General features: G+C 39.9%; 61 protein-coding genes, 2 tRNA genes and 1 pseudogene (1 of these 64 running past the window's edge). 31 read left to right on the top strand and 33 right to left on the bottom strand.

Features of this window, described 5'->3' with window-relative positions; genetic code table 11:
* The 3 genes from FTT88_RS04735 to FTT88_RS17315 form a co-directional block, all read left to right on the top strand.
* Positions 1–775, top strand: the 3' portion of a protein-coding gene (locus FTT88_RS04735) for a M20/M25/M40 family metallo-hydrolase (protein WP_180164264.1). The gene continues 116 nt to the left of window position 1, outside the view; only the last 775 of its 891 coding nucleotides appear in the window; the start codon falls outside the window, past its left edge; it ends in the stop codon at positions 773–775.
* A 388-nt stretch (positions 776–1,163) separates the two neighbouring features.
* Complete coding sequence (gene purL / locus FTT88_RS04730; protein WP_180173708.1) at positions 1,164–5,000, top strand: phosphoribosylformylglycinamidine synthase; 3,837 nt, start codon at positions 1,164–1,166, stop codon at positions 4,998–5,000.
* A gap of 328 nt (positions 5,001–5,328) precedes the next feature.
* Positions 5,329–5,457, top strand: a complete 129-nt coding sequence (locus FTT88_RS17315; RefSeq protein WP_257220672.1) for a KGW motif small protein — start codon at positions 5,329–5,331, stop codon at positions 5,455–5,457.
* 34 nt (positions 5,458–5,491) lie between these two features.
* Here FTT88_RS17315 and FTT88_RS04725 read toward each other — a convergent pair whose 3' ends face one another.
* Positions 5,492–6,109: a hypothetical protein gene (locus tag FTT88_RS04725; protein WP_180040158.1), complete on the bottom strand. Its 618-nt coding sequence runs from the start codon at positions 6,107–6,109 to the stop codon at positions 5,492–5,494.
* A 302-nt stretch (positions 6,110–6,411) separates the two neighbouring features.
* The gene (locus FTT88_RS04720; RefSeq protein ID WP_180173707.1) at positions 6,412–8,154 is read right to left on the bottom strand and encodes an FAD-dependent monooxygenase; all 1,743 of its coding nucleotides are present in this window, start codon (positions 8,152–8,154) and stop codon (positions 6,412–6,414) included.
* 155 nt (positions 8,155–8,309) lie between these two features.
* Here FTT88_RS04720 and FTT88_RS04715 point away from each other — a divergent pair, with 155 nt between their 5' ends.
* Both FTT88_RS04715 and FTT88_RS04710 read left to right on the top strand, forming a co-directional pair.
* Positions 8,310–9,191: a LysR family transcriptional regulator gene (locus FTT88_RS04715; RefSeq protein WP_180173706.1), complete on the top strand. Its 882-nt coding sequence runs from the start codon at positions 8,310–8,312 to the stop codon at positions 9,189–9,191.
* Positions 9,192–9,206: 15 nt separating this feature from the next.
* Positions 9,207–9,524 carry a YqfO family protein gene (locus FTT88_RS04710; RefSeq protein ID WP_180173705.1) on the top strand — a complete coding sequence of 106 codons (318 nt, stop codon included), beginning with the start codon at positions 9,207–9,209 and terminating at the stop codon, positions 9,522–9,524.
* Between the two features lie 173 nt (positions 9,525–9,697).
* Here FTT88_RS04710 and FTT88_RS04705 read toward each other — a convergent pair whose 3' ends face one another.
* Positions 9,698–10,471 (bottom strand): nitroreductase family protein, encoded by a 774-nt coding sequence (locus FTT88_RS04705; RefSeq protein ID WP_180173704.1) that lies wholly within the window; start codon positions 10,469–10,471, stop codon positions 9,698–9,700.
* A gap of 94 nt (positions 10,472–10,565) precedes the next feature.
* Positions 10,566–11,366 carry an enoyl-CoA hydratase-related protein gene (locus FTT88_RS04700; RefSeq protein WP_180173703.1) on the bottom strand — a complete coding sequence of 267 codons (801 nt, stop codon included), beginning with the start codon at positions 11,364–11,366 and terminating at the stop codon, positions 10,566–10,568.
* A 106-nt stretch (positions 11,367–11,472) separates the two neighbouring features.
* Between FTT88_RS04700 and FTT88_RS04695 the strand changes: the two genes are divergently transcribed.
* A complete protein-coding gene (locus FTT88_RS04695; protein ID WP_180173702.1) occupies positions 11,473–12,042 on the top strand; it encodes a nicotinate-nicotinamide nucleotide adenylyltransferase in 570 nt (189 codons plus the stop codon).
* 88 nt (positions 12,043–12,130) lie between these two features.
* Positions 12,131–12,697: a YceI family protein gene (locus tag FTT88_RS04690; protein WP_180173701.1), complete on the top strand. Its 567-nt coding sequence runs from the start codon at positions 12,131–12,133 to the stop codon at positions 12,695–12,697.
* A gap of 17 nt (positions 12,698–12,714) precedes the next feature.
* Here FTT88_RS04690 and FTT88_RS04685 read toward each other — a convergent pair whose 3' ends face one another.
* Positions 12,715–13,602 (bottom strand): LysR family transcriptional regulator ArgP, encoded by an 888-nt coding sequence (locus FTT88_RS04685; protein ID WP_180173700.1) that lies wholly within the window; start codon positions 13,600–13,602, stop codon positions 12,715–12,717.
* A 138-nt stretch (positions 13,603–13,740) separates the two neighbouring features.
* On the opposite strand from FTT88_RS04685, the gene FTT88_RS04680 reads away from it, so the two are divergent.
* Positions 13,741–14,340, top strand: a complete 600-nt coding sequence (locus FTT88_RS04680) for a LysE/ArgO family amino acid transporter (protein ID WP_180173699.1) — start codon at positions 13,741–13,743, stop codon at positions 14,338–14,340.
* 59 nt (positions 14,341–14,399) lie between these two features.
* Here FTT88_RS04680 and FTT88_RS04675 read toward each other — a convergent pair whose 3' ends face one another.
* The 5 genes from FTT88_RS04675 to dapD form a co-directional block, all read right to left on the bottom strand.
* Positions 14,400–14,858 (bottom strand): peroxiredoxin, encoded by a 459-nt coding sequence (locus FTT88_RS04675; protein WP_111883962.1) that lies wholly within the window; start codon positions 14,856–14,858, stop codon positions 14,400–14,402.
* Positions 14,859–14,992: 134 nt separating this feature from the next.
* The gene (locus tag FTT88_RS04670; protein WP_078192024.1) at positions 14,993–15,400 is read right to left on the bottom strand and encodes a hypothetical protein; all 408 of its coding nucleotides are present in this window, start codon (positions 15,398–15,400) and stop codon (positions 14,993–14,995) included.
* A 13-nt stretch (positions 15,401–15,413) separates the two neighbouring features.
* A complete protein-coding gene (gene queC, locus FTT88_RS04665; RefSeq protein ID WP_078190349.1) occupies positions 15,414–16,085 on the bottom strand; it encodes a 7-cyano-7-deazaguanine synthase QueC in 672 nt (223 codons plus the stop codon).
* A gap of 29 nt (positions 16,086–16,114) precedes the next feature.
* Positions 16,115–16,825, bottom strand: a complete 711-nt coding sequence (gene queE, locus FTT88_RS04660) for a 7-carboxy-7-deazaguanine synthase QueE (RefSeq protein WP_180173698.1) — start codon at positions 16,823–16,825, stop codon at positions 16,115–16,117.
* A 113-nt stretch (positions 16,826–16,938) separates the two neighbouring features.
* The gene (gene dapD / locus FTT88_RS04655) at positions 16,939–17,760 is read right to left on the bottom strand and encodes a 2,3,4,5-tetrahydropyridine-2,6-dicarboxylate N-succinyltransferase (RefSeq protein WP_078190347.1); all 822 of its coding nucleotides are present in this window, start codon (positions 17,758–17,760) and stop codon (positions 16,939–16,941) included.
* Between the two features lie 373 nt (positions 17,761–18,133).
* Between dapD and carO the strand changes: the two genes are divergently transcribed.
* On the top strand, positions 18,134–18,874 hold the full coding sequence (carO, locus tag FTT88_RS04650) for an ornithine uptake porin CarO (protein ID WP_180073575.1): 741 nt from the start codon (positions 18,134–18,136) through the stop codon (positions 18,872–18,874).
* 60 nt (positions 18,875–18,934) lie between these two features.
* On the opposite strand, the gene FTT88_RS04645 is transcribed toward carO, so the two are convergent.
* From FTT88_RS04645 to FTT88_RS04610, 8 genes are all read right to left on the bottom strand, one after another.
* Positions 18,935–20,149, bottom strand: coding sequence for an OmpP1/FadL family transporter (locus tag FTT88_RS04645; protein WP_257233011.1), 1,215 nt, complete (start codon positions 20,147–20,149; stop codon positions 18,935–18,937).
* Positions 20,150–20,303: 154 nt separating this feature from the next.
* Positions 20,304–21,227 (bottom strand): CysB family HTH-type transcriptional regulator, encoded by a 924-nt coding sequence (locus FTT88_RS04640; RefSeq protein WP_180022494.1) that lies wholly within the window; start codon positions 21,225–21,227, stop codon positions 20,304–20,306.
* A 55-nt stretch (positions 21,228–21,282) separates the two neighbouring features.
* A complete protein-coding gene (locus FTT88_RS04635) occupies positions 21,283–22,344 on the bottom strand; it encodes a sulfate/molybdate ABC transporter ATP-binding protein (RefSeq protein ID WP_078190344.1) in 1,062 nt (353 codons plus the stop codon).
* 11 nt (positions 22,345–22,355) lie between these two features.
* The gene (gene cysW / locus FTT88_RS04630) at positions 22,356–23,243 is read right to left on the bottom strand and encodes a sulfate ABC transporter permease subunit CysW (protein WP_078190343.1); all 888 of its coding nucleotides are present in this window, start codon (positions 23,241–23,243) and stop codon (positions 22,356–22,358) included.
* A complete protein-coding gene (gene cysT / locus FTT88_RS04625) occupies positions 23,240–24,073 on the bottom strand; it encodes a sulfate ABC transporter permease subunit CysT (RefSeq protein WP_180007627.1) in 834 nt (277 codons plus the stop codon). The genes cysW and cysT overlap by 4 nt, the downstream gene beginning before the upstream one ends.
* Before the next feature lie 85 nt (positions 24,074–24,158).
* A complete protein-coding gene (locus FTT88_RS04620) occupies positions 24,159–24,764 on the bottom strand; it encodes an alpha/beta hydrolase (protein ID WP_180007628.1) in 606 nt (201 codons plus the stop codon).
* A 33-nt stretch (positions 24,765–24,797) separates the two neighbouring features.
* Positions 24,798–25,811, bottom strand: a complete 1,014-nt coding sequence (locus FTT88_RS04615; protein WP_180173697.1) for a sulfate ABC transporter substrate-binding protein — start codon at positions 25,809–25,811, stop codon at positions 24,798–24,800.
* A gap of 176 nt (positions 25,812–25,987) precedes the next feature.
* Positions 25,988–26,995, bottom strand: coding sequence for a sulfate ABC transporter substrate-binding protein (locus FTT88_RS04610; protein ID WP_180173696.1), 1,008 nt, complete (start codon positions 26,993–26,995; stop codon positions 25,988–25,990).
* Between the two features lie 161 nt (positions 26,996–27,156).
* Here FTT88_RS04610 and pabC point away from each other — a divergent pair, with 161 nt between their 5' ends.
* The 4 genes from pabC to FTT88_RS04590 all read left to right on the top strand — a co-directional run bounded on the left by pabC (position 27,157) and on the right by FTT88_RS04590 (position 30,124).
* Positions 27,157–27,966: an aminodeoxychorismate lyase gene (gene pabC, locus FTT88_RS04605; protein WP_180173695.1), complete on the top strand. Its 810-nt coding sequence runs from the start codon at positions 27,157–27,159 to the stop codon at positions 27,964–27,966.
* A gap of 1 nt (position 27,967) precedes the next feature.
* Entirely contained in the window at positions 27,968–29,020 is a 1,053-nt protein-coding gene (mltG, locus tag FTT88_RS04600) for an endolytic transglycosylase MltG (protein WP_180173694.1), read from the top strand.
* A gap of 9 nt (positions 29,021–29,029) precedes the next feature.
* Positions 29,030–29,635: a dTMP kinase gene (tmk, locus tag FTT88_RS04595; protein ID WP_180173693.1), complete on the top strand. Its 606-nt coding sequence runs from the start codon at positions 29,030–29,032 to the stop codon at positions 29,633–29,635.
* A 69-nt stretch (positions 29,636–29,704) separates the two neighbouring features.
* Positions 29,705–30,124 (top strand): PaaI family thioesterase, encoded by a 420-nt coding sequence (locus FTT88_RS04590; RefSeq protein ID WP_180173692.1) that lies wholly within the window; start codon positions 29,705–29,707, stop codon positions 30,122–30,124.
* Between the two features lie 80 nt (positions 30,125–30,204).
* Here the strand turns inward: FTT88_RS04590 and nadB are convergent, their stop codons facing one another.
* A complete protein-coding gene (gene nadB, locus FTT88_RS04585; RefSeq protein WP_180173691.1) occupies positions 30,205–31,851 on the bottom strand; it encodes an L-aspartate oxidase in 1,647 nt (548 codons plus the stop codon).
* 228 nt (positions 31,852–32,079) lie between these two features.
* Between nadB and FTT88_RS04580 the strand changes: the two genes are divergently transcribed.
* The 12 genes from FTT88_RS04580 to FTT88_RS04525 all read left to right on the top strand — a co-directional run bounded on the left by FTT88_RS04580 (position 32,080) and on the right by FTT88_RS04525 (position 42,309).
* Positions 32,080–33,462 carry a Do family serine endopeptidase gene (locus tag FTT88_RS04580; protein WP_168378034.1) on the top strand — a complete coding sequence of 461 codons (1,383 nt, stop codon included), beginning with the start codon at positions 32,080–32,082 and terminating at the stop codon, positions 33,460–33,462.
* A gap of 120 nt (positions 33,463–33,582) precedes the next feature.
* Positions 33,583–34,032 carry a thioesterase family protein gene (locus FTT88_RS04575; protein ID WP_078190331.1) on the top strand — a complete coding sequence of 150 codons (450 nt, stop codon included), beginning with the start codon at positions 33,583–33,585 and terminating at the stop codon, positions 34,030–34,032.
* A 195-nt stretch (positions 34,033–34,227) separates the two neighbouring features.
* Positions 34,228–36,045, top strand: coding sequence for a translation elongation factor 4 (gene lepA / locus FTT88_RS04570; protein ID WP_168378033.1), 1,818 nt, complete (start codon positions 34,228–34,230; stop codon positions 36,043–36,045).
* A 21-nt stretch (positions 36,046–36,066) separates the two neighbouring features.
* A complete protein-coding gene (gene lepB, locus FTT88_RS04565) occupies positions 36,067–36,894 on the top strand; it encodes a signal peptidase I (RefSeq protein ID WP_180109508.1) in 828 nt (275 codons plus the stop codon).
* A 20-nt stretch (positions 36,895–36,914) separates the two neighbouring features.
* Positions 36,915–37,286 (top strand): DUF4845 domain-containing protein, encoded by a 372-nt coding sequence (locus FTT88_RS04560; protein ID WP_180007637.1) that lies wholly within the window; start codon positions 36,915–36,917, stop codon positions 37,284–37,286.
* Positions 37,258–37,956 carry a ribonuclease III gene (rnc, locus tag FTT88_RS04555; RefSeq protein ID WP_111883979.1) on the top strand — a complete coding sequence of 233 codons (699 nt, stop codon included), beginning with the start codon at positions 37,258–37,260 and terminating at the stop codon, positions 37,954–37,956. Before FTT88_RS04560 ends, rnc begins: the two co-directional genes overlap by 29 nt.
* Positions 37,956–38,984, top strand: coding sequence for a GTPase Era (gene era, locus FTT88_RS04550; RefSeq protein ID WP_067765139.1), 1,029 nt, complete (start codon positions 37,956–37,958; stop codon positions 38,982–38,984). Before rnc ends, era begins: the two co-directional genes overlap by 1 nt.
* A gap of 33 nt (positions 38,985–39,017) precedes the next feature.
* Positions 39,018–39,218, top strand: coding sequence for an NF038104 family lipoprotein (locus tag FTT88_RS04545; RefSeq protein WP_180063409.1), 201 nt, complete (start codon positions 39,018–39,020; stop codon positions 39,216–39,218).
* Positions 39,219–39,226: 8 nt separating this feature from the next.
* Complete coding sequence (gene recO, locus FTT88_RS04540; protein WP_180063440.1) at positions 39,227–39,943, top strand: DNA repair protein RecO; 717 nt, start codon at positions 39,227–39,229, stop codon at positions 39,941–39,943.
* Positions 39,944–39,952: 9 nt separating this feature from the next.
* Complete coding sequence (pdxJ, locus tag FTT88_RS04535; RefSeq protein ID WP_111883982.1) at positions 39,953–40,678, top strand: pyridoxine 5'-phosphate synthase; 726 nt, start codon at positions 39,953–39,955, stop codon at positions 40,676–40,678.
* A gap of 16 nt (positions 40,679–40,694) precedes the next feature.
* Positions 40,695–41,348, top strand: a complete 654-nt coding sequence (locus FTT88_RS04530; RefSeq protein WP_180170644.1) for a tRNA-(ms[2]io[6]A)-hydroxylase — start codon at positions 40,695–40,697, stop codon at positions 41,346–41,348.
* A 136-nt stretch (positions 41,349–41,484) separates the two neighbouring features.
* Complete coding sequence (locus FTT88_RS04525) at positions 41,485–42,309, top strand: DUF4198 domain-containing protein (protein WP_180173690.1); 825 nt, start codon at positions 41,485–41,487, stop codon at positions 42,307–42,309.
* A gap of 45 nt (positions 42,310–42,354) precedes the next feature.
* On the opposite strand, the gene FTT88_RS04520 is transcribed toward FTT88_RS04525, so the two are convergent.
* From FTT88_RS04520 to FTT88_RS04510, 3 genes are all read right to left on the bottom strand, one after another.
* Positions 42,355–42,669, bottom strand: a complete 315-nt coding sequence (locus FTT88_RS04520; RefSeq protein ID WP_180173689.1) for a hypothetical protein — start codon at positions 42,667–42,669, stop codon at positions 42,355–42,357.
* Between the two features lie 161 nt (positions 42,670–42,830).
* Positions 42,831–43,427: a hypothetical protein gene (locus tag FTT88_RS04515; RefSeq protein ID WP_180173688.1), complete on the bottom strand. Its 597-nt coding sequence runs from the start codon at positions 43,425–43,427 to the stop codon at positions 42,831–42,833.
* A gap of 87 nt (positions 43,428–43,514) precedes the next feature.
* A tRNA-Asn gene (locus FTT88_RS04510) sits at positions 43,515–43,590 on the bottom strand.
* A 251-nt stretch (positions 43,591–43,841) separates the two neighbouring features.
* Between FTT88_RS04510 and FTT88_RS04505 the strand changes: the two genes are divergently transcribed.
* Positions 43,842–44,300: a hypothetical protein gene (locus FTT88_RS04505; RefSeq protein ID WP_180109504.1), complete on the top strand. Its 459-nt coding sequence runs from the start codon at positions 43,842–43,844 to the stop codon at positions 44,298–44,300.
* Positions 44,301–44,350: 50 nt separating this feature from the next.
* Here the strand turns inward: FTT88_RS04505 and FTT88_RS04500 are convergent.
* From FTT88_RS04500 to map, 3 genes and pseudogenes are all read right to left on the bottom strand, one after another.
* Positions 44,351–44,780, bottom strand: a pseudogene (locus tag FTT88_RS04500) (PaaI family thioesterase).
* Between the two features lie 287 nt (positions 44,781–45,067).
* On the bottom strand, positions 45,068–46,294 hold the full coding sequence (locus tag FTT88_RS04495; RefSeq protein WP_111883988.1) for a pyridoxal phosphate-dependent aminotransferase: 1,227 nt from the start codon (positions 46,292–46,294) through the stop codon (positions 45,068–45,070).
* Positions 46,295–46,562: 268 nt separating this feature from the next.
* A complete protein-coding gene (gene map / locus FTT88_RS04490; RefSeq protein WP_180173687.1) occupies positions 46,563–47,390 on the bottom strand; it encodes a type I methionyl aminopeptidase in 828 nt (275 codons plus the stop codon).
* A gap of 207 nt (positions 47,391–47,597) precedes the next feature.
* Between map and rpsB the strand changes: the two genes are divergently transcribed.
* From rpsB to FTT88_RS04475, 3 genes are all read left to right on the top strand, one after another.
* Positions 47,598–48,344: a 30S ribosomal protein S2 gene (gene rpsB, locus FTT88_RS04485; RefSeq protein WP_078190314.1), complete on the top strand. Its 747-nt coding sequence runs from the start codon at positions 47,598–47,600 to the stop codon at positions 48,342–48,344.
* 141 nt (positions 48,345–48,485) lie between these two features.
* Positions 48,486–49,361, top strand: coding sequence for a translation elongation factor Ts (tsf, locus tag FTT88_RS04480; protein WP_078190313.1), 876 nt, complete (start codon positions 48,486–48,488; stop codon positions 49,359–49,361).
* 174 nt (positions 49,362–49,535) lie between these two features.
* A complete protein-coding gene (locus FTT88_RS04475) occupies positions 49,536–50,045 on the top strand; it encodes a DUF3465 domain-containing protein (RefSeq protein ID WP_180118163.1) in 510 nt (169 codons plus the stop codon).
* A 253-nt stretch (positions 50,046–50,298) separates the two neighbouring features.
* On the opposite strand, the gene FTT88_RS04470 is transcribed toward FTT88_RS04475, so the two are convergent.
* From FTT88_RS04470 to FTT88_RS04440, 7 genes are all read right to left on the bottom strand, one after another.
* A complete protein-coding gene (locus FTT88_RS04470; protein ID WP_180173686.1) occupies positions 50,299–50,754 on the bottom strand; it encodes a DUF962 domain-containing protein in 456 nt (151 codons plus the stop codon).
* Between the two features lie 153 nt (positions 50,755–50,907).
* On the bottom strand, positions 50,908–51,522 hold the full coding sequence (locus tag FTT88_RS04465) for a septal ring lytic transglycosylase RlpA family protein (protein ID WP_180173685.1): 615 nt from the start codon (positions 51,520–51,522) through the stop codon (positions 50,908–50,910).
* A 286-nt stretch (positions 51,523–51,808) separates the two neighbouring features.
* The gene (gene mltB / locus FTT88_RS04460; RefSeq protein WP_180173684.1) at positions 51,809–52,810 is read right to left on the bottom strand and encodes a lytic murein transglycosylase B; all 1,002 of its coding nucleotides are present in this window, start codon (positions 52,808–52,810) and stop codon (positions 51,809–51,811) included.
* 784 nt (positions 52,811–53,594) lie between these two features.
* Positions 53,595–54,245 (bottom strand): hypothetical protein, encoded by a 651-nt coding sequence (locus FTT88_RS04455; protein WP_078190308.1) that lies wholly within the window; start codon positions 54,243–54,245, stop codon positions 53,595–53,597.
* 17 nt (positions 54,246–54,262) lie between these two features.
* A complete protein-coding gene (gene queF, locus FTT88_RS04450) occupies positions 54,263–55,081 on the bottom strand; it encodes an NADPH-dependent 7-cyano-7-deazaguanine reductase QueF (protein ID WP_180173683.1) in 819 nt (272 codons plus the stop codon).
* Positions 55,081–55,854 (bottom strand): ABC transporter permease, encoded by a 774-nt coding sequence (locus tag FTT88_RS04445; protein WP_180076837.1) that lies wholly within the window; start codon positions 55,852–55,854, stop codon positions 55,081–55,083. Before FTT88_RS04445 ends, queF begins: the two co-directional genes overlap by 1 nt.
* A complete protein-coding gene (locus FTT88_RS04440) occupies positions 55,851–56,786 on the bottom strand; it encodes an ABC transporter ATP-binding protein (protein WP_180173682.1) in 936 nt (311 codons plus the stop codon). Before FTT88_RS04440 ends, FTT88_RS04445 begins: the two co-directional genes overlap by 4 nt.
* A 188-nt stretch (positions 56,787–56,974) precedes the next feature.
* On the opposite strand from FTT88_RS04440, the gene FTT88_RS04435 reads away from it, so the two are divergent.
* A tRNA-Arg gene (locus FTT88_RS04435) sits at positions 56,975–57,050 on the top strand.
* A gap of 162 nt (positions 57,051–57,212) precedes the next feature.
* The gene (locus FTT88_RS17310) at positions 57,213–57,407 is read left to right on the top strand and encodes an Arm DNA-binding domain-containing protein (protein ID WP_373886700.1); all 195 of its coding nucleotides are present in this window, start codon (positions 57,213–57,215) and stop codon (positions 57,405–57,407) included.
* Here the strand turns inward: FTT88_RS17310 and FTT88_RS04430 are convergent.
* On the bottom strand, positions 57,373–57,671 hold a 299-nt coding region (locus FTT88_RS04430; protein ID WP_180173681.1), incomplete at its 5' end, for a transposase. The genes FTT88_RS17310 and FTT88_RS04430 overlap by 35 nt on opposite strands.

Below are 57,671 nucleotides of genomic sequence, written 5' to 3'. Positions count from 1 at the left end.
AGCAGGCTTGCACGCGCAAATGTTGCCATTTGAAAATCGAGAAAAGACCGTTGGGCAAAATATTGTGATTGAGATTGAAGGGCAATTCAAAGATACCGCTGTGATTGTCGGCGCGCACTATGATTCGGTGAAAATGGGGCCTGGGATTAATGATAATGCTTCAGGCGTTGCAGTATTGTTAGCATTATTACAAGACTATGCGAAGCAAAAGGTAAAACCTAAACACACACTATATCTTGCCTTTTGGGATTCGGAAGAGGTTGGTATTGCAGGTTCACAAGCTTTTGTGAAATCACTCAGTGAGAAACAGCTTCAAGGCATTCAAGCCTATATCAATGTTGATATGGTGGGAACAAAGAATCCGAATATCATGATTGCCGATGGTGACCATTCATCAATTGCAGAAATGGCGGCACAGTTTAAAGCCAATGGACTTATACAAAGTGATTATCAGCCAATCTTAGACAGCATGAGTCAATTACCTAAGCACCCGCAGGATGCTGCATTAGAACAAAGTATGCGTCAATATTTTAAAACCAATAATATGCAGATTAAAGATGATGTAACGACTTTAACAGCAAGCGATACTTTGCCATTTTTAGGGAAAGTTCCCGTTACTTCACTAATTTTATTTAATGAGCAAATGAAAGGTGATGAACTCGAATTTGCACCGTGCTATCACAAGGCTTGCGATACGATTGATGGTGTAGATGTAAACTCACTGAACTTAGCCCTCAATGTAATTCAACATCTATTGTCAGATTTGAATAAATAAAATGTTTCAATTTCAAATGTGAAATGATTTTAGTCTTTTATGAATTTCAGGTTTAAATCTCACACATTTAGACCTGAAAATCATTTTCAAATATGGTTTGAACGCTTGATTAAAAAGTGAGTTGTTATTGAAAAATAAAACATTTTTATAGTTTGAATATTATTCTTAGGATGAAATGAAAAAATCAGATAATTTTGTGTTAATCTGTGCGACTAAATTCAATTTTATTATTTAAAAATAAAAGCATTATTGCCTAAACTTCCCGATATAAGCACTACAATTTCACTTTCACATCTAGCTGATTTAACTAATACACAGTAGAATATGCGCTCTCTCAAGTCACATTGTGGCATGGTCTTTTCGATCATCCCGTGGAGCCAAAATCAGCATGTTTATCGTTGCCGGTGCACCTGCACATTCTTCATTTAAGAAAACTCAACTATTATCACGTTTAACGTCAATTAGTTCTGTTCAATCAATTGAAAGTCAATGGGTTTACCTTTTTGACCAAGCGCTCAACGAGCAACAACAGCAATCCGCTTTACAGCTTCTCAACGATGGTCAATCTTTTGAATTGCACCAAGCAGCAAGTGACGAAGTCCAAATTTTAGTGACGCCACGTGTTGGAACCATCTCTCCGTGGTCGTCTAAGGCAACAGACATTTTTGCCAACTGTAATACACCGGTTCATCGCCTTGAACGCGGTGTTTTGTTTACTTTGAAGGGTGTAAATGCTGTTTCTGATGAAGTAAAACTAGCATTACATGACCGCATGACCGAAAGTGTTTTCAATGCTATTGAAGATGCAGCGGCACTTTTCTCTGAAACTGAACCAAAGCCTTTAAACTCAATTGATATTTTGGGTCAAGGTAAAGAAGCGTTGGTGAAAGCTAACTCTGAATTTGGTTTTGCGCTTTCTGATGAAGAAATTGATTATTTAACCGATGCTTTCACAAAAATGGGTCGCAACCCGCATGACATCGAATTGATGATGTTTGCCCAAGCGAACTCAGAGCATTGCCGTCATAAAATCTTCGGTTCAGAATGGACAATTGATGGTGAAGTTCAACCATTATCATTGTTCCAAATGATTAAAAACACCTATAAAGAATCACCTACAGATGTATTGTCGGCATATAAAGACAACGCTTCTGTAATAGTTGGTTTTGACACACAGCGTTTTTATCCAAAACAAGACGCTGAAACAGGTCACCACGTTTATAAATACAAGAGTCAAGCCGCTCACATCTTGATGAAAGTGGAAACACATAACCATCCGACAGCGATTGCACCATTTGCTGGTGCAGCAACAGGTTCGGGCGGTGAAATCCGTGACGAAGGCGCAACAGGTCGTGGTGGTAAGCCAAAAGCTGGTTTAACAGGTTTTACCGTATCTAACTTGAATATTCCAGGCTTTGAACAGCCTTGGGAAGAAAACTACGGCAAACCATCTCGTATGGCATCTCCACTTCAAATTATGATTGAAGGCCCATTGGGCGGTGCAGCCTTTAACAACGAATTTGGTCGTCCTGCTTTAAATGGTTACTTCCGTACATTTGAACAAAATGTCAATGGTGATGTAAAAGGCTTCCATAAGCCAATTATGATTGCCGGTGGTTACGGTAACATCCGTCCTGACCATGTAGAAAAAGATGCGATTCAACCAGGCGATTTACTGATCGTACTAGGTGGTCCTGCAATGCTGATTGGTTTAGGCGGCGGTGCAGCGTCTTCTGTAGACAGCGGTAAGTTGGGTGAAAACCTAGACTTCGCATCTGTACAGCGTGAAAACCCAGAAATGGAACGCCGTTGCCAAGAAGTGATTGATGCTTGCTGGCGCATGGAAGATCATAACCCAATCGTGTCTGTACATGACGTAGGCGCGGGCGGTATCTCAAATGCCATGCCTGAACTTGTGAACGATCACGAGTTAGGTGCGGTACTTGATCTGCGTAAAATTCCATCATTGGAAAAAGGCATGTCTCCAATGGAGATCTGGTCGAACGAAGCGCAAGAGCGTTATGTATTGGCCATCCGTCCAAGCTCTTTAGAATTATTTGAATCACTATGTGCACGTGAGCGCTGCCCATTCGCCGTATTAGGTGAAGCAACTGAAGCGCGTCAATTGACTGTGAACGATCCACTGTTTGAAAACAAAGCTGTGGATATGCCAATGCAAGTGATGCTTGGCGGTACACCGCGTATGAGCCGTTCATACGAAACGATTGAACGTAAAGGGGATGACTTTGCTGCGGCACAAGTCACCGATCTGAAAGATGCGATTTACCGCGTCTTGAAAAATCCAACAGTTGCTTCTAAATCATTCCTAATCACCATTGGTGACCGTTCAATTACCGGTATGGTTGCACGTGATCAGATGGTTGGCCCATGGCAAGTCCCTGTTGCGGATGCAGCAGTGACGACCACTAGCTTGCAAGGCTTCACAGGTGAAGCAATGGCAATGGGTGAACGTCCGCCTGTAGCATTGTTAAACCCTGCAGCATCTGCACGTTTGGCAGTGGCAGAATCAATTTCTAACATCATGTCGGCCAAAATTGATCAGATTAGCGATATTAAATTATCTGCAAACTGGATGGCGGCAGCAGGGCAAAAAGGTGAAGACCAAGCCTTGTTTGAAGGTGTTAAAGCCATTGGTATGGAAATGTGTCCTGCACTGGGTATTGCAATTCCAGTAGGTAAAGACTCATTGTCTATGCGTACCACTTGGAATGACGAAGGCGAAGACAAATCTGTCACTTCACCAATGTCAGGTGTCATCACAGCCTTTGCACCTGTAACCGATGTACGCAAAACATTAACTCCTGAATTAAAAAATACCGATTCAGTATTAGTACGCATTGACTTGTCTAAAGGTCAGTTCCGTTTAGGCGGTTCGATTTTGGCACAGGTGTATAAAGCCATTGGTTCAATCACACCAGATGTAGACAATTTTGATGAGTTCAAAGCTTTCTTTGCGTTGGTACAAGATTGGAATGCACGTGGTCTGATCCAAGCCTATCACGACATTGGTGATGGTGGTTTAGTGGCGACTGTTGCAGAAATGATGTTTGCTTCACGTTTAGGTGTGGCACTTGAAGATCAATCAACTGCAAGCTTGTTTGCTGAAGAAATTGGTGCAGTGCTTCAAATCAGCAAAGCGGATTGGGCTGCATTAGAAGCTGAAGTTGCAGCGTCTTCATTGCGCGATGCAATTGCAGTGGTAGGTACTGTAAACAATACAGATACTTTAACTGTAAATGGTTTGAGCTTAGACCGTGCTGAATTACAGCAAGCATGGACTGAAGTGTCGCATCAAATCCAACGTCTGCGTGACAACGTAGAAACTGCGGATCAAGAATATGCGTTGATCGCTGACAAATCACATGCAGGTTTAATTGCAAAACCAACATTTGATTTGAACGAGCCAATCGAAGCGCCGTACATCAACGAACGCCGTCCAAACATGGTGATTCTGCGTGAACAAGGTGTAAACGGTCATGTAGAAATGGCTGCTGCATTTGATAAAGTCGGCTTCAACACTGTGGACGTACACATGAGCGACTTGCTTGCTGGCCGTATCAGTCTTGATGACTTTGAAGGTCTAGTGGCGTGTGGCGGTTTCTCTTACGGTGACGTATTGGGCGCAGGCGGTGGTTGGGCTAAATCTGTATTGTTCAATCCGAAGCTTCGTGACCAATTTGAGAAATTCTTCAACCGTGATGAAACATTCTCTCTAGGTATCTGTAACGGCTGTCAAATGTTGTCTCAGCTTGCACCATTAATTCCGGGTGCAGACGCTTGGCCTCGTTTCCACCGCAATACTTCAGAGATGTTTGAAGCACGTGCTGTCAACGTACGCGTTGAAAAATCAAATTCTGTATTGTTAGAAGGTATGGAAGGTTCGATTCTTCCAATCGCTGTTGCACATGGTGAAGGTCGTGTGGTTGCAAGCGCGGAAAACATTGCAGCATTGAATGCTGGCGATCAAGTGATCTTGCGTTATGTAGATAGCCAAGGCAACCCAACGCAGCATTACCCAATGAACCCGAATGGTTCGCCAGAAGCGATTTCAGGTGTAACGTCTAAAGACGGCCGTGCAACGATTATGATGCCGCACCCTGAACGTAACTTCCGTGCGATTCAGCATTCTTGGAAACCAGAAGATTGGGATCAAGACGGTGCTTGGTTACGTATGTTCCGTAATGCACGTAAATTTATTGGTTAATCTTAGATAGATGAATAATAGAAAAGAGCCGCCTTCGGGTGGCTTTTTTTATGTTTAAAATTTACCAAAAGATATATTAATTATTGTGAATGCTTATTTTTACACATATAATCGCTTTCGATTTTTAACCACCTGCGGGTGGTTTTTTGTTGGTTTTAAATTTTTATTTCTCCCACTGAACTTGGTTTAGATTTTGCTTTTATATTTGTGGAAACATGCTAGTGTGTAATTTATGCACAATAACTATGCAAGATTAAAGACTAGCAAGATAAAAGAAAGATGGATAAGTAAACGAGTTCAGTATCAACACTCATGATGAGGTGATGACATGATTAAAATAGTAGAATATTCGGCAGTGGATAAGTCTGCGCTGCGTAAAAAGGGTTGGAAGCTTTTTGGTGCAGTGGTGTGTTTGCAGTTGGTGTTTTTATTTTTGGGTTATGCGTTGCAGATGTAATATTTGAACAATTGAAACCGCCGTGAGGCGGTTTTTATAAGCCTTCCGCGTTAGATGGTAACAAAGCACTATATTTTTCTTTCAATTGCTTTTTAAACTTCTTATCCCAAATAATAAAATCAATACCACCATCATAAGGTGCAACAATAATTTTTTTTTCAAATGAAACGAGAAATGCATGAATTTCTTCATTTGCAATTTTTAATAATAAATCATCATGTTTTTTAGGCTCCCATATTATTTGAGTGTATAAGGGTATAAAACAGACATCATTTTCATCACCATCATCAAAGTATTCAGGATCTATCTGATGTAGATTCATAGAAGGTGATTCTATTAAATTGTAGGAAATGATTTTTCTTCTATCATACTCAGGGTGGAAATAATTTGGCTCTGGCTGAGAATAATGTGGCGTAACATAATTACCTGTCACAAGGTAAACCGAGGTATCTAAGCCTAAACAATCTGTGATGATCTGATTTTGACGATCTAATAAAAGTAGCACTTCTTCTGTTGTGTCTGCATATTGTTTAGACTCGGGCAAGCTATGCATACGAAACCAATATTCCGAAAAATAAAATTTTAATACGTAAGGAATAGGTACTTTATTTGGAAAGTGATCATTCCATTGTTGTTCAAAGGTTTTAGTCATTGTTAATCTTTATATATTCTTAATGGGTTTAATATAACTTAGCATTAGGTAAATTTTCATATATCAAATGCAATGCTCAAGCTTATCTACTTCATACCTGAATAGCATCTTGAATCTACCAAACTTGCCGTATTTGAAGCAGGTGTCAGAGGTAGGCAATTTTGAGCACTGTACGTGGTAAATTTAGAGACAATACCAACTCAACATTTAGTCCGACAGAGTCTAACGGGCGACATCCATGTCGCAGGTTCCGTGATCAAATATTAAAATTTGATTTGATGATTGACTGTTAATGATTCTATTTAAATCATTAACTGAATCTGCTTTAAGACAGCCTTCAACGTATTTTCATAATCAAAAGCAGCATTAGTACTGTCTTGGTATCGCCAAGCGACATAACCATCTGGACGGACTAATACTGCACCTGATTCATGGATTTCAGATTTAGCATTCCACGTACCGTACACATCACGGTATTCACGGGAACCAATTTGAATCACATCTAAATAAGGTAGATTCAACGATTCAGCAGCAGATTTCCAACCTTTGCCTGAAAGACCTGTCAGTAGGGTGAAACGACCATGCCCTGTAATATCTAAGGTTGATTGCTTATCACCTTTAGCATCAATAATCCAAGTATGTGGAACTTTTGCCCCCGGACGTGTGGTCGCTTGTAAGTACAGTTGTTGATCTTTGGCAAAGATCTCAGGCTCAGATTCAGCAATCATGGCATTGGATGTATAGCGCTGATTCAACTCTACACCTTGGGCATTAAATTCAAAGTTTTTAATTTCTAAGGCTTGATATAGCTTTTGGCGAATTTCTGCAGCTTGTTCATCTTCCGCAAAAATACGTTGCATCATTTGAGCTTGAGTTGTGATGCCTTGGTCAAAACCAAATACCTCTTTGAGATGCTTATAGTCAAAGCGAGATTGATTGGCACGCGCCACGATTTGCTTGCCGACAGGCGCACGCTCTAATGTATAAGAATCAAGTAGAGCAGGAGTAGCCCAACCTTTGATGGCATACGCTAATTTCCAACCGAGGTTAAAGGCATCTTGCATACAGGTATTTGAACCTAAGCCACTTGATGGTGGATGACGATGCACCGCATCACCGCCGCAGAATACACGACCTTTTGAATATTCGGTTGCCCATGTTTGGTTCACATACCAATAAGACAATTTTTGAATTTCGAGATTTTCTACTTCAGCACCGACAAAGGCATTTAAACGCGCACGAACTTGCTCTTCGGTGACTTGTGGTTCGCCTTTGGAAATATCAAAGCCCCAACCCATAATCCATTCATTCCAAGGTGTAATGGCACGGAGTAAGCCCATGCCCAGATCACCAAAGCTCGCTTCAGGGTTAACAATCCATTGCAAAATAGCAGGGCGGTTTTTCACATATTGAGAGAGATCTGCTTTAAAAGTCACATACACCGTTCCTGCACGAGCCATGATCCCTTCGAGGGGTAAATCAAGCTCTTCAAGCACTTTAGAGCGAGCACCATCCATACCAATTAAATATTTGGCACGTAAGCTAAATTCAGTTTGGGTAATGCGATTAAGGAATGTTGCTGTTACGCCATGTTCATCTTGTATATGCGATAAATATTCAGTATTAAAATTATAAATCGCACCACGCTCGGCTGCATTTTTTACCAACAAAGCTTCCATTTTCGGTTGAATAAGATCGACTAATGGACAGGGGCTACCTTTAATATAATCGCCATGACGTTCATCGCCCGTGCCCCAAGCACTCATACGGGCAATTTCTTCACCGACAAGACTTGTGGTAATGAGGCTTTCACCCATCTGCTCCCAAGGAGTTGCAATTTCTTTGACCTGTTCTTCGATACCTAAGTCACGCAACACTTCCATCGCACGTTGGTTGGTAATATGGGCACGCGGACTATTAGCTAACCAATTAAATTGGGTAAAAAGCTGAACCTGTATGCCGTAATTTGCCAAGGCCAAACCTAAAGTAGAACCTGCAGGCCCTGTGCCAATAATCAGAACATCGGTATCGAATTGCTGTGTCATAAAAACTCCATGTGTATGTGAAGCGAAAACTTGGAATAGTCCGCAGTCTAGGCAAATGATTTTCCGAGTAGAATGGATATTCATATAAACTATAGATCTATTGGTATTTTGACTGCATGACACGGGTGATGTAGTGAGTGTGTGGAGTGAAGCGAATGGAATTACGACATTTACGTTATTTTGTGACGGTGGCGAAAGAACAGAGTTTCACTAAGGCAGCGGAAAAACTATTTACAGCACAACCATCGCTCAGTCAGCAAATTAAAGACTTAGAGCAGGAAGTTGGGGTGCAATTATTTGAACGTTCTGCTCGCAAAGTCTTACTGACCGATGAAGGGCAGGCTTTTCTGAAATATGCAGAGCAAGCACTAGAAAATGCCAAACAAGCTGTAGCCGCAGCTCGCCACGTGGCGCAAGCCAAAAATAATCAAATACATATTGGCTTTTTAAATGTCGCAGAATTGAAAATTATGCCGAGTATTTTGGCGCAATTAAAACAACATATCCCTGATTTAAAAATTCATTTACATAGCTTGACGTGTACAGACCAAATCCAAAAACTCAAAAATACCGAATTGGATATTAGCTTTACTCGTTATCACTTAAGTCATGACGACTTTACCAATATTCAGGTTTTAAGTGAGCAGATCTATCTAGTCGGTGCAGCGCATCTGCATCCATCAGATCGCATCTTAAAACTTCAAGAGTTAAAAAATCACACCATTATTATGTGTGAACAAAATGCTTCTCCTGTTTTTTACGATACCTTAAATGCCTTGATTCCTTTTGATCAGCATCAACATGATCATATGCTGTGGGTAACAAATGTCATGCAGCATTTAAATTTGATTAATATGGGCATGGGCCTGAATTTTGTGCCCGAATATTTACTCAAATTTTTAAATGATTCGGTCAAAGTCATTCAAACAGATGTGGAATTACCGAAACTAGGTTTATATGCAACCTATCCGAATGCATCGAATAATGTTGCATTGAAAATGATTTACAGTGCTTTAAATAATGTAGCTGCTCAATAGCGTCTGGAATAGCCAATGTTAAAACTGATTTATTATGTACCTGAGTCTCACCTAGAGTCGACTAAACTGGCTGTTTTTGAAGCAGGAGCAGGAGGTATAGGAAACTATGAACACTGTGCTTGGCAAGTAATTGGAACAGGGCAGTTTAAACCTGTAAAAGGTGCAAATCCATTTATTGGTGAGTTGGATCAGCTGGAGTCTATCCCTGAATGGCGAGTGGAAACGATTGTGCCTGAAGAGAAGGCGAGTAAGGTCGCAAGGGCTTTAAAAGCAAGTCATCCTTATGAAGAGCCGGCATTTGAGTTTATTCAAATGGTGGATGTAAGTTTTTAATTCATAATGAAAGTTCCCTCTCCTTTTAAAGGAGAGGGTTAGGGAGAGGATTGATTTGATTATGCCCCTCATCCTCTTACGAAGAATGCTCCTCTTCCCGAAGGGAGACGGGACTTACCTATTATTTATATTATGCAGTCAATTGCGGTTGTTACTATTCTTTTGAAAGCAAATTATATCTTCTGAATAAACAGCTCACGGTCAAAACGATACTGCGGGAAGAACACACCATCTTTAGCACGTTCACCTGCACCAATCACCATCACTGGGTATTGCTGAGCATTTAATCCTAAAATCTTCTTCACCAAAGGTTCATCAAAACCTTCCATCATACAACTGTCAAAACCATAGGCACGTAATGCTAAAACTAAGTTTTCACAAGCTAATGCTGTGGTTTTGCTCGCCCAAAGTTTCGCATCGGCTTCATTAAATGCCGTCACAGGCAATTGTTTATCCAATGTACGTGCAACTTTGAAAGCTACTTTCTTAAAGTTACCTAGTGCGTTGAAGTAACCTGTTTTATAGTTATAAGGAATAAACTTGTAATACTTTTGCACAGCTGCAGGTGCTTCAGGAAATGGAAATTCGGAAATATTACGTTTAGCCATTTCATCTACACGGTCAGTACGCGCGACACAAACAATCAATTCAGCAGCAGTTTTTGCAGCTAGTTGCCCTAAGCAAGCTTTCACTAATTGTTTTTTCTTTGCTGGGTTTTGAACGACGTAGAATGTCCACGGTTGTAAATTCGATGAATTCGGTGCAAGCAAGGCAAGGTCTAAGCATTCATCTAAAACGTCGTTTGGAATCGCTTTGTCGGTAAACTTACGTACAGAACGACGGCTTTGTACAACTTTTTTAAAATTCTCGATATCGATGCCTTCAGGTGCAGGCTCGTAGTAGCGTTTCTTTTCAGGTTTATTGTCAGTTTGTGATGCTGCAGTCATGTGGAAACATCCAGTTTTTTAATTTAGAAAATAGATTGGGGCTGAGATGAAAAAAACCACCCAAATATGAGTGGTTTTTTAGTTCCATTATAAATTAATTGAACTGAGAGAAGTCAGGTTTACGTTTTTGCATAAAGGCTGCAACAGCTTCCATCATTTCTGGAGAGCCTACACGATCCATGAAAATTTTAGCTTCATGGTCAATCCATGCCACGATTTCATCTACATTATGTTTCATCAATGCTTTTGATTGAACCAAAGAAGCTAGTGGTAGAGCAGATAACTGTGCTGCTTTTTTCGCAGCCGTCGCATAAGCATCTTCTTCAATGCTATTGACCAAATTTGCTGAAAGCGCTGTCGCACTATCAAACTTCTGAGCAGTTAACAGTAATTCCGCCGCTTTATGGTAGCCGGCTTGTTGAACCAATAGCTTGCTCGATGCACCTTCAGGCGATAGACCAAGGCTCACAAATGGAATTTGGAATAGGGCAGTATTGTCGCTGTAAACTAGATCGCAATGAAGCAGAATCGTAACACCAATCCCAATGGCAACACCGCGAACCGCAGCAATCAGCGGCTTAGAAAATTGAGCAGCAGATTTTAATAAAATGAACGGTGCGCCTTCAGAAGCTGGAGCTTGTCCTTTTTGAGCAGCAGATTTCATAAAATCTTGCATGTCATTGCCCGCACTGAAGTCCGCATCTTGACCACGGAGTACAACTACACGTACTGAAGTATCTTGATCAGCTTCATCTAATGCTTTTGCAATCCACAGATATAATTCTGTATACAGCGCGTTCTTCGCCTGAGGTCGGTTAATGGCTAAGGTCAGTACGCCATTGTCCAAATTCGCATTCAAATGTTCATGGGGTTGTTGAATACAGCTCAGTGTCATCGTACTATCCTTGCGTAAAAGTTTCGTTTTGATTTTATGCTCGACATTATGTCGCATATTTCAGCCTGTGGCACAACTGCTCAGTTCATAAAAAGTTTGATTTGATATGAAATATACATTTGATTATTTGGTTTTCATTGGGCGTTTTCAGCCGTTCCATTTAGCGCATTTGCAAACCATTAAAATAGCCTTGCAACAGAGTCGATATATGCTTTTGGCGCTTGGTTCGGCGCAAAATGAACGTAATATCAAAAATCCATTTTTAGCGTCAGAACGTGAGCAGATGATCCTGTCGAATTTTTCAGAGCAAGATCAGAAGCGAATCAAGTTTGTACATGTGATTGATGTATATAACGATGAAAAATGGCAAAAGTTAGTCAAATCTTTAGTAAGTGACGTGGTTGAAACGAATGCAAAAGTCGGTTTGATTGGACATTTTAAAGATGATTCTTCTTATTATTTAAAATTCTTCCCCGAGTGGGAAATGGTTGAGCTGGATAGTCTAGAAGGGGCGATTTCTGCGACACCAGTACGTGAAGCGTATTTTCGTGGTGAAATTGAACGAGATGCCTTTCCTCAAGGTACCATTGATTTTTTGCAAAAATTTCAACAGACAGACATTTATAAACAACTTCAACACAAATTTATGACTCAGGATAAAACAAATCTGCTATAAAAAAAACGCTAAAATTTCTAGCACCACAATGGAGTAAAAAAATAAACATTGTAGTGCTTTTTGGCTGTGTTTTATTCAGGAGAAAAACATGAGTTTGCGTCAGGGAACGTTTGCAAAATATATGGGAGCCTTCGCTTTATGTTGCGTATTGCCCGTACATGCTGCTGAATGGACGCTAACGCCTAATAGTCAGGTCACTTTTGGTATTAAATCTGTGGGGCTGTCTATTGTAGAAGGCCGCTTTAATAAGGTTCAATCGAACCTAAAATTTGATCCTGAAATTCCGCATAAAGGTTCAGCGCATTTAGTGTTAGATGTGGATAGCATCAGTTTTAGTAACCCAAGCTTGAAAGGATTAATCTTGGGCAGTGAATATTTTGATGCTGCTGAATTTAAGCAAGTGAAGTTTGTCAGTAAACAAATCGAACCCGTGGCTTATGCCAAGTATATGATTCGAGGGGATCTCACCATTCGTGGCATCACTAAGCCTGTGATCTTCGATACCACACTCACCCCAAGCCCACAAAATCCAAAAGTGTTGGATGTTCAATCTTTAGCAACCATTAAACGTAGTGATTTTGGTATGCGTAAAGCACTCGGTGGAGTAGGTGAGCAAGTATTAATACAACTCAAAGGCCAATGGCGGCTTGAATAACCGTAGTCTTATAGGGTTTAACACATATGATCTTTGGCGTGTTGTAGCACAACAGCAGTTATTTTCTGTAATTGAATTGATTGTTGGTTCCAATGATGCCAATACAAGGCTAAATCAATACTGAGTTCTGTTGAAAGCTCTATCAATTTTCCCGCTGCTAATAAGTCTTTGCTTTGATAGTCGGGTAACCATCCATAGCCCAAGCCCATCGTAATGGCATCAAAAAATGCCGTTGAAGAGGGAATGAAATGATGCGGATATTGTGAAGGATTGAGTCCGAAATTTTTCTGAATCGATTGCGTATGCAGGTCATCTTTCTCATTAAAAATCAGTGCAGGCGCAGCCTTTAACGCATTTCGCGTCACACCTTGACCGAACCATCTTTGGATAAAATCAGGGGTTGCTACAAAGCGATAATGCATTTCACCCAGATATTCTGCAACGCAGCCTTTCATGGCTTCTGATTCTGTTGTAACACAGGCATTGACTAGTCCTGCTTCTAATAAATGATGTGTTTGTGACTGATCATCGACCTGAAAATGAAACACGATTTTTTCTTCAATTAAGAGATCTTTGAGTAGCGGAAGCAGCCATGTCGCAAGTGAGTCAGCATTGGTTGCAATATTGACTTGATAAAACGCATTCGCCGTTTGTCCTGTTAGATTTTGCAGAAAATTATGTTCTAGTAATTTGCTGTGTTGTAAATAATGCAATAAAGATTGGCCTGCGAGTGTTGGGCGGCAGGGCCGTTCACGCACAATGAGCACATGACCTAATTTCTTTTCTAAGGTTTGTAGCCTGAGCGTGACCGCAGATGCCGTAATATTTAAACGCAGTGCCGCTTGTTCAAAGCTTCCTGTTTCTGCAACCGCAAGAAATGCTTCACTATGTTTGCTTTGTAACATGAGTCACCTACGAGTATTAGAAATTACATAAACTAAGAAAAACTTAGTTATATTGATATTTATTTATAAATACTTATTTTTAGCAATAAGCTTAGATAATAGCAAGATTCATTTAAAGCTTTGAAAGTGTAGTTAAAAATGTTGCACAGTTATATGCAAGGGCTCGCAATTGGATTTAGCCTAATTATCGCGATTGGTGCGCAAAATGCGTTTATTCTCAAGCAAGGGTTAAAAAAGCAGTATGTCTTTTGGCTCTGCGCTATTTGTGCTGCTTCTGATTCGATACTCATCTTATTGGGGGTGCTCGGATTCTCCCAATTGGTTGAAAGTCATCCGGAAATTGTGAGTGTTGCGAAATATTTGGGCGCAACGTTTTTAGCAGTTTATGGGGCACAGCATTTTCTGCAAGCCTTTAAAACTTCGAGCAGTTTAGCGCCCAGTGAGAAGAATGAAACCAAACTATTGAAGTTGGTGCTGATTTGCTTGGCTTTAACGTGGTTAAATCCACATGTATATCTCGATACGGTTGTGCTGATTGGGTCTATTTCAACGAAGTTTGAGTCGACTGCTGTATATTTTGCGGTTGGGGCAATTACAGCTTCATGGGTATTTTTCTTTGTCCTCGGATTTGGTGCGCGCTATTTATTACCGCTCTTCCAAAGTGCAAAGGCATGGAAAATTTTAGACTTTATTATTGGCGTTGTGATGTGGGGAATTGCAATTTCATTATTGCTCTAGTTAGAAGCTCTTATTAAGTTTGAGCCCATTCCTATAGGAGCAGGCTCAAATCATTACTTTTATGCTGCTTGTAGTGCTTTTAAATCTTCTAAGACTTGTTCTGCATGGCCTGCAGCTTTGACCTTGCGATATTCTTTTACCAGCTTGCCATGATGGAAAATAAAGGTTGAACGTTCGATGCCCATAACCTTTTTGCCATACATATTTTTTTCTTTAATCACGTCAAAATGCTGACATAGCACTTCTTCTTTATCACTGATTAAATCAATGCTTAGATTTTGCTTTTCAGTGAAGTTTTGATGGGCTTTAACCGAGTCACGAGAAATGCCGTAGATTGGTGTATTAAGCGCATCAAACTGATCTTTTAAGCATGAAAACCCTATAGCTTGCGTTGTGCATCCCGGTGTTGAATCTTTAGGGTAGAAGTAAACAATCAGCCAGTCATTGTTAAGTTCCGCAAGGTTAACTTCACCTGAGGTAGTTGGAAAGGTTTGATTTGGTAAGCTAATTTCAGTCATGAAGATTTCCTTTTTCATGTCTTATCCCGAAGCGGGCTTAAACAAAGTATGTGAAATATGACCATCATACAGAATTTACTTTGAACTTAAAGCAATAAAAAAGCCTGCATTTGCAGGCTTTTTTAAAACGAAAATTATTTTTTCGCTTGAGCAGATTTCATTGCTTCTTCAGTTAAATTTTTTAATTTACCTGTTAACTGAGGACCGAAACATGCTTGAAGGTCTTTATTTTGTTTTTGAACAAAAGCGAGTGTTGCAGGGCTTTTCTTCTGGTTGATTGTGCTTTGGATTTCCCATTTTTGAGCATTGGTTAAACGACCATCTGCTTCAACAGCACAAGTACAGTATTTGCTAACTTCAGCGGCAGTTAGTTTTTTACCTTTGCCAGTTTCTTCTTTACAAACATTAATTAACGAAGATTTTACGTTAGTGCTCTTATATGCTTGTTGAAGCTTGTCGTTGTCAGCGTGTGCAACTGAAGCAAACAATGCAGCTGCAGAGAAAGCAGCAGAAAGAATAATGTTTGATTTTAAATTTTTCATAAACCCTACCTTGTTATTTCGGTATGTAACGTGTCGGATCTTCAACACCTGCGTCAACGAAACCTTGTTTACGAAGACGGCAGCTATCGCATTTACCGCAAGCACGACCTTGGTCATCTGCTTGATAGCAAGACACCGTTTGACTGTAGTCTACGCCATGTTCTATACCTAAGCGAATGATATTTGCTTTGGATAAATGTAACAGAGGTGTTTCAAATTTAAGTGGTTTTCCTTCAACGCCAACTTTAGTTGCAAGGCGAGCCATGTTGGCAAAGGCTTCGATAAACTCTGGACGGCAGTCTGGATAGCCTGAGTAATCAACCGCATTAATACCAATGACAATTGCTTCTGCACCAAAAACTTCCGCCGCAGCTAAAGCATATGACAAGAAAATCGTGTTACGCGCTGGTACATAAGTTACAGGAATACCGGCTTGTTCATGATCAGGAACTTCAATGCTATGGTCCGTTAACGCAGAGCCACCTAAGTTACCTAAATCGATATTAATGACACGATGTTCTACACCAGCCTGCTTGGTTAACTCACGAGCAGCATCTAGTTCTGTCGTAGAACGTTGACCATACATAAAACTTAAGGCAATACATTCATAACGTGCTTGAGCCCAAGCTAAACAAGTGGTTGAGTCTAAGCCGCCAGACAATAAAACTATGGCACGAGGGCGCATATGCATTACTCCAAATAATTCTTTAAAACTTAACGACCAGTTTCATCGTTCCAAAGCAATTTATGTAATTGCAATTGGAAGCGAACAGGGAGATGGTCTTCTAAAATCCATTGTGCTAAATCACGTGCAAGCTGAGGCAAACTAACAGCACCTTTTTCAACGGCAAAGGCCGGAGAGAACCAAATGGTGCTGACTTTTTCGTTTAGCTTATAGCGCTCAACTTGCTGTTTTGACCATTCATAGTCTTCACGATTACAAATCACAAATTTGATTTGATCATGTGGCGTTAAATGGTCGAAGTTGCTAAGCAAGTTTCGTGCAACTTCACCCGATGTCGGGGTTTTTAAATCCATAACTTTTGAAACACGCGGGTCAACTTTAGACACATCTAAAGCACCACTGGTTTCTAAAGAGACTTCGCAGCCTAAATCGGCCAGACGAGTCATGAGGGGAAGGGCGTTCGGTTGAGCAAGTGGCTCACCACCCGTCACGCAAATATAAGGAGTTTTAAAATCTAAAGTGGTTTGAATAATTTCTTCTAATGATTGGCGTTCACCGCCTTCAAACGAATAGGTTGTATCACAATAAGTGCAACGTAACGGACAGCCCGTCAAGCGAATAAAGACCGTAGGCAAACCTGCGGTATTGGCTTCACCTTGCAATGAATAAAAAATCTCCGTAATACGTAAACCCGCAGACGGATCAGAAACAGGAATAGCGGAAGATCGAAGGGTACTCATAACAAAATTAACCAGATATAAAAAAACAAAAAATCTCTACGATCATTGCTAACCGTAGAGACGAGGAGCGATAGAGGCTCCACGGAACATGAATGCTCCGCTGAAATAAAGACTTAGTCTTCGCGTAATAATTCGTTCAAGCTTGTTTTCGCACGAGTTTTCGCGTCAACTTTTTTCACGATTACTGCAGCGTAGAGGCTGTATTTACCGCATTTAGACGGCAAGCTACCAGAAACCACAACAGAGCCAGCAGGAACACGACCGTAATGGATTTCGCCAGTTTCACGGTCATAAATCTTAGTCGATTGACCAATGAATACGCCCATTGAAATCACAGAACCTTCTTCTACGATCACACCTTCAACGATCTCAGAACGCGCGCCGATAAAGCAATTGTCTTCAATAATTGTTGGATTCGCTTGAAGTGGTTCAAGAACACCACCAATACCAACGCCACCAGATAAGTGAACATTTTTACCAATTTGAGCACATGAACCAACGGTTGCCCATGTATCAACCATAGTACCTTCGTCAACATATGCACCAATATTGACATATGAAGGCATCAATACAACATTTTTTGCTTGGAAAGAACCTTTACGTGCTACAGCAGGTGGTACTACACGTACACCTGCAGCTTTAAATTGTTCTTCAGTCCAGTCAGAGAACTTAGTATCAACTTTGTCATAGAAGCGTAAGTCACAAGCTTCCATTGGTTTGTTGTCGTTCAATTTGAATGAAAGCAAAACGGCTTTTTTCACCCATTGATGAACAATCCATTCACCATCAATTTTTTCAGCAACACGTAATGTACCGTTATCTAGGCCAGCGATCACTTCTTCTACTGCTGCACGTACTTCAGCAGGACAGTCAGCTGCAGTGAAATTAGCACGGTCTTCAAACGCTTGTTCAATGATTGTTGAAAGCTGAGACATGTTCTTCCATCCAGAAAAAAATTTTCCAAGATTTTACACTAAATCGAGTTAAAAATAGATGGTAAATCGGCCTAGGATCGGAATTAATTATTAAGCAAGCACTAAAACCAAGAAATTAAGAGTGATGAATTTAGCATTTTCATAAGGTTTGTATAAAAAATACGCAAAATATACAGAATTGTTCCTTAACATCATTATTATATTTAAAAAATGAAACAAAAACTCTTTATTAATCAATATTAAAATCTAAATGTATCAAAAGTTAACAAAAAATCAGTAAATTTGCATAAATGTTGAGCTGTGTTTCCTTTTAACATGTGCCATATAACAAGTCTGTAAAATCTGAATAACAGTTTATTTTGAGGAGAAACACATGAAATCATTACGTTTATTAACAGTAGCTGCTCTACTTACTGCTGCAGGTACTGCAATGGCAGATACCTCTGTAGTTCATGATGGTTATGCATTTGATCAAAACCAACTTATCCCAACTGGCGCTCGTCTAGAAGTGGGTACGACTGGTTATGGTGGTGCGTTACTTTGGACTGCGAACCCATACGTCGGCCTTGCATTAGGTTATAACGGTGGTGATATTTCATGGTCTGATGATTTGTCAATCAATGGCACTAAATATGACATGGATATGGATAACAGCGTTGGCTACTTAAATGCAGAAATTCGTCCATGGGGCGCAAGTACGAGTCCTTGGGCACAAGGCTTATATGTTGCTGCAGGTGTAGGTTATATCGATAATGAATACGGTCTAAATAAACATAATAAAAATGCCGAAGGTACGATTAAAGTTGATGGTACGAGCTACACTGGCATTGGTGGTGTGAAAGGTAACTTATCTTATGATAATGACATTGCGCCTTATGTAGGTTTAGGTTTTGCACCAAAATTAAATAAAAACTTTGGTGTATTTGGTGAAGTAGGTGCTTATTACACTGGCAACCCTACTGTGAAACTTCAAGAGTACGGTAATCTTCAAAACTCTGTAACAGGCTCACCTTCAATCAGCGAATCTGTAGATAATGAGGCACGTAAAATTGCAAACGATGACAAATATGAATGGATGCCAGTAGCTAAAGTAGGTGTGAGCTACCATTGGTAAGTTCTTACTGAAATAAAAAAAACGAGCTTCGGCTCGTTTTTTTTTGTTTTTAGAAAGCGTTTAAAATCTGTGACCAAATTTCAGACCATAGATCATGGCATCATTGTCTGAGACACTTGCAAGACCTGAAATATGAGATTTTTCAGTATTCGATGGTTTTGAGAGTTTCATATAATACAGGCCAGTCGCTAGAAAATTGTTCGGGTTAAATTTATGCATCATACCTAAACCTAAACCTCGATAGCCATCACTTGGGTTTAAGGTAGACACCGCATTTCCTGTCCCGTTGTCCCAAATAAATTCTGCAGCAGCGAGCCAACTCGGATTAAATTGATGTGCAATCCCCAATTTTCCTGACCATTGATCTTTTTGATATTCCACCAATTGGATATCAGCTAAATCACGGTATTGCGGATCGAGTACTGCATATTGAAGGACGGCATTAAACTGCGGTGGTTGAATGCTAAAATCTTTCCAATTAATCCAACGAATTGTGCCATATACAACATTATGTGAGCTAACAGCTGTTTGAAATTCAAAATTGACGCTTTGTGGCGTTTGAATGGATGTATGGATGTCAGGGACTAACTGAAAAGGACCATTTGAATACAAAGTCGATTCAGATGTTTTATTGTCATGTTTGATTTTTGAACGATAGGTTAGGCTGGTTTTAAGTGCGTATTCAGGAATTTGATAACTGAAACCGAGCAGCCAGCCGATCGCTTCATCTTGTTTTAAATAAACATGATAGCCATTGAGAGCAGCATATTGTTGCCCAGAAATTTTTAAATCACCTTTAAATGTTTGTAGGCTTAAACCGCTATAAATATTCCAATTATTATTGGGTTGATAGCCTACCAGTCCAGTTAGGTTATGCGTTCTAAAGTTAATATCGGCACTTTCAATATCGATATTTGAGCTATCTGGTAAGCGAGGACTATATTGATAATTGATATCAGTATGAAAAGGTTGCTCATAAATTACTCCCGCAGAAATATTTTCATGTGGTTGAATTTTAAGTGCAAATTTCCCAGAAAATTGTTGATGGGCGAGATTCCCTGTAGAAAAATCAGTGATGCCCAACTCACTGATTAAACCTTGGTTTTGAACTTTGCCGTCCACTTGAGCATCGACGTAAGCGAAACTGACTTCAGTATAATTTCCGGGTTCAAGAAAGGCCGAGATCGATTGATCTGAGTTTTCTATCCCTGCTGCATACATGATTTGTATGGGACAGACGATACCGACTGCCACTGCGACGAATTGATTTTTCATAAATATGGGTCGGAAGTAATAAGGTTTTAATTTTTATTGTGTTGGACGTATTTTAAGCAGAAATTAAAAATAAAGCCAAGAAAACTTAGATAAAATATGTGTTTACCAAAAAAAGAGGACAGTAGGTGTCCTCTTTAATTCGTCAATTGGCCTATCATTCTTCTGGGTAAGCGACTTTTTTCAACGCTTTGATGTCAGCATCTGGTGAACATAAAGAAATAAACTCATAGCCATAACCGCGTAGTAAATGTCCTTTGCGAACAGCAATCCAAGTGGTATTAACACCAAAAATATCGGTAGGAATTTGTTTTAAACGGTAATCACGTTCTGGGTCATATGCTACATCGTTGACAATACCCACTCCCATATTAAGTTCAACATAGGTTTTAATAACGTCTGCATCAAGTGCGGACATCACGATATCAACATCAAAGCCTGAATCTTCAAAGGCTTTATCAATTTTTGAACGACCTGTAAAACCACCGTGATAGGTAATAATTGGATAGTTCGACAAATCTTCAATAGTGATATTTGATTTTTGGGTCAGTGGATGCTCTTTAGGCGTGATGATGCTGTGTTGCCAGTTGTAGTAAGGTACGCTTGCCAGGTTATCTTCATTGGTTAATGATTCGGTTGCGATCCCGATATCCGCTTCACCTTGAAGGAGCATTTCTGTAATTTCAACAGGGCTTGCTTGTTGCAAAATTAGATGAACTTTTGGAAATTCTTTTTTAAATTGGTTCACAATCGGCGGCAAGACATAACGTGCTTGCGTATGTGTGGTCGCAATCGTCAATGTCCCTTCATCTACTTTGTTAAAGTCATCTGCCAGACGTTTAATATTGTCAGCATCCACGAGCATGCGTTCAACGATACCCAATAATGACTGGCCTGGTTCGGTTAAACCGAGTAGACGTTTACCTTTACGAATAAACAGCTGTACACCAAGTTCATCTTCTAAATCTTTGATGTGTTTACTCACGCCAGACTGCGAGGTGTAAAGTGCAGCAGATGCTTCTGTTAAATTAAAATTCTGACGTACGGTTTCTCGAATAATTCTTAATTGTTGGAAATTCATAATTTTATTTTACCTTAAAAGCAAGTGGGGCTTGTGAAGGCCCCAACTTATTGTTTTATGCAACTTGGTTTTCAAATAAATGCAAGTTAGTTGCACTTAACCATACCGTTTGATTTGGGCGGAATTGATGCGCTTTCGCTTCATCTGCCGTTAATGAAATTTCAATAAGATTACCTTGACGGTCATGCAGTTCAGCAATGACTTTACCTGCAATCCAAAGCTCACGTACAAAAGTCGCTTGGATGGCATTTTCTTGCGGCTGTGCATGAATACGCAGTTCATCCGGACGAGCAAAGGCAATGACATTGCCTTGCGGTGCATTGGCATTTTGTGGCAACAAAATTCGGTCTTCACCAATTTGAATAAGGCCATTGCTATTTTGACCTTCAAAACGGTTGGCTTGACCTAAAAAGTCAAATACAAACGGTGTTGCAGGTTTTTCATAAACTTCACGTGGCGAGCCAATCTGTTCTACGTTGCCTTTGTTCATCACAATGATTTGATCGGCCACTTCAAGCGCTTCTTCTTGGTCATGGGTCACGAAAATAGAGGTGATGTGGAGTTCGTCATGTAAGGTACGTAACCAGCGGCGTAATTCTTTACGAACTTTGGCATCCAATGCACCAAAAGGTTCATCCAGTAATAACACACGCGGTTCAACCGCTAAAGCACGCGCTAAGGCAATACGTTGACGTTGACCACCTGAAAGCTGAGCTGGGTAACGGTCAGCCAAGAAACCAAGCTGAACAAGATCAAGCAAACGAGTAACCCGTTTTTTGATTTCCGCTTCAGATGGGCGTGTTGCACGTGGGCGTACACGTAAACCAAAAGCAATGTTGTCAAATACGGTCATGTGGCGGAACAGTGCATAATGCTGGAATACAAAACCAACTTCACGTTCACGGACGTGAACTTTAGTGGCATCTTCACCTTCTAGAATGACTTGACCGCCATCAGCAGACTCAAGTCCTGCAATGATACGGAGCAGGGTGGTTTTACCACAGCCTGATGGGCCAAGCAACGCAACGAGCTGGCCATCAGGGAAATCTAAAGAGATATTTTTAAGTGCATGGAATGCACCAAAGTGTTTTTCAATATTTTTTACTTGAATACTCATGAGGTCATTCCTTAAGAAACTTGTGAATCTTCTTTACGCTTGTCTTGTCGTTCCTGACGTAGTTCAACCCATGTTTTTAAAATCAGGGTGACAATCGCCAAGAGTGCTAATAGTGAAGACACAGCAAAAGCAGCACTAAAGGTATATTCGTTATAAAGGATTTCTACGTGTAGCGGTAAGGTGTTGGTTTCGCCGCGAATGTGACCTGAAACCACAGAAACAGCACCAAACTCACCCATTGCACGTGCATTACAGAGAATCACGCCGTAGATTAAGCCCCATTTGATATTTGGAAGTGTCACTTTCCAGAATGTCTGCCAGCCTGAAGCACCCAATACGATTGCTGCTTCTTCTTCCTCTGTTCCTTGAGCTTCCATTAATGGAATCAACTCACGTGCCACAAAAGGAACGGTAATAAACACAGTAGCAAGGACGATGGCTGGAACGGCATATAAAATTTTGATGTCGTTATCCATTAGCCAGCCGCCTAACCAACCTTGAGTACCAAAAATCAATACCAACATTAAGCCAGCAATAACTGGAGAGACTGAAAATGGCATATCAATAATCGTGGTTAAAATAGATTTACCACGGAAATTAAACTTGGCAACACACCATGCCGCAGCTACACCAAACACTACGTTTAGCGGTACGGCAATCACAGCGGTCAGTAAGGTCAGTTTCACTGCTGATAATGTGTCTGGATGAACCAGTGCTTGGAAGTAAACGCCAACACCTTGTTTAAAGGCCTCAACGAAAACCAAAACCAAGGGCAGAATCAGGCAGCTTAAGAAGAAAATTAAAGCAATGATGATCAGGGTATAACGAACCCATGTCGGTTCACGCGTTGCATCACGCGACTGTAATTTTTCCGCAAGTGCATTACTGTTCGTATTCATCGTGCAGTTCTCCCTGTACGGCGACTCGCCCATGCTTGAACCAAGTTAATTAAGAATAAAATGGCAAAAGAAATCACCAGCATCACGACTGCAATCGTGGTCGCACCTGCATAATCATATTCTTCAAGGCGAGAGATAATCATCAATGGGGCAATTTCAGTCTTGAAGGGTTGGTTACCTGCGATAAAAATCACCGATCCATATTCACCCACACCACGAGCAAAGGCCAAAGCAAAACCTGTTAACAGCGCAGGAAATAGAATAGGTAAGATCACTTTGGTCACGATCTGAAAGCGGTTTGCGCCCAGTGCCGAAGCTGCTTCTTCAAGTTCAGTTTCTAGATCACTCAGTACAGGCTGTACAGTGCGAACCACAAAAGGAATACCAATAAAGATGAGGGCCAAGGTAATACCGATCGGGGTATATGCGACTTTAATGCCAATGGGTTCAAGGTACTGACCGATCCAACCAGTCGGTGCATATAACGAAGTTAATGCAATACCCGCAACGGCAGTTGGCAATGCAAAAGGTAAATCAACCAAAGCATCGATAATACGTTTACCCGGGAAGGTATAACGAACCAAACACCATGCTAAGAGCAAACCAAAAACCACATTGACTAACGCAGCAATAATGGCGGCACTAAAACTCAGTTGTAACGATTTTAAAATACGTTCTGAGCTTAAAATTTCCCATAGTCCATCCCAACCGATACCTAAAGATTTAATAAATACGGCCGAAAGGGGAATGAGCACAATTAAGGATAAATACGCTAGGGTAAAGCCTAGAGAAAGACCAAATCCTGGCAGCACTCGGGATCGCTGCGACATGATGACTCCTCAAAATGAGAAAAGCTGACTTAAAAGGTCAGCAAAATTGAATAAATGATTTTGCGACAAGCTTAATGCTCAGTACTTAAAAAGCAAATTGAAATAAATACTTGTTTTCATCAGTAAAGCTGATATGTTTCATGTGGTTTTCTGAAATTAAGTAATTGAAAATTTCAGGAAACGGTCCAAAACCTGATGCAACATTAATGTGACCCACAGCACCCATATTCACAGGGTAAAGCTTCCAAGCATCAGCAAGTTGTTTTGCATCTTCAAAGCCAAGCCAAGGATCATTTTCACTAATCAACATCGTTGTCGGCACACGAATACTTAACTGATGAAAAAATGCTTTGTAATCCGTCGTACTGTCGCGTGCAAAGCCGTTTTCTCCAAAGCGTGCTGGATTGGCTGGCGCAACCAAAACTAAATTTTTGATTTTTTTATTAAGTTCTGGATACAAGGCCAATGCTGCCACCGTGGTTAAACAACCAAAGCTATGCGCCACAATTTGAATTTCACCCTGTAGAGGTCGTACGGTTTGAACAAATTGTTTAATCCAGTCTTTTAGTACAGGGTGATTCCAATCTTTTTGCTGAACACGAGAGCTAGACATGAGCTGACGTTGTAACCAAGATTGCCAATGTGCGTGTTCACTACCGCCTACACCCGGGACAATTACTGTATGTGTCATGTCAAGTTCTCCTGATTCAGTCAATGACTGGTCTTATTTTCCGTTGTTGGTTTTGACGATTTGGTCAAACACGCCGCCATTTTCAAAGTGTGCTTTTTGGACTTTATCCCAACCACCAAATTCTTTATCAATGGTTACGAGTTTAAGTGGCTTAAAGACTGATGCGTATTGTGCAAGCGTTGTAGCGTTACGTGGACGGTAAAAGTTCTGAGCCGCGATTTGCTGACCACGTGGTGAATAAAGGAAGTTTAAATAACCTTTGGCTAAATAAAGATTGCCTTTTTTCTCTGCGTTTTTTTCTAAAACAGCAACAGGGGGCTCAGCTAAAATTGAAAGTGAAGGGGTCACAATTTCAAATTTACCCGGTTGTTCACGAATCGCTAAATGTGCTTCATTTTCCCAAGCCAGCAATACATCACCAATACCACGTTCAGCAAAGGTCGTAGTCGAACCACGTGCGCCTGAATCGAGCACTTTGGTGTTTTTATAAATTTTACGGACAAATTCTTGAGCCGTTGTATCATTACCACCCGCTTGATGTTTTGCCCAAGCCCATGCAGCTAAATAGTTCCAACGTGCACCGCCTGAGGTTTTCGGGTTTGGGGTGATAATACCCACGCCTGGTTTAACTAGATCGCCCCAATCTTTAATCGCTTTTGGGTTGCCTTTACGGACTAAGAATACAATCGTTGAGGTATATGGCGTTGAGTTTTGTGGAAGTTTCTTCTGCCAATCTGCAGGTAAAAGTTTGGCTTTTTCCGCAATCACATCAATATCCGCTGCAAGTGCTAAAGTCACTACATCGGCATCTAAGCCATCAATGACTGCACGCGCTTGTTTGCCTGAACCACCATGAGATTGTTTAAAATTAATTTTTTGACCTGTACGGCTTTCCCAATATTTACTGAAGTCTTTATTCACACTTTCATAGAGTTCACGCGTTGGGTCGTAAGATACGTTTAAGAAGTCTTTTGCAGCTGCGCCAAAAGAAACCGTCGAAATGACTGCAGCAAGAACACCCAATTTTAATTTTGCGGAAATACTCATGTGAACCTCAATAATTTTTACTTTATCTGTAACATGGGTGAAGAATAGCGCCAATCTTTATGCATAAAAAATAATTAAAAACGAATTTTATATGAATAAAAAAGATAACAAGTGTATCTACGAAAAAAAAGCATCGACCTTATGCGAAAGGAAGATGCTTTTCTGTATTTAAAGCATTATTTGGAATTATTGGTCTTCACGATTTGATCAAAGACGCCACCATTTTCAAAATGTTTTTTCTGTACTTTGCTCCAACCACCAAACTCTTTATCAATAGTCACTAATTTTAAAGGTTTAAAAACATTTTTATATTTTGCCAGTACCGCAGCATTACGTGGACGATAATAGTTCTGTGCTGCAATGCTTTGACCTGCAGGTGAGTACAGATAATTTAAATACGCTTTGGCTAAATTTTCATTGCCATCCTTCTTGGCATTTTTTTCTACAATCGCAACAGGTGGCTCGGCCAAGATAGAAAGTGAAGGGGTCACAATCTCAAACTTACCCGGCTGTTCACGAACTGCCAAATGTGCTTCATTTTCCCAAGCCAATAGCACGTCACCAATGCCACGTTCAGCGAATGTAGTTGTTGCACCACGAGCACCTGAGTCGAGGACTTTGGTTTGCTTATAAATTTGACGGACAAATTCTTGGGCTTTTGCATCATTACCACCTGCTTGATGTTTTGCCCAAGCCCACGCTGCTAGATAGTTCCAGCGCGCACCCCCCGATGTTTTTGGGTTCGGGGTAATAATGTCGACACCCGGTTTAATTAAATCGCCCCAGTCTTTAATGCCTTTCGGGTTGCCTTTATGCACTAAGAACACAATGGTCGATGTATATGGCGTTGAGTTTTGTGGGAATTTCTTTTGCCAGTCTTTTGCAACTAAACCACGTGCAGCAATTTCATCAATATCTGCAGCCAAGGCCAAAGTGACGACATCGGCATCTAGACCATCAATAACAGCACGAGCCTGTTTACCTGATCCACCATGAGATTGTTTAAAGTTAATGTCTTGGCCTGTGGTTTTTTTCCAGTAAATACTAAAGTCTTTATTGAAGTTGTCATACAATTCACGGGTTGGATCATATGACACATTTAAGAAATCTTTGGCAGATGCACTGAATGCTGTGGCAGAAATGAATGCAGCCAAAACCCCAAGTTTTAATTTAGATAGATTCATGTTGTCCTCAATTTTTATACATGTTTTGTTGGATGAGGCAAGAATATCTGTAGTTTTAATGCAGAAAAAATAATTAAAAAAGAATTTAATATGAACAAAAAAGAAATATATGCTGAATGATTATTTTTTAAAATAAAGTGATGTAATTGGGATGACGACGTATGCAGTGTTTTAAAAATGCGCAGCAAATAGAACAAGTTGATTTACTTGATCGCGCCTTTCACTATGGCGATGGCTGTTTTAGCACGGCACGTATTCGCCAAGGACAAATAGAACTATTAGCTTTGCATATTGCACGATTAAAACTGAGCAATGAGCGATTAAAGCTAAATGCAGATTTAAGCCTCATTGAAGACACTTTAAAATTGTTACGTAAACAAGATGTCGTCAATGGCACTTTAAAAATTGTGTTGAGTCGCGGTATCGGTCAGCGGGGTTATAGTTTGCCTGAGCATCCAGCAGATGTTTGGGTGTTTTATTACTCCAAAGCCGTTGCAGATTTTGAGTACGAAACTGTCGAAAGTGGTGTATTACATCAAGCAATTGGGTTAACCATGCCAAGTTTGGTGGGCTTAAAGTCCTTAAATCGATTAGAACAAGTCATGCTCAAAGCAGAGTTGGATCAAACCCCATGGGGCGAAGCTTTGGTGACGGATGTGCAAGGTACAGTTGTCGAAGGTGTGAGCAGTAATTGTTTTATTCGTACAAATGAAGGATGGATTACGCCCGAACTTCGTTATAATGGCGTGCATGGTGTCATGCGTGCAGAAATTTTAAAACGGATGCAGCAGCATCAGATTCCATGTAATCAACGTCACGTCAATATGGATGAAATTACGCATTTTCAGAGTGTTTTTTTCTGCAATGCTTTAAGTCCCATGAAAATTGCATCAACTCTGAATGGAGTTGAGTTAGATGTTCAAGCTTGTATTGAACTTTTCCGAACACTTCAATTAAGTCAGATTCGTTAATATGTCCACCGCGTCTAAAAAAACAAATAAGAAAAAATCTGCCAAAGCAGGTTTTCCATTTAAAGCATGTTTGGTTGTGCTACTTGGTATCGTTGTACTTGTGGCGATTTTACTGTGGTCGAGTTTATTTAAAGCCTATCCTGTGGAAGGCAAAAAGCAAATGTTGGCGATTGGTGCAGGGGATACCTATTCAGGTTTTATTGACCGACTTTCCAAAGAGAAACAAGTTCATTTTCCTATTATTTTAAAGTTGTACCAAAAGTTCATGATTAATGACACCTTAAAAGCAGGTGTGTATGAAATCCATGAAGGTATGAGTGTACGAGAAGTTATGGAGTTGATTTCGAATTCTGAAAATGCGCAAATGAATCGAATTTTAGTGATCGAAGGGACGACATTTAAGCAACTGATAGATGCGTTAAAAAATGATCCTTTGGTGACACATGACATCAGTCATTTACCGTATACACAAATCTTAAAAGAGCTCGGCATTCCGTATTCACATCCTGAAGGATTATTTGCACCGAATACGTATTTCTTTGCAAAAGGCGAGTCTGATCGAAAAATTTTGAAGAATTTGTATAACCGACAAATCAAAGCCTTAGATCAGGCTTGGAATAATCGAGCTCAAAATTTACCGTACAAAGATAAATATGAAGCCTTAATTATGGCGTCGATTATTGAAAAAGAAACCAGTATTGATAGTGAGCTTGAACAAGTGTCTGGTGTATTTGTGCGTCGTCTCAAACAAGGGATGCGTTTGCAAACAGATCCAACTGTGATTTACGGTATGGGCGATAAGTACAACGGTAATATTACGCGTCAGGACTTACGTACACCAACAGCCTATAACACTTACACGATTAATGGTTTACCACCAACACCGATTGCTTTGCCGAGTCAAAAAGCCATTGAAGCTGCAATGCATCCTGATTCATCTAACAATATATATTTTGTTGCAACAGGAAATGGCGGCCATAAATTTAGCAGTAATTTGCAAGACCATAACCGCGCGGTACAAGAATATTTATCTGTAATTCGTGCGAAAAACTAAGGAGTGAGCATGTTTATTAGCTTTGAAGGCACGGAAGGTGTGGGTAAAACTACACTCATTCGTAAATTACATGATCATTTCCAAAATTTGGGTAAAAATGTCGTACTTACACGTGAGCCGGGTGGTACACCTATGGCTGAACAAATTCGTGCATTACTTTTGGCCGTCAATCATGATGAAGCAATGAGTGATGATACAGAGTTGTTACTTATGTATGCTGCACGCGCACAGCATTTGGCGCGCGTGATTTTACCTGCATTGGCAGAAGGTAAAATCGTTTTATGTGACCGTTTTACAGATTCGAGTTTTGCATATCAGTGTGCAGGCCGTGGTTTGGACCGAGAAAAACTGAAAGTTTTAAATGGCGGTTTTGTGGCGCGTATGCCTGATATTACCTTTTGGTTAGATGCACCGATTGAAACGGGGATGTTACGTGCACGTGAACGTGGTGCTTTGGATCGATTTGAGCAAGAGAAAGCAACGTTCTTTGAGAAAGTGCGTTCAGGTTTTGCTGAAATCCATGAAAATGAGCCTGCACGCATGAAGCGCCTCGATGCGACACAAACACCTGAACAGGTTTTTCAACAGGCATTATTGCATTTGCAACAGATCTAAAATGCCATAGTAATCTTTAGGTATTTGATTTAAAAATCATTCATAGCATAAGTTATGGATGATTTTTTTATGCCGCATCGAAAGCAGGCGATTATTGATTTTTTACAATGTGAATTTGCCCCAAGTTTAAAAAATTGCACGATTAAAGAAGTTGGACAGCAAACGGCGACCTTAATTTGGCATGTCACAGAACAAGATCTAAGACCGGGCAATACGATTTCTGGCCCAACCATGATGACTTTGGCTGACTTTGCGCTATATGTGGCTATATTGGGGGAGATCGGGATTGTAGGACTGGCGGTCACGACCAATATGAATATTAATTTTTTAAGAAAACCCGAAGCCAATCAAGATTTAATAGGCGAGTGTCGATTGCTGAAAGTGGGCAAAAGTATAATTTATGGTGAGGTGTTGGTGTATTCAGCAGGTGTGGATGAGCCTGTTGCACATATAACAGGGAGTTATTCTATTCCACCAAAACGAATATAAAGGCTCAATTGCATTTGCTGATTCAAATAAAAAGCCGAATTTATATTCGGCTTTTTATGGTTTTTAGACATTTTAGATGTTTAAGAAACCAGTTCTGTATTCACCAATGGACATTCCACTTGGAAATTGGGTGGACTTAACACAGTTTTACGTAGTTCGTCTGCTTGTTCAGGATAGTCTAAAGTGAAATGCAGACCACGAGACTCTTTACGTTCCATTGCACAGCGCACAATCATTTCTGATACCAATACTAAGTTACGGAGTTCAATCAGATTTTTACTGACTTGATAATCTTGATAATACTCGGTGATTTCACGCTTAAGCATTTCAATACGATGGAGCGCACGTTGAAGTCGCTTGGTTGTTCTGACAATACCGACGTAGTTCCACATGGTTTGGCGAAGTTCATCCCAATTCTGCAAAATCACCACGTCTTCATCAGGGTTGGTCACTTGCGAGTCATCCCATTCTGGGACATGAGGCGCCTGATAAGTTCCTTGATGCTGTGCTGTGATATGTGTTGAAGCACTCATACCATAGACGAAACATTCAAGTAAGGAGTTACTTGCCATACGGTTTGCACCATGTAGGCCGGTATAAGAGGTTTCTCCAATGGCATATAGGCCTGGAATATCGGTCTGACTGTTTTCATCAACCACAACGCCACCACAGGTGTAGTGTGCTGCCGGAACCACCGGAATCATTTCTTTGGTAATATCAATACCGAGTTCCATTAAGCGTGCATACAATGTTGGGAAATGTTCTTTGACAAATTCTGCAGGTTTATGGGTGATATCAAGCCAAACATGACGGATTCCTAGACGTTTGATTTCATAATCAATAGCGCGCGCTACGATATCGCGTGGTGCTAATTCGGCACGCTCATCAAAGCGCAGCATAAAGCGTTCACCATCTGGAAGACGTAAATAGGCACCTTCGCCACGCATCGCTTCGGTAATTAAGAAAGAGCGAGCTTGAGGATGATATAAACAGGTTGGATGGAATTGGTTAAACTCCATATTGGCAACACGGCAGCCTGCACGATACGCCATGGCAATACCATCACCCGTCGCAATGTCGGGATTTGATGTATATAAATATGCTTTCATGGCACCACCACAGGCAAGGGCAGTGAAGGGTGCTAAAAAGGTATGTACTTTTTCGGTTTTTTCATCTAAAGCATACAGACCGAGAGCACGGTTTTCAGTTTCAGGATTTAACTTTTGTGCGGTAATTAGATCTATCGCGATATAGTTTTCAAAGATCTGAATATTTGATTTTTCTTGGGCGCGTTCTACCAATGTTGTGGAAATTGCACGTCCAGTTGCATCCGCTGCATGAATTATACGGCGCTGAGAGTGGCCACCTTCTCGGGTCAGATGTAGCTGTTCTTGTTCGTCTAAAGTAAATTGTACCCCTTGATTCAGTAGAAAATCGACAGAGGGCTTACCACCTTCAACGGTTTGTTTTACCGCCGCCATTTCACATAAATGTGCACCTGCAATCATGGTGTCATCGATATGTTGTTCAATGGAATCTGTTTTATCGAGGACGGCTGCCACGCCACCTTGGGCAAAATATGTACTGGCATCCGTCAGCGTCGACTTAGCTAAAACAGCAATATTAAAATGATCTGGTAACGAGAGGGCTAAACTTAAACCTGCACCGCCACTTCCCACAATAATCACATCAAATTGATGTGTCGTGTTTAAATTAGACATGTCCATCAGCTAATTTTAAAAATGTCCGATCATCACAACTGTTTTTGCCTAAAAACGCAATGACTATAAATTAACTAAATAATGAAAAATATTCATGGATCTGTAATATTTAAGGAATGTTTAAGATTGTTTATCCTAAATATTCATCAAACATTTTATTACGAAGCTTAGACTTGCATTGTGATAAAAACTAACGTATTTCAAATGATAAGCACAATTGAGTGAATGCTAACAATGAATAAATCGTATTTACAAAAGGGACTTTATGCAGCTGTGTTTACGGTTGCTAGCGTACAAACGCAGGCAGCAGGTCCTGTTGATTTTTCCAATTTGGTTGAACAGGTCAGCCCAGCTGTCGTAAGCGTGAATGTGGTTAAAAAGCTCAGTCAAGAAGAGCTTTTACAGCAGCAAGTCCCAGAAATATTACGACGCTTTTTTGGTAATCAGGTCGTTATCCCGCAGCAAAAAATGCCGCAAGAAAAGACCGGTTATGGAAGCGCATTCTTTATTAGTAAAGATGGTTATCTATTAACTAATCACCATGTGGTAGAAGATGCATCGAAAGTCACCATCGTATTGAATGACCGCCGTGAAATTGATGCCACCGTTGTGGGTAGTGATGAGCGGACTGATGTGGCTTTGCTAAAGGTGAAAGGTTCAAATTTTCCAGAGCTACGCACAGGTAATGTTGACCGTTTACGTGTAGGTGAGCCAGTGTTGGCTATTGGTTCACCATTTGGTTTTGACTATTCAGCTTCGGCAGGGATTGTCAGTGCGAAAATGCGCAATATGATGGGAGAAACCTCGGTTCCATTTATTCAAACCGATGTGGCATTGAACCCCGGAAACTCAGGCGGCCCTTTATTTAACCAGTCTGGTGAAGTGGTTGGGGTGAACTCTCGTATCTTTAGTGGTACGGGTGGTTATATGGGTTTATCGTTCTCGATTCCTATTGATGTGGCGATGGATGTTGCAGACCAATTAAAGAAAAACGGCAAGGTGACACGTGCTTACTTAGGCGTTATGCTGCAAGATATCGATCGGAATCTTGCTGAATCCTATAACCTTTCAAAACCTGAGGGCTCATTGATTACTCAAGTTGCACCGAATTCACCCGCAGCAAAAGCTGGCTTTAAAGCGGGTGATGTCATTTTGAAATTTAATGGTACACCGATTTCACGTACTGGCGAACTACTGAATTATCTCAATCGTACAGGTCCTAATCAAAGTATTCAGCTTGAAGTATTACGTGATGATAAACGCCAAAACATTTCAGCAACCTTGATCACTGCACCAGATGATACGCCTGCAAAAGCTGAAATTGCACCTGTGAAAAAAGGCCCGGTGATTGGGGTGTCAATTCGTAATTTAACTGCAGATGAATTAAAGCAACTGAGTGTGAAAGGTGGTGTATTAATTCAAGATGTACGAGCTAGTGGTATTGCTGCACAAGCGCGAATTCAGCCGGGTGACGTTGTGACTCAAGTTAATAATAAAGCTGTGAATAATGCAGAAGATTTTGTGAAAGTTATTTCAGAATTGAAAAATGGCAGCATTGCACGTGTTTCTTTGATTCGTCAGGGGCAACGTGCGATTGTGGGCATGCGCATTCAATAATGAATTACTGAATGAAAACCACTCCAAGCGAGTGGTTTTTTTAACTTTAGTGTTTTTGCAATTTACCCTTAGATAAAAATGAGTAGACTGTGGAGCATATTTTAAAATTTGCAGGACGCTATGAGCGATATCTTTGATTTAAAAATTACAGTTCAAGCTGAACATATCGACACATTAAATCATGTGAATAACGTGGTGTACGTCAGTTGGATGCAAGATGTCGCGACAGCACATATTGAAGCCTTGGGTTTAGGCTTAAAAGAATATATTGAATTGAAGCATGCCATGGTTGCTGTTGAGCATCATGTGCAATATCGCAAAGCAGCAGTTGAAGGTGAGGAGATTATTCTGCGAACGTGGCTCAATGATATCAATGCGTTGTATTCATTTCGTCAGTATGTATTTTATCGACCTAAAGACAAAGCGATATTATTTACAGGCAATACGCAGTGGGCATGCATTGAAATTGCCACAGGTCGTCCAAAACGCATGTCGCCAACCTTTACCCAAGCGTATCAACCTATTGCGGATAGCCTAAATCCGCTGGATTTTAGTGCTTATGATCTTTGAGTTTGATTTTATCGCAAAATTTCAAACCAAGACTAGCCAAGTTCTCCATGTAGGATGAATGACTTGCATAAAAGCAATGCATTATTTTCGATACTTTGAAAAATCCATCTGCTATAATCCTCGGCAATTTCTATTCGGCTTTTGCTATGCATAAAGAATTGCATGTATAGCGCTTTTATTTTTCCAAGGTAGCCCATGGCGCAAGCTAAAAAATCTGTTGATATAAAAAACATTCGTAACTTCTCGATCATTGCGCATATCGACCATGGTAAGTCGACCCTTGCCGACCGATTTATTCAAACTTGTGGTGGTTTGCAAGATCGTGAAATGCAGGCGCAGGTTCTAGATTCTATGGAATTGGAACGTGAGCGTGGTATTACGATTAAAGCTGCGTCAGTGACTTTGTATTACACCCATCCTAATGGTGAAGAATACCAACTCAACTTCATTGACACACCGGGGCACGTTGACTTTTCTTATGAAGTTTCACGTTCATTGGCTGCGTGTGAAGGTGCACTATTGGTTGTCGATGCTGCACAAGGGGTAGAAGCACAATCTGTAGCGAATTGCTATACCGCAATTGAACAAGGTTTAGAAGTCCTACCTGTTTTAAATAAAATTGATTTGCCGCAAGCAGAGCCAGAGCGTGTTATTCAAGAAATTGAAGACATTATTGGTATCGAAGCGACTGAAGCACCTACATGTTCAGCTAAAACCGGTCTAGGCATTGAAGGGGTGCTTGAAACACTGGTAAATGTTATTCCTGCACCCGAAGGCGATCGTAATGCACCATTACAAGCCTTAATTGTTGACTCTTGGTTCGACAACTATTTGGGCGTGGTTTCTTTAGTTCGTATTAAAGAAGGTCGTGTGCGTAAAGGCGATAAAATGTTGATGAAATCAACAGGTCAAACGCACATCATTACTTCAGTAGGTATTTTTAATCCTAAACATACAGAAACTGACATGCTCGAAGCAGGTGAAGTTGGTTTCGTGATCGCGGGTATTAAAGATATTTTTGGTGCTCCAGTTGGTGATACGATTACCTTGGCAACTACACCAGAAGTTGAAAGCTTACCGGGTTTCAAAAAAGTGAAACCACAGGTCTATGCAGGTTTATTCCCAATCGATTCAAGTGAATTTGAACCGTTCCGTGAGGCGCTGCACAAACTGCAAATTAATGACTCAGCGTTGTTCTTTGAACCTGAAAGTTCAGATGCACTTGGTTTTGGCTTCCGTTGTGGCTTCTTGGGTATGCTGCACATGGAAATTGTACAAGAACGTTTAGAACGTGAGTATGATCTGGACCTGATTTCTTCAGCACCAACCGTAATTTATGAAGCGGTGATGAAAAATGGTCAAACCATTTATATCGATAGTCCTTCTAAAATGCCGGATGGTTCAACAGTTGAAGACTTACGTGAGCCAATTGCTGAATGTCACATTTTAGTACCGCAAGAATACTTGGGTAATGTGATGACTTTATGTGTTGAACGTCGCGGCGTTCAAAAGAATATGAAGTTCATGGCGAACCAAGTGGCCATTACGTTTGAAATTCCAATGGCTGAAGTGGTAATGGATTTCTTTGATAAGTTGAAATCATGTTCACGTGGCTTTGCATCGCTTGACTATAGCTTTGTCCGTTTTGAGAGTTCATCTTTGGTTAAGGTGGATGTGCTAATTAATGGTGAGAAGGTTGATGCTTTGGCCATGATTTGTCACCGCCAAGATGCTCGTCACCGTGGTATTGCTTTAGTTGAAAAAATGAAAGACTTGATTCCACGTCAAATGTTTGATGTGGCTATTCAAGCAGCAATTGGCGCGCAAATCATTGCACGTTCAACTGTAAAAGCGATGCGTAAAAACGTTTTGGCTAAATGTTATGGTGGTGACGTGTCGCGTAAGAAGAAACTTCTTGCGAAACAAAAAGAAGGTAAGAAACGTATGAAACAAGTGGGCAGCGTCGAAATCCCACAAGAAGCGTTCCTTGCGGTATTGAAAGTAGAAAGATAATAAATAGAGGTTTATGAGCTCATGGATTTTGACTTTAATTTGATCCTTGTTCCTGCCACAGTCATTTTTTTCTTAATTTGGCTGTTGGATAAGTTTGTCTGGAAACAACGACAGACCAAAGGTAAAGGGAATGAAAATGTCGTTATCGCATGGGCTTATGACTTTTGGCCGATTCTAGCGATAGTTTTGGTAATGCGTTCATTCTTATATGAGCCATTTAATATTCCATCAGACTCTATGGTTCCAACTTTAGAGACAGGTGATTTTATTGTGGTGAATAAATATCAGTATGGCGTACGATTACCTATTATTAATAAAAAAATTATTGATGTTGGTGAGCCTGAACGTGGAGATGTCATTGTATTCCGTTATCCACCACAACCAACCATTAGCTATATTAAACGTGTGGTTGGTTTACCAGGGGATCATATTATTTATGATCATGGTCAACTGAGTGTGAATGGTCAGAAAGTGGCAAAAGTTCCTGTGGAATTTAGCCGTGAAAAAGATCAACTCGACACACCTACATCGATTTATCATAAAGAAACCATGGGTAAGCATACGTTTACCATGCGTGAGCTTGAAGGTGTCAATGTTGCGCGCCAAGCGCCATTTATCAACTATGTTGAAAATGGTAAATATTCAACAGAAAATGGTTTATATTGGGAAGTTAAGGTTCCTAAAGGTCACTATTTCGCGATGGGGGATAATCGTGATCAAAGTGCGGACAGTCGTTTTTGGGGCTTTGTGCCTGAAGAAAACCTCACTGGACGTGCTTTTTACAAGTGGATGCATAAGGAACCTGGTTTAAAACTGCCTTCATTTAGTCGTAATGGCAGTATTGATTAGTCTTACATCAGGAAAATAAAATGAGACATCAACGGGGAACGTCTTATATTGCAATTTTAATTGCTATTATTGGTTTTGCTTTTTTAGCTAAAGCATTAATTGCGGTTTGGGGACCGTATGTTGACGACCGTCTCGTCAACAATGAAATTGAAGATTTGATGAAGAGCAGTCCTAAAAATATTGCTCCTAGTAAGTTTGAGTCACAAATGTCACAACGCTTAGATATGAATGGTGTGCGTGATTTAAACTTTAAAGATATTGCTCAAGTCACTAATGTAGACGGTCTACAAGTGAAAACAGATTATGAAATAAGAAAGCCTTTCTTATTGAATATTGATATTGTGTTGAAGTTCGAGAAAAGTTTTGATCAAAGCTCAGTCCAAGCTAAATGAAGCTCGTTTAGCAAGTCGTATCGGTTATCAGTTTAAACAACCTGAATTGTTACAACTGGCCTTGACCCACCGATCGGTGAGCCATAAATACAATTATGAACGCCTAGAATATCTGGGCGATTCATTATTGGGTATGATAATTGCCAATTATCTATACCATGCCTACCCGCATGAAAATGAAGGGCGTCTAACGCGTATGCGTGCGACACTGGTTCGTCAGGAAGCGTTAGGTAAAATTGCCAATGACTTAAAACTCAGTCAAGAATTAATCTTGAGTACAGGTGAGTTGAAATCTGGCGGTCATCATCGCGAGTCTATACTGGCGGATACTGTTGAATCGATCATTGGAGCAATCTATGTCGATTGTCAGGATTTAAAAATTCTGGAACCGATTGTTCTTAAATGGTATGTGCCATATTTAGATCATATTGAACCGACCGATCAACTGAAAGACCCTAAATCACGTTTACAAGAGTATTTACAAGCACGTAAAAAACCTCTCCCGGTTTACGAGGTTGTAGATATTCAGGGTGATGCTCCAAACCAACATTTTAAAGTTGAATGTACGGTAGAAGGGCTACCTGTTAAATACGGTGAAGGTTCAAGCCGTCGCTTTGCTGAACAGGCAGTAGCGGCAGAAATCTTAGAAATTTTGGAGAAAAAGTCTTAATGACTACTCATTCCGATCACGTAGATGCTGATCACGAGTCGCAAGGCGACAGTAACGATTTAATTAGTCAGTTTTTTAGTGCACAAGGTACTGAAATTCCTGCCGATTTTAAAAGTGGTTTTGTGGCGATTGTCGGTCGTCCAAACGTGGGTAAATCAACGTTAATGAACCATATTTTGGGTCAAAAACTTTCAATTACGTCACGTAAACCACAAACGACGCGTCATAAAATTGTGGGTATTGACTCACGCGAAAAGTCTCAGGCAGTATTCGTGGATACGCCAGGGATGCACAAAAAAGAAGTCCGTGCCATCAATAAAATGATGAACCGTGCGGCACATTCTGCACTTCGTGATGTGAACTTAGTTTTGTTTGTGATTGATGCAGACAAATGGACACAGAATGATGATTTAGTATTAGAAAAACTAAAAAATGCTGATATGCCGGTTATTCTTGTGATCAATAAAATTGATACGTTAGAAAACAAAAACCATGCATTACCCTTGATACAAGAGCGTGCAAAATTGATGAATTTTGCAGAAATTGTTCCTGTGTCAGCGTTGCGTGGTGCAAATTTAGATCATTTGCGCAGTACGATTGAGAAATATCTGCCATTCCAACCACCATTGTATTCACTTGAGCAATTGACCGATCGTTCAGAGCGCTTCCTTGCGTCTGAAATTATCCGTGAAAAAATCATGCGTCAATTGGGTGAAGAGCTGCCTTATGATTTAACGGTTCAAATTGAGTCGTTTAAAACAGAAGAAGCAACGGTTAATCCAAAAACGGGTCGTCCTAAAGCGGCGTGTACCTATATTGATGCGACGATTTTTGTCGATCGTTCTGGCCAAAAAGCCATTGTGATTGGTGAAAAAGGTGCCAAACTGAAGAAAATCGGTATGGATGCACGTGTGGATATGGAAAAAATGTTCGAGCAAAAAATCATGCTGACACTTTGGGTGAAAGTCAAAGGTGGTTGGTCTGATGATGAGCGTGCATTGAAAAGCCTGGGTTATAGCGATATTTAATTGCTGGACATTTAAAACTTTGAGGGAAGAGTAATGATGAGAGTATTAGCTGTAGTGGCATGTGTTTTGTTTCTACAAGGGTGTATTCATAAAATCGTTACTGTTCCTGTCAAAGTGGCTTATAAAACCACAAAGGGCGTGGTCAAAGGCACTGCTGCAGTTGTGGGTGCAGTCATTCCAGATGGGGATGATGAAGAAGATGAAGACGAAAAGAAAAAGAAAGACAAGGATTAATATTTTAAATCATGCGTAATGAGATACTGCATGGTTATTTAATTCACCATCGTAAATATCGTGAAAAAAGTCATATCGTGCACCTGTTTACGCAGGAGCATGGCCGAGTTGACGGTATTCTCAGACAAACACCTCCGCCTCAGTATCAACCGATTTGCTTGCAAGCATCCGGCAAGTCTGAGCTTAAAAATTTCAGTAAACTTGAAATTGTGAATCAACCCATTTTCTTTTTTGGGGATGCTTTTTTTTCAGGTTTTTATTTAAATGAAGTTTTATTGAGGTTATGTCCTTTAGAGGTCGAGATGCCAGAGACATTTGCTCAATATGCGCATACCTTAGAACAACTCCAATGCATGTCTGCGCAGGACAATCCTGATCTTTTTTTGCGACAAATCCTTAGACAGTTTGAGCATGAGTTGCTTGAAGAATTGGGTTATGCGCTAGATTATTCAACTGATGCAAATCAACAGCAAATTCAGCTTCATGAAAATTATCAATTTCATTTAAATGAAGGTTTTCAACCTGTCATTAAAGCCTCACGCGCAACATTGTCAGGTCAACATATTTTAAGTATGTGTGATTATGAAAAAGGTGGGGAATTTAATTCTGAACAGTTACAATTACTGTCTAAGTTGTACCGACAAATGATTACTTCCTTGCTTGGCGATCGTCCATTAAAAAGTCGTCAATTGTGGATACAGAATTCTCAAACTCAACGTCATTAGGAAAGAATTATGGCAGCTTTGCTTGGTGTAAATATTGACCATGTGGCAACACTACGAAATGCACGTGGGACAACTTATCCAGATCCTGTGAATGCCGCAATCATTTGTGAGCAAGCGGGGGCGGAAGGGATTACGCTGCATTTACGTGAAGATCGTCGCCATATTAAAGATGATGATGTACGTCGAATGCGTTCTGTATTAAAAACCCATATGAACCTTGAAATGGCAGTGACCAATGAAATGGTTGAATTTGCCAAAGAGATTCAGCCGCATCATGTATGCTTTGTTCCTGAAAAGCGTGAAGAAGTCACGACTGAAGGTGGTCTAGATGTGGTTGGGCATTTTGAAGATGTAAAAAACGCGACTCAAGCACTCGCGGCGATTGGTTGCGAAGTTTCATTATTTATTGATGCTGACTTTGCTCAAATTGATGCAGCGATTGCCTGTGGTGCGCCTACGATTGAGTTGCATACAGGTGCATATGCAGATGCTGAAACACCTGAAGCGCAGAAAGCAGAGCTGGAACGTATTATTCGAGGTGCTGAATATGCGGCATCTAAAGGATTGATTGTGAATGCTGGTCATGGCTTAAATATTGACAATGTCACTCCGATTGCGCGCATTGCTCAAATTCATGAACTAAATATTGGTCACTCGATTATTGCTGATGCTGTATTTATTGGATTGGCACAGTCTGTAAAACAAATGAAAGCTGCGATTAAATCTGCACGTTAATTTTTAAGTAAAGTATATGTCAAATATTGATTATGATGCCCTAATGAAGCCAGTCATTGGCTTCTTGGGGTGTGAAACACCAAAAGCATGGCTAGATGAAGCTTTAAATAATTTGGATATCCTGATGCAGGATCATGCCAATTGTGAAAAGAAAGCAGCAAGTACAGCAATGAATTTGATGTTTCGTTATAGTTTTTTCTCGGATTTACAAATCAAACTGGCACAGCTAGTACGTGAAGAAATGCTGCACTATGAGCAAGTGCTGGAACTGATGGCAAAACGTGGTCAGGAATGGACTGCAATCAGTGCTGGTCGGTATGCAGGTGGTCTACGTAAAGAAGTGCGGACTTACGAGCCAGAAGCGTTAATTGATATCTTGGTGATTGGCGCATTTGTTGAAGCACGGTCATGTGAGCGTTTCTATGCGCTTGCACCACATGTGGATGAAGAGTTGGGGCGTTACTACCGCTATTTGCTAAAGTCTGAATCACGCCATTATGAGGACTATTTAGCATTGGCCACGGATGTGGCGATGACCAATAAGCTAAAGAACCCGAAAGAAGATATTCAGATGCGTATTGAGCATATTCGTGAAGTTGAAAAAAATCTGATTAGCAGCCCAGATGATTTATTCCGCTTTCATAGTGGTGTGCCAGTCAAAGCAGCTTGATAAAATAATCCTCCAAAATGGGGGATTTTTTATGCACTTAAAATAAACGATAATAAGAATTATTTACAATTGTCTTGGGTGAATCTAAAATGAAACGATCTCTATGAATCAAACAATTTAAGCTCACTTATTCAATATGAAATTACAATTCACTTTACTCTGTATCGCTTTGTGTGCGGTTGGTCAGGCTGAAGCGCATTATCCTTATGTTGCACCTCTAAACTATCAAACATTTAATAATCATAGTGCCATTCTTTCTGGTTTTTATGACAATCCGTTTGTTTCTGAAATAGCCATTAAAAATTTTAATTTCCATGTACATACACCGTCTGGTGAAAAGCTGCATTTAACGGAAACTGATTGGGCAAAAACGCAAACAGTCAGCAGCTATAGTTTAGAAAATAAGCAAGATGGCACGTATCGTATTCGCGGTGAAAAGCAGGGAAGTACAGCGCGTTTTGCTTATGATCAAAAGCAGTGGAAAGCGTTAATCAATGGTGTGCGTGATCCTCAAAAAACTGCGAATGCAAATGTCATTTATACAGCCGAGTTGACTAAAAAGTCGCAAATCAAAAGTATTCAAACGCAGGAAATCATTGAAACTTTTGTATCACGCCGTGCAACCTCTACACATGTGGTGAATCATTTACATGATGGCTTTGATGTGCAATTTAAAACCCATCCAAATGCTATAAAGCATAATGAGCCTGTGCAACTGAAAGTGCTAGATCAGAAAAAAGCGGTTGCGGGTTTACAGGTTGAAATTTTGCAGCAAACCACGGATTACAGCCGTGAAGGAAAAGTTTATAAAACGCTTAAAACTGATCAAGATGGAAATTTGAATTTTAACCTATCAGATCGTGGTCAGTATTTGCTGAAAATGGATTATCAACAGCCTTTTGAAATGAAGGAACACGCATTAAAACGATATAAATATACTTTGAGTTTTAATGTGATTTAAAGAGAAAAAGCTCTGCGATTTGCGGAGCTTTTTTATGAAAATGATTTAGCTATCTTTAGGTTCAAGATAAAACATCGATAAACCTATCAATAAAATTAAACTGGTTTGAGTGAAAAAGTGTTTATTAAAACCACCATAATATTGCTGCGAATAGCCTGCAATCAGTAAACAACCCGTTAAATAAAGCAATCGATAATATCGGCTCTCAAAACAATAACAGACACTTGCAAAACATAAAATCAGGCAGCCAATCACCATATAGTGGATATCCCAAATGATGGTGTTGATTGCAAATAAAAGTGCTGAAAGTGCGCCGATAGATAAATTACGTAGGTTTTCAAACCCTTGAAAAATATGCATCAAAGCTAATATGAAGAGTGGTAATAGAGCAAGGGTATATTTTATTTTCATACTCTTTTGAGTCATGAGCATATAATTTTGCTGTTTCTCAACAATTGGGCTAGTACTGATGCTTAGGCGAAGTCATTGCAGGGTTAAGTGTTCAGGGATATTGGCTTTAACTAAAAATTTGAGTGTGGCTTGCGGTGGAATAATATAATTTTCTTGGAAATCATGACCATAAAACATCCAAGACTTATTGGTTTCCAATGTGTGATATTGCGTATTTTTTGAGTTGAGATGTTAAAGAGTTGTCCACTTGCATTTAACCCAGCTTTCATACATGGAGTTTCTTTCTCGTGAACAATACATAACGGAAGTACCGAAATTTCAAGATCTTTTCGTGTTTGTTGCTGACCTGCAAAATCGATATGAACATATAACTGATCAGATTGGTTTTGCAGCGTAATCGGTGTGCTTGACCAATATTGTCCTTCTGTCATCTCATTCAATACAGATTCAGATATTTCGCGAATAATATTGTGATTTTGAATCTGCTGAGGTGGAACCAACCATTGTAGCTTGCTGTCAAGAAGGGTGTTCGATTCACTATTATATAAATTGGGTGGTGTTTTGAAATGTTGCTCAATTTCACTTTCGGGTGTGCAGCTCACCAAATAAATTGCAAATGGGCTGATAAAAATTAAAAGAAAAATGAATGCAGTGAGATAGTGTTTTAAGGCAGTTTTATTTGATTCAGCATCAACTTGAATGAACATTTTTTTATTTTAATGACAATGACTTATAGATTATATGTAAATCATAGGCATTAAAAAAGCCCATTTAAATAAATGGGCTTTAGAATTTGGCTCTCCAACCTGGGCTCGAACCAGGGACCTGCGGATTAACAGTCCGTCGCTCTACCGACTGAGCTATTGGAGAATCTGAATGCGATTATAAGCAGATTTTGAAGAGGGTCAAGCTAAAAATACCAATATGAGGAGAAATGCGTGATAGATGTTTTTTATTTGAACAAAAAGAAGGATTTTTTAGAAAAAATGAATCTTAGGCTTGCAAAGAAAAAATTCAATTGATAGTCTGAATGCAACAACAGAGCGTTTAAACATATGTTTAAACAGTGTGGATTTAAACCCAACTTGCCAGCACTAAAATGGCTAAACAGGAGAAAGCGAATGAATACGCTGACTATTTCTCAGATTTTTTCAAATTTTTCTTTTTACCAAGAAAACTATCTTTCCATTATTAGTAATCAAGAGCAATATCAAACACCTGTCGAAGGTGCATACGTTGACGTTTGGCCTTTGGGTCGACGTGACTTGGCATTGGGTGATTTATTACAACTGTGGTTTAGTGAAAAATGGTTGATCAATGTACCATGTCATTTACGTTTTGAACATAAAGATGATGGTCGTCGTGTGCCTTTAAAACGCAAGCAAGATTTGTATTTATACCAATTGGCAGGTAATGCATTATCAGGCTCAAATTGTTCTAAAGTATGGTCTATCTCAGAACAACGGGAACTTCGTGTTGAGTTAGATAGTGCTTTAAAATATTACTGCTTTCAAAAGGGCAGTAATCGCATTGATCTAAGCGAAGGCCAATTAATTCGTGCCTTACATTCAGCAATTTAAGTTTGAATCATCATCTGCTCGCATTGAATTGCGAGCAGAAAAATAAAATATTAAGGACGTATAATCATGCAGGTTGCAGTTGCATGTGCATAAAGTTTGCCATTGTCATCAATAATTTTCCCTTCAGAAATCCCTAAATTTGTACTGATATTAATGACTGTTCCTATCGCTGTAAGTTCAACATCCTTTGGGATTGGGCGACACATTTTTATATTTAAGTCGATGGTGCCATAACCTACACCTGCCTCTAATAACGTGTGAATGGCACAACCTGTCACAGAGTCGAGTACAGTAGCAGCAAAGCCACCATGCACGCCGCCTAGCGGATTTAAGTGTCGTGCATCTGCTTTAGCCTTAAAGCTAATACTGCCCTTAGATACTTCATAAGGCAATAGTTTCGCTAATACTTGCAGGAGGAATTTTCCCTGCACACATGGCTTGTAGAAGTTGCAGTCCGGTCATTTCTTTTGGGTTCATTATTCTGGCCTATTTTACGAGTTCTAAAAAGGAATCTAAGTTTAACATAGCTAATTGTTGAAATTATTGTCAAGTTGATTCTTTGAAGCTTTCATTGAGTAATCTTGCATTTAGTATTTTGGTATCGGCTAAAATCGGTGAGGAGTGTGTTCAGGAGGCATGGCATTTAACTGGCATACGCCGTCGTCTTATTATCCTTAAATGGAAACATAGCAAATATTATAAAATGGCTCAGATATAAAAAAACCCGCGAATATCGCGGGTTTTTTTGATTCGATCTTTAGATCAAATTATTTTTCAGCAGCAATTGAAGCAATCGCAGCATCTACGCCTTCGATTGAATCAGCAGCTTTCTTAATACGTGCAAGCGCATCTACAAGTACTTCGTCTGCAGTTGCATAAGAAATACGCATGTAGCCACCAAGACCGAACGCATCGCCAGGAACTACGGCAACACCAGTTTCTTCCAATAACCATGCAGAGAATTCTGTGCAAGATTTTAAACCTTTTGCACGAATCAATGGACGGATGTTTGCGTATGCATAGAATGCACCATCAGCAGGAAGGCAAGTGATACCGTTGATGTCGTTCAAGCCTTTCACAACTAGGTCGTGACGGCGTTTGAATGCTTCAATCATTGGCTCAAGAACGTCTTGAGGACCATTCAATGCAGCTTCAGCAGCAACTTGTGAAATAGAAGTTGGATTTGAAGTTGATTGAGATTGGATTTTTTTCATCGCACCAATAAGTTTAGCAGGGCCCGCTGCGTAGCCAATACGCCAGCCAGTCATTGCATAAGCTTTAGATACACCGTTAAGAACGATTACGCGATCGTAAAGGTCTGGTGCAACTGTTGCGATGTTGTAGAATTCGTCGTCCCAACGGATTGGTTCGTACATATCATCAGAAGCAACTAAAACTTCAGGGTATTTACGTAGAACGTCAGCTAAAGCAAGTAATTCTTCTTTAGTGTAGATCATACCTGTTGGGTTAGAAGGGCTGTTTAGAACCACTAAACGAGTTTTGTCAGTGATTGCAGCTTCTAATTGAGCAGGCGTAATTTTGAAACGTTGGTCTTCACCACATTTCACGATTACAGGAGTACCTTCAGCAATGATCACCATGTCTGGGTAGCTTACCCAGTAAGGAGCAGGGATAATTACTTCATCACCTTTGTTTAACAAAGCAAGTGCCAAGTTAAAGAAAGATTGTTTACCACCACAAGAAACCAAAATTTGGTTTGCAGCGTAATCAAGGTTATTGTCGCGTTTTAATTTAGCAATAATTGCTTTTTTAAGACCTGGAGTACCGTCAACAGCTGTATATTTAGTGAAGCCATTGTTGATAGCAGCAATTGCAGCATCTTTGATGTGTTGTGGGGTATCGAAATCCGGTTCACCTGCGCCTAAACCAATTACGTTTTTACCAGCAGCTTTCAATTCAGCAGCTTTGTTAGTAACAGCAAGTGTAGGGGACGGTTTGATGCTATTTACACGATCAGACAGACGTACGTCCACGGCAGTATTCCTTCTTATAGGGATTAAAAAATAAAAAGCACACTATCTTAGCTTAAATGCACAGTAATGGGGAGTGGAAAAATCAACAATGTGCAAAAAAGTGTGATATTCCATCCTAACCCTATAATTGAGAAAATTTACATTGAGTTACTTAAGTTTTTAATCAAATTTTATGGAAAAATCTTAAAGTCACGGATAAAAAAAGGCATAAAAAAGGCCACAATATGTGTGACCTTTTTAATTAAATTTTATACTTCAAATACTTTGCTTATTGAACAAAACGCGATAAATCTTCTTCAGGGCGAGCAGTTAGTACTTCTACACCATTTTTTGTTACAAGTAGCGTGTGTTCGTACTGTGCAGACAAGCTATGATCTTTAGTCACGACAGTCCATTTATCGCCAAGAAGTTTGGTTTTCCAGTCGCCACCATTCACCATTGGTTCAATCGTGAATGTCATGCCTTCTTCTAAGATCATGCCTGTATTGGGTTGACCGTAGTGCAAAACTTGTGGTTCGTCATGGAAAACGGTACCAATACCATGACCACAATATTCACGTACAACACCAAAACGTTCTGATTCAACATATTGTTGAATAGCATGGCCGATATCACCCATGGTTGCGCCTGGTTTTACCACCGCCATACCACGGTACATGGCTTCTTGGGCAACTTTGCATAAACGGTTCGCTAAAATAGTGGTTTCACCACCCACGATGTACATCATGTTGGTATCACCATGGTAACCATCTTTGATCACAGTGACATCGATGTTTAAAATGTCACCTTTTTTTAACTTTTTGTTTTCAGATGGAATACCGTGACACACCACATGGTTCACTGAAGTACAGATCACGTGCTGAAATGCTGGACGACCCGGCGCAGCGCCATAACCTAAACAAGCAGGAATAGCTTCTTGTTTGTTGACAATATAGTCATGACAAATCGTATCAAGTTCTAGGGTAGTCACACCTGGAACAATATGCGGTTTGATCATATCCAAAACTTCTGCCGCCAGTCGACCCGCGACGCGCATTTTTTCAATTTCGTCAGGCGTTTTAATTAATCGACGTGGAGCTTCGTAAGTACTGTTCATGATCTCTAAAAACTTTTGGAAATTTGTATGTGACTATGGTATAAATAGCCGCCCATTTTATCAAATGCTTTTTCGTGAATATCTTTCACGAGCTTTGTGCGATGGGGCAATAAAATCCGCACATATATCGACACATTTCTCTGGGTGCCTTTTTAGGTGGAGAATGCGGGTATATGGAGGCCTAACCCAAACTTTAAGGTAAAGAAAATGGCAGATTACAACGTAAGCATGCGCGACCTTCTTCAAGCAGGCGCACACTTCGGTCACCAAACACGTTTTTGGAATCCAAAAATGCGCGAATACATCTTCGGCGCGCGCAACAAAATTCACATCATCAACCTTGAGCACACTGTTCCTGCGTTAAATGATGCTTTGAACTTTGCTAACAACTTGGCTAGCAAAAAGAACAAAGTTTTGTTCGTTGGTACAAAACGTGCAGCTTCTGCAATCATCCGTGAACAAGCTCAACGTGCAGGTCAACCATATGTTGATCACCGCTGGTTGGGTGGTATGTTGACTAACTGGAAAACTCTTCGCCAGTCAATCAACCGTCTAAAAGACCTTCAAACTCAATCTACTGACGGTACTTTCGCTAAACTTACTAAACGTGAAGCTTTAGAACGTACTCGTGAGATGGAAAAACTTGAACGCGCTCTTGGCGGCGTTAAAAACATGGGTGGTTTACCTGACGCATTATTCGTAATCGATGTTGATCACGAAGCAATTGCAATTAAAGAAGCTAAAAACCTTGGTATTCCTGTTATCGGTATCGTTGATACAAACTCTAACCCAGACAACGTAGACTACGTTATCCCTGGTAACGACGATGCGATCCGTGCAGTTACTCTTTACGCTTCTGCTATGGCTGATGCGATTCTTGCTGGTAAAGAATATGCTCAATCACAAGCAAATGCACAAGCTAAAGGCGAAGAAGCTCCTGCTTCTGAGGCTTAATGCGTTTGACGTAAGCTTGTCATTTTTGCGACACGTGATGGTGGCAAAGTAAGCGTCATGTATGCAGACGGCCCAAGAGACAGCTCTGGGCCGTTTCTGTTCTAAAAAGAATTCATTTTCTACCGTATTTAGGAGATTAACATGACTGCAGTTACAGCAAGCATGGTTAAAGAATTGCGCGATCGTACTGGTCTTGCAATGATGGAATGTAAAAAAGCATTAACAGAAGCGGGCGGTGACATCGAATTAGCGATCGACAACCTTCGTAAATCTGGTCAAGCTAAAGCTGCTAAAAAAGCGGGTAACATTGCTGCTGACGGCGCGATCACTATCGCTCAAGAAGGCAACAAAGCAATCCTTGTAGAAGTTAACTGTCAAACTGACTTCGTTGCTAAAGACGAAAACTTTGCTGGTTTCTCTGCTAAAGTTGCTGCTGCTGCGCTTGCTGCTGGTGTAACTGACGTTGCTCAAATTGCTGAATTGAAACTTGAAGATGGTGCTACTGTAGAAGAAGCTCGTATCGCGCTTGTTCAAAAAATCGGTGAAAACATCCAAGTGCGTCGTGCTCAAATCGTTGAAGGCGACAACCTTGCAGTTTACAAACACGGTTTAAAAATCGGTGTTGTAGTTGCATACGCTGGTGATGCTGAAACTGGTAAAGGTTTGGCTATGCACATCGCTGCATTCAACCCAGTTGCTGTAAACGAAGCTGGCGTTTCTGCTGAACTTATCGCTAAAGAAAAAGAAATTGCTGAAGCGAAAGCAATTGAATCTGGTAAACCAGCAAACATCGTTGAAAAAATGGTAACTGGTTCAGTTCAGAAATACTTGAACGAAGTTGTTCTTGAGAACCAAATGTACGTTATCGACAACGATAAGAAAGTTGCAGAAGTTCTTAAAGCAACTGGTACTACTGTTGCTAACTTCGTACGTTTCGAAGTTGGTGAAGGTATTGAGAAAAAAGCTGAACTTTCTTTCGCTGAAGAAGTCGCTGCTGCTCAAGCTGCTGCAAAATAATCTCTGATTATTTGTAGAAAAAAGCCCTCGTTTTAGAGGGCTTTTTTTATGGCTGTAGCTTTACTGATTTCAAAGCTATTTAAACTTTATATTGTGTACATTGTTGTTCACAGATTCTATTTTTATCCATATTAATGACTATAATGAGTTGAAAATTTAGATTTAAACTATCTTATGGCAAACAAAACAAATTTAACCATCGGCGGAATTATTGTTGCGCTTACAGCCGCTTATTTCGGAATCGATTTACAACAACAAAAAACTGCACCAGTTCAGACGACAGCGGAACAAAACGCACAGCCACAAATAGAATCAGTACAACCTGCAGATGCTCAACAAAAAGGGCAGAGTGCTGAAGATGTTATTGCGCATGCATTTAAAAATAAACTCAGTAATGTTCAGGTTGAGGGTACAGGTCAAGTGAAAGCGGTACTTCGAGATGATAATGAAGGTAGTCGCCATCAAAAGTTCATTTTGACCTTAAATAATGGTCAAACCCTTTTAGTTGCACATAATATCGATCTAGCCCCACGAATTGATAACTTGCAAAAAGGCGATACAGTTCAATTTTACGGTGAATATGAATATTCAGATCAGGGGGGTGTGATGCACTGGACACATCACGATCCGAATGGACGTCATCAGGATGGTTGGTTAAAGCATCAAGGTAAAACCTATCAATAAAAATCACGTAGTCATTTTTAACTTTAGTCATTTAAATGATCATGATTCAGATGAAGCTATCAACATAAAATTGGATTAACCATATTGAGTAAAAGCCAGTGTTTAAACACTGACTTTTTGGTCGTATAAATAGAAAAAATGATTGGAAATACCAGAGATAAATACACCTATAAATAATAGGGTTTTAAGCATCGAATATGAAGAAAACCGATCTGGAATAACTGAAAAAGAGATCCATGAAATTAATCGTGCTCTAAATGCTCTTTATTTGTGATTTATGGCGTATTTTCCAATTACCAAGTACTTTACCTGAAAATGTATCTAAACACCAAATAGGGCCAATGAGGAGGAATTGGAGATCTTTGAAAAAAGAGGGCTTTTTACCTTCAATTTTATGGCCATAAAATTGACCAATCCATGCGAATATAAAGAGCGCGATATAAAAGCCATATCCAACTGGTAACACCCAAATTAGCCATGCCATGATTAATGTTAACGCGGCCATTGCAACAGCAAGGACAATGTCTAAACGTGCGTAAAAGATAAATGCTAAAGCAAGTAAGACAGCAGTAAGTAGCGCGCTAAAATGCGCCAATATGCCAACGATTGAAAAATAAATCATGGGTACGCAAATCCAGTGAATCATTTTATTGGTTTTATTTTGATGACTTTCGCTGTATTCATCAAACCATTCGTTGATTGTTTTCATGATAGTCCTTAATCATGGGGAAGGACTCCAATATAAACAAGAATGGAGGAAGGGTCAAAATCAGGATTACTGATGATTTGAAAGGCTAAGAGGCTACAAATAAAAAAACCACGCTAGGCGTGGTCTGTTAAATGCAGTCACTTCATTGGAGAATTAAGAATTTGGACCGTCTACGCGCTCAATACTCACGTTTGCAGTACCGGCACTGGTAATACCCAATTGCTTAGCAGCACCATAAGATAAATCAAGAACACGGTTACCATGGAATGGACCACGGTCATTTACTTTCACCACGACGCTTTTACCATTATTGCGATTCGTAACACGAATAAAGCAATTAAGTGGCAGGCTACGATGTGCTGCTGTAAGTGCGTTCATGTCAAACGTTTCACCGCTTGCTGTTTTACGACCGTGGAATTGACGACCGTACCAAGAAGCAGTACCTGTTTGAGTGAACTTACGAACAGTATTCGATGCAACAGTGTTTAACTTTTCAATCACTGAAGGCTCATCTTCAGGAATTTCGATTTTAGCAGCGATGGTTTGACGACGAATTTTATCGCCAGAACGCTCAGTGATTGAAAGGCTACTTAAATTCGTAAAGTTTGAATTGAAGCTTTGAGCTTCTTTATTCAATACACGAGCTGCAAGACGAGAGTTGTCATTATCATGATTGAATGATGATGACTGAACCATCTCAGCTTGTGACTGACTTAGCGCAATTGCCGTGGCAACCGCTAAGGCATATTTAATAATTGATGACTGCATTGTTTATCTCCCAATGGCATATTTACTGGTTCAACTAAGTCGCTGATATCCATGTAAACACGTCTGATATTTCACTTTTGCAACTATATTTAACGAGATGGATAATATTCATGCCATCAATAGGCTGTCTAGTGTTTAATTAAAATACTTTGAAAATGTCTAAAAAATTAACAATAGTTGGTTAAAAAGTAATCAATAATGTAACAGGGTGTGTAAAATGCTGAATAAATGCTCATTTTAATGAAAATATTTGTTGACTTTTTTGCTCTATAGGAAAAAACCAGTCTTATCGACTGGTAACTTCAGTGCCTAAAAGCCATAGCGCAGTCGCATACATACGGCTTTTGTTATAGGTTGTAATGACCTGAAAATTTGGATAAGTGATGTAATAAATTGGTCCATAACTATCTTGCAATTGGATGACATTGACCAAATCGAGATCATCGATTTTTACTAATGGATTCATAGGGGTTACGCCTTGAGCCTTGAGTACACCATATGGTGTTGGCTGGTTTAAATCCTTTGCAATAATAGCATCTGGGTTGTTTCCACTGTACCGAGCAGCAAAAGCAATTGGTTGATTACGCTGCCAACCATAATTTGCTAGATAATTTGCAATTGAACCAATGGCATCGACAGCCGAATTACGCAGGTCAACATGACCATTGCCATCGTAGTCCACACCAAATTTTGGAATGTTACTTGGCATAAATTGAGGATAACCCACAGCACCTGCATATGAACCGACGACAGAGTTGGTTGGAACACCGTCTTTATATGACCAAGCAATCAGTGCAACGAGTTCATCTTGGAAATATTGCGCACGACGTTCATAGCCAAAACCAAGGGTCGCCAAAGCATCACGGGTAATAAAATTACCTTTATTGCTGCCGTAGCCTGTTTCAACACCCAAAATGCCTAAAATCACGGATTGAGGCACACCAAATTGTTGTTCTGCACGATTTAAAGTGTCGGCATATTGATTTTTGAAGCGAACGCCGCGTTGAATTGTACTTTCAGCTAAAAAGTTGGTTTTGTATTGGTACCAAGGCTTTGATTCACCAGGTCTATTCATAATGCTAATAATGTTGGGTAGGTTTTTACTGCCTTGCATTGCCCAATCAATTTGATTTTCACTCAGACCATAGGTTTGCATTGCATTTTGTTTAAAGCTTGCATATGCCGGATGAGATTGGAAGTCGTTAGCCTGACAAAAACTGGTCAGTGAAATTGAACCGGCCATAATGGCAATATGTGATAGTTTTTTATAAAAATTTCGATTTAGCATAAATAAAAAATTTCCAGTTGCTTTAGCGATGAGTATGAACAAAATTTCGAGGGGAAAAGATCCTGAAAATTGTGATGACCTTCTGGTTTCATAGCTCATTAAAAGTAAACGTTACCAATAGCAACTAAGATACCACTGACAGCGCATGCTTTCATAAATAGATATACAAAAAAAGACAAAGCAAAGGGTTTTTTCGCAGTTAACATATTGAAAAGTGACATATTCATTTACATAACTTGCAAATATTCACAAATCATTTGAAATAAAGATGACTCTAAAACTCATGCGTCATAAAAACGCAGAACGAGTAAACTTTATCGCGTTGCGAAATACTGTTTAGAAGCTACAAATTTTGCAAAGTAAAATCCAAAAACGAAGAGGCTGGATTAGAAAAGTACCGGTCTAAAACACCCATATGCAAGCAGTGGTTTATTCATTACATAGTTTTTTTCGCTAACGCTTCAATGCTGTTGAAAACGTTGCTATATAAAGTAGAAATATAGACTACATGATAAAAAAGAAAGAGATTGAATATTAAAATGGACGCATTGAAATTTAAGCCAAAATGACAGCTAACATTAAAATATGATCTGTAATCAGGTTCTTTCTTTTCTGTGTGTATTTTTAAAAATAGTACATTAAATGCACTGTCTTTTAATAAAAATCTGTTCAATTTTAGAACTGTGTTTGCATGACTATATATAGTCATTGTATCGGGATTCGATTTTATGCGTTTAGCCATAAAAAAACCTAGCGGAAGCTAGGTTTTGACGAGTAATGCGATTTATTTGTTAAACATCGCATCATGTGCTTCTGCAAGGGCACCTAGCTCTTCTTTGGTTAGATTTGGGAAAATCTTATCAATCGCGATATGTATTGCTTTAATCACGGCAGAAGATCCGATATCGGCTGCTTTACGTTTAATCATGCCTAAATCGAGTGTTTTATTGAAGTCATTCATAAAATGACGTACTGCAGCTTCAGCAAACTGTTTATACAGTTCACCAAAAGCAGCTTTATTGACATCTACACCTGATTTAATTTCGGCATAACTGTTCTTAAGGTTAGTGACCAGTCCTGCATCTAAACTTAGACCTACACGATGAGCGCCGACTGTGTCCTGAAATAAACTTCGTTCTGAAAATTCAATGGATTGTTTCACCACATCATTCGGAGATTTACCCAATAGCTGCTTTAACAATACAGCGACTGTTGATTTGACATAGCCAGCCAGTTTTTCTGCTGTGTCGCGCTTGTCGCTTGCAGGAAACAGATGAACAGGAGCTAATATAGTTGCACCAATGATTTCTTCATTAATCAGCAAAGCTGTTTTATCACGTAAAGGATAAAGTGGTTCACTCGAATTTTTTTTCGCGTGACCAGTTTGGATACTGCTTAGAAGTTCCTCAGAAGGAATAAAACCAAAAAATGGCATCACTAACCTCAATTTTTTTATTGTCGCGCCAATCGAATGGGGCGAGGCATCCATGTTAAATCCGATACACGACAAGGGTTGATATCCAATCCACCACGGCGTGTATAGGCAGCATATACCATCAGCTGACTTGGTTTTAAATGTTGCCAAATATCGGCAAACATTTGCTCCACACATTGTTCGTGGAAACCATTATGCTGACGGTAAGAAATAATATAAGCCAGAATACTACGATAACAAGGCTTAGTACCTTTATACCTTATAAATACCGTTCCCCAATCAGGTTGACCCGTGACTGGGCAGTTACTTCTTAATAAATGTGAATAAAGTTGAATTTCAACTTCTTCTTGCGCTGCAGCTTCATCTAAAGAGAGTAAAGCTGCATTTGGATGATTTTCTAACTGGGTGGGTTCTAAGTCATCAATACAGATGCCTTGTGGTTTTGAAATTTCAACATCATCGACATGAAATAGATCAATAGTCACAGCGGCATTGGCTGCAGCAGATAAGTCTTTTTCAACGGTTGCTTTAAACGCTGCCTGAGAATCAAATTTGGTAAAGTTCATACTATTAAAGTAGAGCTTTAAAGATTTGGATTCGATGAGGTTGTCTGAACTTGCAGGCAAAGTTAAACGGCCAATAGCGACTTGAGGCACACCAGAAGCATTTAACCAAGAAATTTCAAAAACATGCCACCAATCTTTACCTTGGCGGATGCCTTCCACATGGGCATATTGTTCACGTGCAGTGGCACGTGCAATCGGAAACAGAATATCGGGTTGATATTCTGTTGGGTAATTGGTGTCTTTGCCTAAAAGGGATTGTTCTACACTCATTATTCACGCATTCCTGAACCACGAGAAAGTAAATGATACGCCACGCCATAAAGTACAACGCAACATGCAGTAATAACTGTCAGTGAAATGCCGACATTCACATCGCTATGACCTAAAATACCGTAGCGGAATGCATTGACCATATACACAACAGGGTTGATTAAAGAGAGATTTTGCCAAAATGGACTCAGTGATGAGATGGCATAGAAAACACCGCCTAAATAAGTCAGCGGAGTCAGGACGAAAGTCGGGATAATCGAAATGTCGTCAAAAGATTTTGCATAAACAGCATTAATAAATCCGCCAAGAGAAAACAGCAGCGAAGTAATGAGAACTGTATATATAGTTACGAAGATATTGGTCAGGTGTAATTCAGTAAAAAATAGGCTCATCACAGTGACAATAAAGCCGACTAAAACACCACGGCAAACACCACCGATCACATAACCCCAAAGCACCAAGTGTAACGGCACTGGACTCATGATTAATTCTTCGATGCTTTTTTGAAATTTTGCACTAAAGAAACTTGATGACACATTGGCATAGCTGTTGGTGATGACCGCCATCATAATTAAGCCAGGAACGATAAACTGCATGTAGCTAAAACCGCCCATTTGCCCAATGCGTGAACCGACTAAATTACCGAAAATCACAAAGTACAAACTCATGGTGATCGCCGGTGGAAGAAGGGTTTGCGGCCAAATACGCATGAAACGGCGAATTTCTTTATACACTAAGGTATAGAGGGCAATACACAGTTGGTTAAAATTCATTGTGTTGCACCTTCAAGATTTTTTTCGACCATACGGACAAACAGTTCTTCTAGTCGGTTAGATTTATTACGCATACTACGAACCTGAATACCTTGAGATTCCATGAGTTGGAATAGATCATTTAAGGTATGGGCTTTATCCATAGTGACCTCTAAAGTGACGGGGTCAACTAAGTTGAAACGAACACCAATAATTTCAATATGGATCGGTTCAATGGGTTTGGCTAAATCGAAAATAAAGGTTTCTTCATTCAGCTGACTAAGGAAACCTTTCATGCTGGTGTCTTCTTTAATCACACCACGGTCAATAATTGCGATTCGACGGCACAACATTTCTGCTTCTTCTAAATAGTGTGTCGTTAAAATAATAGACGTACCTTTTTCGTTCATTTCTGTGAGGAAATCCCACATCGAACGGCGTAGCTCAATATCAACACCAGCAGTCGGCTCATCTAAAATCAGTAGTTTAGGTTCATGCATCATGGCACGAGCGATCATTAAACGGCGTTTCATACCGCCCGATAACATACGTGCTTGGGTACTGCGTTTTTCCCAAAGACCAAGCTTTTCTAAATATTCCTCGGCACGCTTTTCAGCAATCTTTTTGGGAATACCGTAATAGCCAGCGTGTGTCACTAAAATATCAAATGTTTTTTCAAATTGACCAAAGTTAAATTCTTGAGGGACAACGCCTAAACACTGCTTTGCATGCGAGGGATGGGTATCTAAATTATGGCCAAAGATTTCAACAGAACCTGAAGTTTTACGGGTAAGTGAACTGATAATACTAATCGTGGTAGATTTTCCTGCACCATTGGGACCTAAAAGTGCATAAAATTCACCTTCGGGTACTGTTAAATCAATACCTTTAAGCGCCTGAAACCCATTTTTATAGGTTTTTGACAGCTGCTTTAACGTTAGTGCATCAGTCATAAATAATTCACTCTATAAATAGTGTGAGTATTGTGCGATATCGGGGCAAATAAACCAAGTAAATCGTATGGAATTCTGCATTTTAAAAATAGAACGTTGTATAAAGCTTAAGCAGAAAAATACCTAATATCTATATAGTTGCTTTACCTTACAGTTTTTTTTGTTATGATGTGCGCAATCCAAAATAAGCGCTCATAGCTCAACTGGATAGAGTACAGGTCTCCGAAGCCTGTGGCGTGGGTTCGAGTCCCGCTGAGCGCACCATTTCCTTGTTTGATCATATCCGAATTAATCCTAATATTATTAAAAATTAATAACTTATATCTACTTATTGTCCGATAATATCCGAGGGCGTTTTAGGATACCGTAATCTTTTACGGTATTTTTTACGGTACATTCCATTTCTGACAAAAATATACCGTAAAAATGCCTAAATTAGTTATCAGTCTGACTGACTCAAAAATTAAGTCTGCAATATCAATGCAAAAGAAATTATTTGAAAAGAATATTAAGCTTTCAGATGGTGGTGGCCTTTATTTATTGTTAGATAGAAAAGGTGGGGCATATTGGCGTTTTGATTATATAGCTAAATACCAAATAAATCATTACAGTAATCTTTAAATAATTTATCAATATCTTTAACTCTAAACTTAGTTCGAATCGCCTTGACTCGTGACCACATATTTTCTATTGGATTTAAATCTGGACTATATTTAGGAAGCCACACAATGTAATGGCCTGCACAACGTATCAACTCTTGAAGTCTTTTCCCTTTGTGAAAGGTCGCATTGTCCATAATCAAAACACTGCTTTCTTTCAACTTAGGTAATAAATCCTGTTCAATCCAACATTCAAATACTTCTGTATTCACAGAACAATTAAACA

The organism is Acinetobacter sp. YH01024 (assembly GCF_013420195.1).
GTDB lineage: Bacteria > Pseudomonadota > Gammaproteobacteria > Pseudomonadales > Moraxellaceae > Acinetobacter > Acinetobacter amyesii.
The sequence above is the reverse complement of the archived record's forward strand: the minus strand, read 5'-3'. Positions and strand labels throughout refer to the sequence as shown.

Bases quoted from the DNA above. Each gene is read 5' to 3' on its own strand.
- purL (WP_180173708.1), top strand. From the start codon at position 1,164: ATGTTTATCGTTGCCGGTGCACCTGCACATTCTTCATTTAAGAAAACT.
- FTT88_RS17315 (WP_257220672.1), top strand. From the start codon at position 5,329: ATGATTAAAATAGTAGAATATTCGGCAGTGGATAAGTCTGCGCTGCGT.
- FTT88_RS04725 (WP_180040158.1), bottom strand. From the start codon at position 6,109: ATGACTAAAACCTTTGAACAACAATGGAATGATCACTTTCCAAATAAA.
- FTT88_RS04720 (WP_180173707.1), bottom strand. From the start codon at position 8,154: ATGACACAGCAATTCGATACCGATGTTCTGATTATTGGCACAGGGCCT.
- FTT88_RS04715 (WP_180173706.1), top strand. From the start codon at position 8,310: ATGGAATTACGACATTTACGTTATTTTGTGACGGTGGCGAAAGAACAG.
- FTT88_RS04710 (WP_180173705.1), top strand. From the start codon at position 9,207: ATGTTAAAACTGATTTATTATGTACCTGAGTCTCACCTAGAGTCGACT.
- FTT88_RS04705 (WP_180173704.1), bottom strand. From the start codon at position 10,471: ATGACTGCAGCATCACAAACTGACAATAAACCTGAAAAGAAACGCTAC.
- FTT88_RS04700 (WP_180173703.1), bottom strand. From the start codon at position 11,366: ATGACACTGAGCTGTATTCAACAACCCCATGAACATTTGAATGCGAAT.
- FTT88_RS04695 (WP_180173702.1), top strand. From the start codon at position 11,473: ATGAAATATACATTTGATTATTTGGTTTTCATTGGGCGTTTTCAGCCG.
- FTT88_RS04690 (WP_180173701.1), top strand. From the start codon at position 12,131: ATGAGTTTGCGTCAGGGAACGTTTGCAAAATATATGGGAGCCTTCGCT.
- FTT88_RS04685 (WP_180173700.1), bottom strand. From the start codon at position 13,602: ATGTTACAAAGCAAACATAGTGAAGCATTTCTTGCGGTTGCAGAAACA.
- FTT88_RS04680 (WP_180173699.1), top strand. From the start codon at position 13,741: ATGTTGCACAGTTATATGCAAGGGCTCGCAATTGGATTTAGCCTAATT.
- FTT88_RS04675 (WP_111883962.1), bottom strand. From the start codon at position 14,858: ATGACTGAAATTAGCTTACCAAATCAAACCTTTCCAACTACCTCAGGT.
- FTT88_RS04670 (WP_078192024.1), bottom strand. From the start codon at position 15,400: ATGAAAAATTTAAAATCAAACATTATTCTTTCTGCTGCTTTCTCTGCA.
- queC (WP_078190349.1), bottom strand. From the start codon at position 16,085: ATGCGCCCTCGTGCCATAGTTTTATTGTCTGGCGGCTTAGACTCAACC.
- queE (WP_180173698.1), bottom strand. From the start codon at position 16,825: ATGAGTACCCTTCGATCTTCCGCTATTCCTGTTTCTGATCCGTCTGCG.
- dapD (WP_078190347.1), bottom strand. From the start codon at position 17,760: ATGTCTCAGCTTTCAACAATCATTGAACAAGCGTTTGAAGACCGTGCT.
- carO (WP_180073575.1), top strand. From the start codon at position 18,134: ATGAAATCATTACGTTTATTAACAGTAGCTGCTCTACTTACTGCTGCA.
- FTT88_RS04645 (WP_257233011.1), bottom strand. From the start codon at position 20,149: ATGAAAAATCAATTCGTCGCAGTGGCAGTCGGTATCGTCTGTCCCATA.
- FTT88_RS04640 (WP_180022494.1), bottom strand. From the start codon at position 21,227: ATGAATTTCCAACAATTAAGAATTATTCGAGAAACCGTACGTCAGAAT.
- FTT88_RS04635 (WP_078190344.1), bottom strand. From the start codon at position 22,344: ATGAGTATTCAAGTAAAAAATATTGAAAAACACTTTGGTGCATTCCAT.
- cysW (WP_078190343.1), bottom strand. From the start codon at position 23,243: ATGAATACGAACAGTAATGCACTTGCGGAAAAATTACAGTCGCGTGAT.
- cysT (WP_180007627.1), bottom strand. From the start codon at position 24,073: ATGTCGCAGCGATCCCGAGTGCTGCCAGGATTTGGTCTTTCTCTAGGC.
- FTT88_RS04620 (WP_180007628.1), bottom strand. From the start codon at position 24,764: ATGACACATACAGTAATTGTCCCGGGTGTAGGCGGTAGTGAACACGCA.
- FTT88_RS04615 (WP_180173697.1), bottom strand. From the start codon at position 25,811: ATGAGTATTTCCGCAAAATTAAAATTGGGTGTTCTTGCTGCAGTCATT.
- FTT88_RS04610 (WP_180173696.1), bottom strand. From the start codon at position 26,995: ATGAATCTATCTAAATTAAAACTTGGGGTTTTGGCTGCATTCATTTCT.
- pabC (WP_180173695.1), top strand. From the start codon at position 27,157: ATGCAGTGTTTTAAAAATGCGCAGCAAATAGAACAAGTTGATTTACTT.
- mltG (WP_180173694.1), top strand. From the start codon at position 27,968: ATGTCCACCGCGTCTAAAAAAACAAATAAGAAAAAATCTGCCAAAGCA.
- tmk (WP_180173693.1), top strand. From the start codon at position 29,030: ATGTTTATTAGCTTTGAAGGCACGGAAGGTGTGGGTAAAACTACACTC.
- FTT88_RS04590 (WP_180173692.1), top strand. From the start codon at position 29,705: ATGCCGCATCGAAAGCAGGCGATTATTGATTTTTTACAATGTGAATTT.
- nadB (WP_180173691.1), bottom strand. From the start codon at position 31,851: ATGGACATGTCTAATTTAAACACGACACATCAATTTGATGTGATTATT.
- FTT88_RS04580 (WP_168378034.1), top strand. From the start codon at position 32,080: ATGAATAAATCGTATTTACAAAAGGGACTTTATGCAGCTGTGTTTACG.
- FTT88_RS04575 (WP_078190331.1), top strand. From the start codon at position 33,583: ATGAGCGATATCTTTGATTTAAAAATTACAGTTCAAGCTGAACATATC.
- lepA (WP_168378033.1), top strand. From the start codon at position 34,228: ATGGCGCAAGCTAAAAAATCTGTTGATATAAAAAACATTCGTAACTTC.
- lepB (WP_180109508.1), top strand. From the start codon at position 36,067: ATGGATTTTGACTTTAATTTGATCCTTGTTCCTGCCACAGTCATTTTT.
- FTT88_RS04560 (WP_180007637.1), top strand. From the start codon at position 36,915: ATGAGACATCAACGGGGAACGTCTTATATTGCAATTTTAATTGCTATT.
- era (WP_067765139.1), top strand. From the start codon at position 37,956: ATGACTACTCATTCCGATCACGTAGATGCTGATCACGAGTCGCAAGGC.
- FTT88_RS04545 (WP_180063409.1), top strand. From the start codon at position 39,018: ATGATGAGAGTATTAGCTGTAGTGGCATGTGTTTTGTTTCTACAAGGG.
- pdxJ (WP_111883982.1), top strand. From the start codon at position 39,953: ATGGCAGCTTTGCTTGGTGTAAATATTGACCATGTGGCAACACTACGA.
- FTT88_RS04530 (WP_180170644.1), top strand. From the start codon at position 40,695: ATGTCAAATATTGATTATGATGCCCTAATGAAGCCAGTCATTGGCTTC.
- FTT88_RS04525 (WP_180173690.1), top strand. From the start codon at position 41,485: ATGAAATTACAATTCACTTTACTCTGTATCGCTTTGTGTGCGGTTGGT.
- FTT88_RS04520 (WP_180173689.1), bottom strand. From the start codon at position 42,669: ATGCATATTTTTCAAGGGTTTGAAAACCTACGTAATTTATCTATCGGC.
- FTT88_RS04515 (WP_180173688.1), bottom strand. From the start codon at position 43,427: ATGTTCATTCAAGTTGATGCTGAATCAAATAAAACTGCCTTAAAACAC.
- FTT88_RS04505 (WP_180109504.1), top strand. From the start codon at position 43,842: ATGAATACGCTGACTATTTCTCAGATTTTTTCAAATTTTTCTTTTTAC.
- map (WP_180173687.1), bottom strand. From the start codon at position 47,390: ATGAACAGTACTTACGAAGCTCCACGTCGATTAATTAAAACGCCTGAC.
- rpsB (WP_078190314.1), top strand. From the start codon at position 47,598: ATGGCAGATTACAACGTAAGCATGCGCGACCTTCTTCAAGCAGGCGCA.
- tsf (WP_078190313.1), top strand. From the start codon at position 48,486: ATGACTGCAGTTACAGCAAGCATGGTTAAAGAATTGCGCGATCGTACT.
- FTT88_RS04475 (WP_180118163.1), top strand. From the start codon at position 49,536: ATGGCAAACAAAACAAATTTAACCATCGGCGGAATTATTGTTGCGCTT.
- FTT88_RS04470 (WP_180173686.1), bottom strand. From the start codon at position 50,754: ATGAAAACAATCAACGAATGGTTTGATGAATACAGCGAAAGTCATCAA.
- FTT88_RS04465 (WP_180173685.1), bottom strand. From the start codon at position 51,522: ATGCAGTCATCAATTATTAAATATGCCTTAGCGGTTGCCACGGCAATT.
- mltB (WP_180173684.1), bottom strand. From the start codon at position 52,810: ATGCTAAATCGAAATTTTTATAAAAAACTATCACATATTGCCATTATG.
- FTT88_RS04455 (WP_078190308.1), bottom strand. From the start codon at position 54,245: ATGCCATTTTTTGGTTTTATTCCTTCTGAGGAACTTCTAAGCAGTATC.
- queF (WP_180173683.1), bottom strand. From the start codon at position 55,081: ATGAGTGTAGAACAATCCCTTTTAGGCAAAGACACCAATTACCCAACA.
- FTT88_RS04445 (WP_180076837.1), bottom strand. From the start codon at position 55,854: ATGAATTTTAACCAACTGTGTATTGCCCTCTATACCTTAGTGTATAAA.
- FTT88_RS04440 (WP_180173682.1), bottom strand. From the start codon at position 56,786: ATGACTGATGCACTAACGTTAAAGCAGCTGTCAAAAACCTATAAAAAT.
- FTT88_RS17310 (WP_373886700.1), top strand. From the start codon at position 57,213: ATGCCTAAATTAGTTATCAGTCTGACTGACTCAAAAATTAAGTCTGCA.